Consider the following 55,377-nt stretch of genomic DNA (forward strand, 5'->3'; position numbering starts at 1 on the left):
CTCACGCTGGCTAGAACGCTTGCGCACCCTGCCCGACGCAGTGCGCGAGCAGATGAGCCTGGTACCTTAAAAACGTGGGGATACCTAAGTTCTCGACCGGCAATTTGCCCTGGGCGTAGATACTCAACCAATACCGGCCATCTTCTTCGGTATTGGCATGGGCCGTGGAGATACTGCCCAGCAGCAAAAACAGAACAGGACCGGCGATGCGAAACGTTGCGGTCCGTAGCGTGCCAAATGCGTTCATTTAGTGAAATGTGTCGGCGTTGGCAAATCATAGCAACATCTATCGTGCTTCCATCGACCGTCTGGTCGGCCCGTAGCGCCTCTATTCGGCTGCAGCTTCGCTAATCACGACACAGCTTCGCTTTCGTGCATCCGCTGGCAAGGTGTGCAGGTCTCCGCCCGGTGGCGTATCTGTTGTCTTCTGCTTGACCAGCTCGATGCCGACATAGGCAGCTCTGCGCTGCGCTGCAGTGACTTGCGGTCGATAACCAGGCCGACAGGGCATCCCCAATGCGTCAGGGCGATGCAGCGTCGCTGGAGAGCATTTGCCGAAACAAGGTGTCCAGAGCATCCGCACGCCCGCTGCCGGCCGGCAGCCGTGGCTGCGCCGCGCCCATGCGGTCGAGTTCTGCTTCGAGAAAGTCGCTGATCACCGCAATCCGTGGTCCATCTTCCACTTCTGTGGAGATGCGCTTGAGCGCCAGCAAGCGATCCACCGCGTTGCGCAGTTCGCCATGCGGCAACAAGTCGTCCAGCAATAGTTCGAACGCCATCGGCGGCATGTCCTGCCTGCGCTCGATCCATTGGCAAGCCAGCACTGGGCGCAAAACGTACAAATATTTCTTGGTGCGAATCCGCTCACCGCGCAGGTAGCCGCGATAGTTGCTCTTGGCCATGTTGAAGTAATGCCACCAGGTGCCAAGCGGCGAATAGAAGTGCGCGGCGATCGCCCGCAACTGCTCGACAGCAACCGGATCTTGCCGATACACCACCGGCGAATGCAGCCATTCCAGCAGCGTCGGATTGGACTTGGAGACCAACCGCAATGCCTTGCGCAGGTCCCAGCCGCTGACATCCAGATCGTCGGAGAGCGGCAGCTCGATCACATCGCGCTGCGGCTCGCCGGGGCCGGTGCTTTCGTTGACGCTCAGATACCAGTCGCGCCGATGGACGTAGACAAAGCGTGCGTCGTAATCGCTGTCGGGCGAGGAAAATCCCCAGCCGCGGCTGCCCGATTCGCACGCCAGCAGAATGCGGACCTCATGTTGCTGCTCGATCTCGCGCAACGCCGCCAGCACTGCCTCGCGTTTGTCCGCTGCGATGGGATGGATGTCCATGGGGTCGCTGTCCTTGTGCATGACGTGCCCCAATCATAACCAGCTCACGCAGATGCAGCCTGGCACACGGCCAGGGCTATGCCACCTTGCTGCGCCGCGCGCGTTCCAGATGCACCAGCAGCAGCGAGATCGCTGCCGGGGTCATGCCGGGAATGCGTTGTGCCTGACCGATGTGTTGCGGGCGCACGCGTTCGAGTTTCTGCTGTACTTCGATCGACAGACCGCGCACGCCGGCGTAGTCGAAGTCTTCCGGGATCGGCGTGGTTTCCTGGCGTTGCTGGCGTGCGATATCGTCGCGCTGGCGATCCAGATAACCGGCGTACTTGACGCTGATTTCCACCTGTTCGGCCACCTGCGTATCGTCCACGCCCGGCCCCAATGTCGGCACCCGCATCAGCGTGGCGTAGTTGAGTTCCGGGCGCTTGATCAGGTCCAGCACATTGGTTTCGCGGCTGAGCGACACGCCCAGCGTCTGCGCCACTTCGCGGCCCAGCGCATTGCCCGGCGTCGCCCACAGCGCCGACAGGCGGGCGGTCTCGCGTTGCACGGCCTCCTGCTTGGCCGAAAACCGCGCCCAGCGCGCCTCATCGACCAGGCCCATCGCGCGGCCAACGCCGGTCAGGCGCGCATCGGCATTGTCCTCGCGCAGCTGCAGCCGGTATTCCGCGCGGCTGGTGAACATGCGATACGGCTCGGTGGTGCCGTGGGTGATCAGATCGTCCACCAGCACGCCCAGGTAGGCCTGGTCGCGACGCGGCGACCAGGCCGGCAGCCCCTGCACATGGCGGGCGGCATTGAGGCCGGCCAGCAGGCCTTGCGCGGCGGCTTCTTCGTAACCTGTGGTGCCGTTGATCTGTCCGGCAAAAAACAGCCCGCCGACCGCCTTGGTTTCCAGCGAGGCCTTGAGCCCGCGCGGGTCGAAGAAGTCGTATTCGATCGCGTAGCCGGGGCGGGTGATATGCGCCTGCGCAAAGCCGTGGATCGAACGCACCAGCGCCAGCTGCACATCGAACGGCAGCGAGGTGGAAATGCCGTTGGGATAGATCTCGGTCACCTCCAGGCCTTCGGGTTCGACGAAGATCTGGTGGCTGGTCTTGTCGGCAAAGCGCACCACCTTGTCTTCGATCGACGGGCAGTAGCGCGGGCCGATGCCTTCGATCTGCCCCGAATACAGCGGCGAGCGGTGCAGTGCGCCGCGGATGATGTCGTGGGTCTGCTCGGTGGTGTGAGTGATCCAGCAGCTGACCTGGCGTGGGTGGTCGCTGACCTGGCCCATGAACGACATCACCGGCAGCGGGTCGTCGCCGGGTTGTTCGGCCATGACGCTGTAGTCGAGCGTGCGCCCGTCGATGCGCGGCGGGGTACCGGTCTTGAGGCGGTCGATCGCGAACGGCCGCTCGCGCAGACGCGCGGCCAGCGTGGTGGCCGGCGGGTCGCCCATGCGCCCGGCCGCGTACTGGGTTTCGCCGACATGGATCTTGCCGGCCAGGAAGGTGCCGGCGGTCAGCACCACCGCCGGCGCCTCAAAGCGCAACCCGGTCTGGGTGATGACTCCGCGCACGCTGTCGCCTTCGGCGGCGCCGTTGTGGATGATCAGATCGTCCACCGCCGCCTGGAACACGGTCAGGTTGGGCTGCGCCTCGACGATGCAACGGATGGCGTTGCGGTAGAGGTTGCGGTCGGCCTGGCAGCGGGTGGCGCGGACTGCCGGCCCCTTGGAGGCATTGAGGGTGCGCCACTGGATGCCGGCCAGATCCGCCGCGCGTGCCATCGCCCCGCCCAGCGCGTCGATCTCCTTGACCAGGTGCCCTTTGCCGATCCCGCCGATGGCCGGGTTGCAGCTCATCGCGCCCACCGTCTCGATGTTGTGAGTCAGCAGCAAGGTGCGGGCACCTGCGCGCGCAGACGCCAGCGCGGCCTCGGTGCCGGCATGGCCGCCGCCGATCACGATGACGTCGAAGCGATAGAAAGAGTCGGACATGGGCGTGGACTGATCAGCAGAGAGAAGGAAAACGGCCGCAGAAGTATCGACTGAAGCGCCGCGATGGTCACTAAATCGTTAAATATGTGATGAGAGTCACATTTTAAGATAGTGACCCTCAAGTTGGCACGTTCCGTGCGGATATCCCTACTGCACCTATCGTGGCATTGCGACATGGGCGCAAAGGCTGGAATTGGAACAGGGGCCAGCCGCGCGCGCGATGGGGTAGCGTAAGGGTCGGTAGTCGGGGGACTGCCGACCCTTATTTTTTTCTGCGATTCCTGCAACGCCTGCATGCTTTCTCGATCATTGCGCGGCTGCAGGCGCTATATGTCCTGATGCTCCTGCGATCCTCGATCTACCAATGCATAAAGCCCCGGCATGCCGGGGCTTTATGCATTGGAGGCGCCGATATCCGACAGGGCCGGAACAGGGGGGATCCAGATTTCCCTGTCGGACATCGACATAAGTCTGTCAGTGAGGCGGGCCGGGTCATAACATGACGTGGCGGGTCACACAGAGCACCTAGCTTGCGACCAAGTGCCGGCTGAACGCAAGCCCCCAATGTTGCCATTTGTGGGGGCCGTCGCAGTCAGCTTGTCATGGAATTTGCTCACGGGTGTTGCGTGGCGCGGTCTGACGCTGGATTTCGCGAATCACGCGCGGCGGTGCGCCGATCCGTGCCGGTGGCCGCGCCGGTGGCGCGCCCGTGGCCGGTGGCGAATTCGGTCGCTGCGGACGTGGGCCATTCGGGCGCGGGCCGTTGTTGAACGATCCGTTCGGACGCGGCGGGCGGTACTGCGGGCGGCGATCGTACGGCCGGTAGTAGTAGCCACCGCCGCGATAGACCGGATACACCGGGTAGTCGTACAGCCCGATCGCACCGGCGCCATACGGGGCACCGTAAGGGCTGCCGTAGTAGTAAGGCGAGTATCCCGGTGGATAGCGATACTGCACGGCAGGGGCGCCGCGGTAATAGCCGCCCGATCGACCTCCGGTGTAGTCGTAGGTTGCGCAGCCGCTCAGGGCCAGGAGCCCGGCGGCGAAGATCAGACGGAATTTCATGGATGGTGCCCTCCTGCAACCATGATCTCACTTTCGAACCGTTGCATTGAATCGGTCCTTAACTGTGCGGCAATGTGGCGTTTTTTCATCGATCCAGCATGCGCAGGCACTGTGGGTGCGAGCCGTGAAGAGTGGGGCGATACGTTAATCTTGCAGGCATGATCGACACGGTCCCTCTTGCCCATTCAGATGTCCTGCAGGCCGCCGCGCGCATTGCGCCGCACTGCGCGACGACACCGTTGCTGACCTCACACCAGTTGGATGCGCTGTGCGGCGCGCAGCTGTTCTTCAAGGCCGAGCACCTGCAGCGCAGTGGCGCGTTCAAGTTTCGTGGCGCCTGCAATGCGGTGTGGTCGTTGCCTGATGAGGTGGCGCCGCGCGGCGTGGTCACCCACTCGTCCGGTAACCATGGTGCGGCGTTGGCGCTGGCCGCCCGCACGCGCGGGATCGGTTGCCATGTGGTGGTGCCCGAAGGCGCCGTGGCGGCCAAGCTTGCCAATATCTCCCGGCATGGCGCCACGCTGTGGCGCTGTGCGCCGACCATCGCGGCACGCGAGCAGCTGTGTGCCCAGGTCCAGGCCACCAGTGGCGCGAACCTGGTGCATCCGTACACCGATCCGGCCGTGATCGCCGGCCAGGGCACGGCCACCTTGGAGTTGCTGCATCAAACTGGCGGGCTGGATGTCCTGCTGGCACCGGTCGGCGGCGGCGGGTTGGCGGCCGGTGCGGCGTTGGCGCTGCGGTCTGCGACGGGCTGTGCGCTGGTGCTGGCCGAGCCGAGCGGGGCGGCCGACACCGCGCGCTCGCTGGCGGCCGGGCAGCGCTTGGTCGACTTCGTGCCCGATACCGTCTGCGATGGTCTGCGCGGCACCCTGGGTGCGCCGAACTTTACGCTGCTGCAAGCCGGCGGCGCGCAGGTGATTACGGTGGACGACGCGGCCGTGGTGCAGGCGATGCGGCTGATCTGGCAGGTGCTCAAGCAGGTAGTGGAGCCGTCTTCGGCGATCACGCTGGCGGCGGTGCTGGCCGAGCCGGCGCGGTTTGCCGGGCGCAGGGTCGGGCTGATCCTGTCCGGCGGCAATGTCGATCTGGATGCACTGCCGTGGGCCGCCGCGTGAGCAGGCGTGGGCGCGGGCTCGGTCTGTGGGGCTGGGGCTGGCGGTTATGCATGCTGGCGCTGATCTGGCTGGTGGCGGTGGCCGGCTGGATCGTCTGGGTGGGCGACCGCGATCAGGCCGCGCCGGCGGACGTGATCATCGTGCTGGGCGCGGCCGCTTACGACGCGCGCCCGTCGCCGGTGTTCGAAGAACGGATCCGGCATGCGCTGGATCTGTACGACCAAGGCTATGCGCCGCGGTTGTTGTTCACTGGCGGCTTCGGCAATGGCGCGCGCTTTGCCGAGTCGCAGGTGGCACGGCGCTACGCGCTGCGCCATGGCGTGCCGCCGGAAGCGATCGTGATCGAGACCAGCTCGCGCACCACCCGCCAGAACCTGCTGCAGGCGCGGGCGCTGATGGAGCGGCACGGCATGCACCGGGCGATCATCGTCAGCGACCCGTTGCACATGGCGCGCGCGCTGCGGCTGTGCCAGGAACTGGGCGTGGATGCGCTGGCCTCATCCACGCCGAGTACGCGCTTTCGCAGCTTCCACACCAGCTGGCGCTTCCTGCTGCAGGAGGTTTACTTCTTCCACCGCGATCTGGTGGTGCAGGGGAGCTGAAACGGCTGCCGTGGTAGCTGGGTGCATCGAGCCGGCAGGGCCAGGTGGCATGTGCATAGGCATGTGGAGGTGCTCGGGCGCCTCGCACCGACGGGTCGATCTCTGGCCGCAGTGATGTGAGTGTGTGCACTGCACAACGGCGTGGCCCGTCGAGGATGGGAAACGCGTGCGAGGGAGTGGACGCTGACTGCGTCCCAGCACGCGTGCCAAACCCGCTCTATGATGCGGCTTTCCAAGCGGCAGGTTCGAGCATGAGCGAGAGCAATCGGCAACGCGCCATCGGCCTGGTCCAGGCCTATTACGACGCCTTCAATCGCGGCGATTGGGACGCCATGCTGGCGTTCCTGGCCGACGATGTGGCGCACGACCTCAATCAAGGTGCGCGCGAGATCGGCCGTGCGGACTTCGCGGCCTTTCTGCAGCGCATGAATGACAGCTACCGCGAGCAGTTACGCGACATCGTGATCACCGCCAACGACGACGGCACGCGCGTGGGTGCCGAGTACGTGGTGCACGGGGTCTACCACACCACCGACGAAGGCCTGCCGGAAGCCAACGGGCAGACCTATGTGCTGCCGGGCGGTGCGTTCTTCGATGTGCATGCCGGCACGATTACCCGCGTCACCAACTACTACAACCTGCAGGAATGGATCGCGCAGGTCTCGCGCTGAGTGCGTCGATCGGCATGCGCTAGACCTGTGTAGGAGCGCACCCGGGCGCGACCAGGCATTTCCGGTAACGCTCCCGATAACGCTTCATCGCGCCCGGGTGCGCTCCTACGTGGGTGGTGAGGCCTTCGGCAACGCGGCATGTTCGGTCGGCGGCGATGGCAGGAGCGCCTGAGCAGGTGTTCGCGCGTGTCTGCGCGCGATGACGGGGTCTCGGGAATGCCCCGTCGCGCCCGGGTGCGCTCCTACGGAGGTGGTCGGGGTGTTACAGCCGCACGATGCCGACCACCACCAGCACGAAGATGCTCCACTTGAGCACCTGGTACAGCGGGTTGTTGCGCTCTTTCAGCGCCTTGGCCTTCAGGCGCGCCGCGTAGAAGTAACGGAACACGCGGTTGATGCCACCGGTCTTGTCGCCTTCCTGATTGGGCGAGGCGCCGGCCGACAGCAGGCTGCGGCCGACGAAGCGATTCAGCGCCGCCGCCCAGCGCCAGCGCATCGGGCGTTCGATATCGCAGAACAGGATGATGCGGTCCTGGTCGGTGTCGTTGCGCGCGTGGTGGATATAGGTCTCGTCGAACATGGTCCACTCGCCGTCGCGCCAGCTATGGCGCTGGCCGTCGACATCGATGAAGCAGCGGTCGTCGTTGGGCGTGGCCAGGCCCAGGTGCAGGCGCATGGACCCGGCGAACGGGTCGCGGTGCGGACGCAGTTCGCTCCCCGGCGGCAGTTCGGCAAACATTGCTGCCTTCACCGTGGGGATGGATTTGAGCAACGCGGTGGTCTGCGGGCACAACTCGGCCGCAGACGGGTGCGCGGTGCCGTACCACTTCAGATAGAAGCGCTTCCAGCCACGCCGGAAAAACGAGTTGAAGCCGATATCGGTATAGCCGTCGGCGGCGCGGATCTTCTGCATCTGCTGCAACGCCACCGCTTCGTCGCGGATCACCGGCCAGTTGGCGCGCAGCGGCGCCAGCTCGGGGAATTCCTTGCCCGGATCGATAAACGGTGTGGTCGGCACGCGCGAACACAGGTACATCAGCGTGTTGATCGGCGCCATGAAGGTGGAATGGTCGAGCAGCTGCCGGCTGAGCCGGTGGCGCACGCGACCGCGGTAATGGATATACAGCGCCGATGCGATGAACAGCGCGATGAGAAGCCACTTCAACATGGGGGAAACCGTTTGGGGGCAGGGCCGCTGGGGGCACAAACCCGAAGCGGTGCGCCGGGACAGGATCGCGGCGCGTTATAAGTGAATTCTACCGGCAGTCGCTGCCACACCTGACGGCGCGGCATCGGTGCCGGCGCAATGCTGTGTATCACCGGCACGAGCGCGCCGGGGCGGCCGATGTGCGCCGCTGCCGGGTCAGTCGATACGGCGGCGGATCGGGATGGAGGACACCGGCACGCTGGCCACGTCCTGACCGCGCTCGCGAATGGGCGCGCCCGGCGCCGGCGCCCAGGCGTGCGCATAGATCACTTCCCAGGAGCTGGGCAGGGTGCCGTCCGGCCGCCGTAGCGGTTCGTAGGCGGCGCTGGCGGCGGCAAAGCGGCCACGGCCGGTCAGCGTGGCGCGGCGGTTGCTGAGCGCATTGGTGGCGCCCATCGCACGCAACTCGCGCATCAACGCGGGCAGATCGTTGTAGGTGAGCGTGAACAGATCGCGGTCCAGCACCGGGTCGCGGAAGCCGGACATCAGCAGCGCATCGCCGAATTGCGCGATCGGCGGGAAGCGGCTGACGTGCGGGGCGGTGTCGGCCTGGGCGAAGGCGTCGCGCAATTCGATCAGGGTTTCCGGCCCGAAGGTGGAGCACAGCAGCAGCCCGCCCGGCCGCAGCGCGCGGCGGAACCCGGCGAATACCGCCGGCAGGTCTTCCACCCACTGCAGGCACAGATTGCTGAAGATCACATCCACGCTGCCGTCGGCCACCGGCAGCGCGCGCGCATCGGCGCAGACCTGTGCGAACGGCTTCCACCAACCGGCGGCCTTACGCGCCTGGCGCAGCATCGGCATGGCCTGGTCGAGCGCGATCACCTGCGCCTTGGGCCAGCGCTTCTTGATCGCGCCGCTGGCGTGGCCGGGGCCGGCGCCGACATCCAGCACCACCTTGGGCACTTGCTCGCCCAGGTAATCGAGCGATTCGAGCAGGCGCGTTTCCACTTCGCGCTGCAACGCGGCGGCGGCGGCATAACTGTTGGCGGCCCGCGCAAAGGCGCGGCGGACGTGGCGGGGATCGAAAGTGCTGTTCATTACGACGCTATTGTCGCCCGTGGGCGCGGCGGAGGGAATCGATGCGTGGTGTGGCGTGGCAATCGGCCTGGAGAACTCTGCGAGCGGTCGCTCTGCCAGCGACTGCGTGGCGACCGCAATGAACTAGCAATGTGTTTCGACAAGCCGAGTCGTGGCCGAAAACAACCGCGACGTCGTCCGCGGTTGCCACAACCTCCGCATGGCCGACGCGCTCTAGAACGTGCCCGGATAACTGCCGCCGTCGATCAACAGGTTTTGCCCGGTGATATAGCCGGCCTGCGCGCTGCACAGAAACGCGCAGGCCGCGCCGAATTCGTCCGGCTCGCCGAAGCGCCCGGCCGGAATGGCGGCCTGCTTGCGCGCGGCGACCGCTTCGGCGGTGCTGCCTTGCTGTTGCGCGACGGCGGCGAAGTTGCCGCGCAGGCGGTCGGTGGCGAACTGGCCTGGCAACAGATTGTTGAGCGTGACGTTGTCGACCACCGTGCTGCGCGCCAGCCCGGCAACGAAGCCGGTGAGGCCGGCACGTGCGCCGTTGGACAGGCCCAGGATGTCGATCGGTGCCTTCACCGCGCTGGAGGTGATGTTGACGATGCGGCCGAAGCGACGCGCACGCATGGCATCGACGGTGGCGCGGATCAGTTCGATCGGCGCCAGCATGTTGGCGTCCAGCGCGCGCAGCCAGTCTGCGCGTTCCCACTGCCGGAAATCGCCCGGCGGCGGGCCGCCTGCGTTATTGATCAGGATGTCGACCTGCGGGCAGGCCGCGAGCGCGGCGGCGCGTCCTTCCGGTGTCGCGATATCGGCCACGACACTGCGCACGTCTCCGGCGCCGGGCAGTGCGCGCAATGCATCGGCGGCCGCGTCCAGTGCAGCGCGGCCGCGTGCGGCGATCACCACGTTGACGCCTTCGCGCGCCAACGCGCGGGCGCAGCCCAGGCCCAACCCTTTGCTGGCAGCGCAGACCAATGCCCAGCGCCCGGCGATTCCCAGATCCATGCGATGTGTCCCCGATCAGCGAAGTCGCATGATCGGCGATCTGCTCACGGCACGGACGCAACGAAGCGTTGCAACGCCTCGGCCACCTGATCGGCATGGCCGAGAAACGGTGCGTGGCCGCCGCCGGCGATGGTGAGTGCCTGCGCGTGTGGCGCAAGCGCGGCGGCGGCGTGCATGCCGGCGGCCGGCACCAGCCGATCGCGTTGCCCGGCAATCCACAGGCTGGGGCGCGCCAGCTGCGGCAATGCGCGGCGCAGGTCGGTACGTTCGAGCAGGCGCAAGCCGTGTTGCAGGGCGTCGGCCGCCGGCTCGCCGCGTACGGTGAGCGTTTCGCGCAGGCTGCGCAGCTCGGCGCGCGCATGCGCCGAGCCCAGGGTATCCAACGCCAGAAAACGCTCCAGGGTGCCGCGGTAATCGCGCGCCAGGTCTTGGCCGAATTGCACGAACACGTCGCGCTCGACCGCATCGGCCCAGTCGGCACCCCGCACAAAGCGCGGCGTTGCCGCGATCATCGCCAGCCCACGCACCTGCGGTTGGGTGGCGGCGGCATGCAAGGCAAACAGGCCGCCCAGCGACCAACCCACCCACACTGCCGGCGGCGTGGCCGCGGCAATCGCGGCGACCACGTACGGCAACGCCAACGGCGTGGTGTCGTCGCGACTGAAACCGTGCCCGGGCAGATCGACCAGATGCAGTTGGTAGTGCGACGACAGCCGCTCCACCAGCGGCGCAAACACGCCGCCGTGCAACGCCCAACCGTGCAGAAGAACCAGCGCAGGCCCGTGGCCGATGACATCGATATGCATGCATGGATTGTCGCCGATTGGCGCGCGCTCAGCGTGCAGCGCGTATGCGCTTTGCATTGATCGCAGGCGCCAGCACTGCCCATTGCTGGCGTGCATACCGGCGCCAGCACCAGCGATCCGGCCAACGCCAGCGACGCGCGCGCTGTGTGGCGATCGCCGCCGCTAGCCAGTCGTGATCGAAGCCCTCCCACACGCCGGCCACGCTGCGCAGATTGCCGATCAGCACCGGGTGCACCTCGTGCAGCAGCATCGTGCGCAGTTGCGGCAACGTAAACGGCGAGGCGGCCAGGATCCGGGAAATGCGCGCGTGGTCGCCATCGCACGCGCTATCCAGATACAGCAGCGACAGCGCCTCCCAGGCGTGGCGGTTGGCGTGTCGGGCGCGGTCATTGCCATGTCAGCGGACCTGTTCCCAGTGACTGCCGGCGTGGATGCTGCGGTATCGGCGAGGAGCTGCCGACGCTCGGGTGACTGCGTTCGAGCGGAAGCCCTGCCGCAGTGGGTTGATCGGGCGTGCGGTTGTTTTGTTCGCGCATGACGCGTGCTGCGGCGCTAGGCCGTGCGCCCCACGCCGCCAACGCAGGTGTGCATGCGGTCGAAACGTGCGCGTTGACAGGGCGCAGGCATCGCACCGTCCGCGCCTGTCCGGCGTTGCGCACGAGCGCGCTGCCGGCCGCGCGTTAAGCGGATGCGCGCAGCGGCTGCCGGCTGACCACATCGCGCGCCTGCACGATCGCCTCGATCAATGCCTGCACCTGCTGCGGCGTGTGCAGCGCCGACAAGGTCACGCGCAGGCGCGCCTTGCCTTCGGGCACGGTGGGCGGGCGGATCGCGCCGACCATGAAACCGGCCTGTTCGAGTGCGGCCGACATCGCCATCACCGTGGCTTCTTCGCCGCACAGCAGCGGCTGGATCGGCGTGTCGGAGGCCATCAGTTCGAACCCATGCCGGCGCGCGCCGTCGCGGAAGCTGCCGATCAATTCGACCAGGCGTGCACGTCGCCAATCGTCGCGGCGCGCCAGCCGCACCGCGGCCAGGGTGGCGGCCACCTGCGCCGGCGGCAGCGCGGTGGTGTAGATGTACGGGCGCGCGGTTTCGGCCAGATGGCGGATCAGCGCTTCTTCGCCGACCACGACCGCGCCGTAGCCGCCGAGCGCCTTGCCCAGCGTCACCAACTGCAGCGGCACTTCGGCAACGCCCAGGCCGGCATCGGCGACGCAGCCGCGCCCCTGCGGGCCGACCACGCCCACGCCGTGCGCATCGTCGACATAGAACAAGGCCTCCTGCATGCGCGCCACCAGGCTCAAGGCACGCAGCGGCGCCACATCGCCATCCATGCTGAAAACGCCGTCGCTGGCCAGCATCGCCGCGCCCTCGGGGGCGCCCTTGAGCTGGCGCATCGCGCCTTCCACATCCAGATGTGGATACCGCCGCAGCCGGCAGCCGGCCAGGCGCGTGGCGTCGAGCAGGCTGGCGTGATTGAGCCGGTCCTGCACGCAGACATCGTCTTCTTCGCTGAGCAAGGCTTGCTGCACGGCCAGATTGGCGATGAAGCCGCTTCCGAACAGCAGCGCCGACGGGTAGCCCAGCCACTCGGCGATCTCGCGCTCGAGCGTTTCGTGAGCGGTGTGGTGGCCGCAGATCAGATGCGAGGCGGTCGCGCCGGCGCCATCGCGCGCGGCGGCGTCCTGCAGGGCGGCAACCACTTCGAACTGTTGCGACAGGCCCAGATAGTCGTTGGAACAGAAACCGGTCAGCCAGCGGCCGTCGATCTCCAGCCGTACGCCATCGCGGCGGCCGACCTGGCGGCGCACCCGCACCCGTTCCTGGGCGACGCGCAACTTGCGCAGCGACGAAATCCGTTCGTGCAGATCGGGGCGAGCCATGAGGGAGTTCGACAACAGATAAGGGCCGCTAGCGTAGCGTGCCGCGGCCACATCGCCCAGCCGGCACCGACGGCCGGTGGGGCGGGTTGGCTGCCCGGTGAGCTTGGGCTGCCAGTCATAACGGTTTACTGCCGCGCCTGGCCCTACTGCGGTCAGCAGGGCCGGGCGCAGTGCAGGCTCATCCTTGGATGGCGTGCGCCGTCGTCACGCTGCGTGCTCGCAGGCCGCGCCGCGGGTGATGTCCGCATGCACCGTGCCGGGGTGGTCGTGGTCGGCGGCGTCGACGGTGATCTGCATCGGGCGCAGGCCCAGGCGTTGGAACAGGGCCTGGTCGCGCTCGGTGTCCGGGTTACCGGTGGTCAGCAGTTTTTCGCCGTAGAAGATCGAGTTGGCGCCGGCCAGGAAGCACAGCGCCTGCAGCTCGTCGCTCATCGCCTCGCGGCCGGCGGACAGGCGCACCATCGACTTGGGCATGACGATGCGGGCCACCGCGATCATGCGCACAAACTCGAACGGATCCAGTTGCTGGGTGCCGTGCAGCGGCGTGCCGGGGACCTGCACCAGCTGATTGATCGGCACCGAGTCCGGATGCGCCGGCAAGGTGGCCAGCGCCAGCAGCAGGCCAATGCGGTGCTCGCGGGTCTCGCCCATGCCGACGATGCCGCCGCAGCAGGTCTTCAGGCCCACATCGCGCACGTGCTCCAGGGTGTTCAGGCGGTCCTGGTACTGGCGGGTGTGGATGATGGAATCGTAGTAATCCGGCGCGGTGTCCAGATTGTGGTTGTAGTAGTCCAGCCCGGCGTCCTTGAGCGCGCGCGCCTGGCCGGCGTCGAGCATGCCGAGCGTGGCGCAGGTTTCCAGGCCCATGGCTTTGACCTCGCGGATCATCGCGGCCACCTTGGGGATGTCGCGCTCCTTCGGCGAGCGCCACGCCGCGCCCATGCAGAACCGCGAGGCGCCGGCGTCCTTGGCCTGGCGTGCCTTGGCGACCACTTCTTCGGTTTCCATCAGCTTTTGCGCGGTCACGCCGGTGTCGTAGCGCTGCGCTTGCGGGCAGTACGCGCAATCTTCCGGACAACCGCCGGTCTTGACCGACAGCAGCGTGGAAACCTGTACCTGCGCCGGATCGAACTGTGCGCGGTGCACGCTGGCCGCGTGATGCAGCAACTCGGGGAACGGCAGATCGAACAACGCCTGCAGCTCTTTGCGATCCCAGTCATGGCGTACGACAACAGACATCGGAGTTTCCTGACAGTCAGCGGCTTGGAAGCCAGGCAGTCTGGTGAGCATGGAAGAGGCTGTCAACTTTGAAGAGGTAGGGTCGGTTTACAGATGGCCGCAACGGGTGTTGCGCCTGCTGTTGCCGAGCCTGTGCCTGGTGTGCGCGGAGGCGGGCATGTCCGATTGCGATCTGTGTCCATCGTGCCGGGCCGCATTGCCGGAGCACGGCCATGCCTGTCTGTGCTGCGCCACCCAGCTGTTCGCCTCCGATGGCGTGGCACTTTGCGGGCAGTGTCTGCAGCAGATTCCGCCCCTGCAGCGCGTGCATGCGTGCTTCACCTATCGCTGGCCGGTGGACGGATTGCTGCGGCGCTTCAAGTTCCATCAGGACCTGGCGGCAGGGCGCCTGCTCAGCGAATTGATGGCCAGGCGCTGCGCACGGTTGCCGCGGCCGCAGGCCCTGGTGCCGGTGAGCCTGCATCGGCAGCGCCTGCGCCAGCGCGGGTACGACCAGGCGCTTGAGCTGGCCAGACCGCTGGGCCGCGCGCTGCGGTTGCCGTGCTTGCCGTTGCTGCGCCGCGTGCGTGCGACGGCGCAGCAATCCGAGCTGGATGCCGTCGAGCGCCAACGCAATCTGCGCGATGCGTTCATCGCACGCGGCGCCTTGCCCGCACATGTGGCGCTGGTGGACGACGTAATGACCACCGGTGCCACGCTGCACGCGGCAGCGCAGGCCTTGCGACGCGCGGGCGTGCAACGGGTCGATGCCTGGGTGTGCGCGCGGGTGCCGTGATGGTGTGGGTGGGAGCGGTCTGTGGTTGAGATGGCCGGGGCTGAGGCAAGGCTGCCGTAAGTGGTGGCAAGCTAGGTCAACGACGGGGTCGGGCCGGCGGGGGCTTTGCCGCTCTGTGCGGCTGATCGGCGCGTTACGCGTTTCTCGCTTCGGCTCGGATTTGGTGGTCAGGTGGGTGCTGTTCGTTTAGCGCGACGCTGCCCCGGGTTCTCGGGTAGCAGGCAGGCGGTCTTGTCACTCGGTGAGCGCGATCACAGGCGTAGACGCGAGTGTCGGTGGGCTGCTGTCGTGCTTAAGACGCTTAAAACACGGGCGAAGTGAGCCTCGGCTAAAAGCAGATGCTGATGCGAGTGCGGGCTTGTTGCATCGGCCCGTCCCCTCACCCCAACCCTTCTCCCGCAGGAGAGGGGCTTGTCGCCTGCGGATTGGCCCTCAGCACTCTGGGCGTTATCTGGAGAGGTCGGTGCGGGTTCTATCAGCGCGGTTGTGGAAAGAGATCATCTGCTCGGAAAGCCTGGCGCACAGCCTTTAGCGTCTCCCACACCCCGAATTACGAATTACGAATCCCAAACTACGAATCCCAAACTACGAATCCCAAACTACGAATCCCAAACTACGAATCCCCAATCCCCGCTCCTAACGCACTGCCACCGCGATCCCGACAAAGATCGCCAAACCCACCCAATTGTTATGCAGGAAGGCGCGAAAGCAGGGTCCGCGTTCGCGGTGGCGGGCGATGCGGAATTCGTAGAGCACCAGCGCTGCCGCCACGCTCAGGCCCGCCCAGTAGGCTGCATCCAGGCCGGCGCGCAGTCCGACGGCTGCCAGGGTCGCAAACATCGCCGCGTAGAGCGCGCCTTGCGCCAGCAGGTCGTACTTGCCGAACAGGATGGCGGTGGACTTGCTGCCCATGCGGATGTCGTCGTCGCGATCGACCATGGCGTACCAGGTGTCGTACGCGGTCGCCCACAGGATATTGGCCCCATACAACAACCAGCCCAGCAACGGCACGCTGCCTTGCACGGCCGCAAAGCCCATCGGGATGCCCCAGCCGAACGCCATGCCCAGATAGACCTGCGGCAGGTGAGTGTGACGCTTCAAATACGGGTAGCTCGCGGCCAGGAACACGCCGGGCACGCTCAGTGCCACGGTGAGCCAGTTGAGGCTGAGCACCGATGCGAACGCCACCAGCATCAGCACCACGAATACCCACAGCGCTTCGCGCCCGGACACCGCGCCGGTGGCGAGCGGGCGCGACTTGGTGCGCTCTACATGCGGGTCCAGCCAGCGGTCGGCGTAGTCGTTGATCACGCAACCGGCCGAGCGGGTCAGCCAGACCCCTGCGGTGAACACGAACAGCGTCCATAGCGGTGGCATGCCGTCGGCGGCGAGCCACAGTGCCCACCAGGTGGGCCAGAGCAGCAGCAAGCTGCCGATCGGGCGGTCGCCACGCACTAACTTCCAGTATTGCCCCAGCCGCTCGGACCACGTCAGCGCGGGCGCTGCGGGTGCCTGTTCGAAACCATGCTTGCTCATGCTGCAAAGGGTAGCAGCGCGCCCTGGATGCGGCCATCCGGGTGCGGCCATGCACGTGCTGGCTGCAAGAACTCCGGTCGACACGCGGATATGCGTCTGCGGTCGGAACTTGGCGAAGCAACGCGTGCGTGGGGCTCGGTGGCCGGGCCGGGTGTCGGCTGCTCCGGCGAGCGCGCGCGCTCCGCATGAGGGAGTGTGCGGAGCACATTGGACATCTCCCGCCAGACGGCCGGCGGACGCCAGCGGCCCAAGGCATCACGCGGCTGGCGCAGGTTCTGGCATAATGCGCGGCCAGGCGCTCGTAGCTCAGCCGGATAGAGTAGTGGCTTCCGAAGCCATTGGTCGGGGGTTCGAATCCCTCCGGGCGCACCAGATGACTCCCTTCAGGGACATCCAAGAAAGTCCAAAACCCCCGAGAAATCGGGGGTTTTTTATTGCCCGCAGGTCCTCCTGGATCCATCGTGATCGGTTGCCATCCAGGCTGATCGGCGGGCATGGATGGGGGCAGCAGCAGCCCCAATACGAGTACGGATGCCCCATGTCGCCAAGAGCCGCTAACAAAACGACGATGCTCACCGTCAGCCGGCCGGTGCTCGGTGCGGAATGTACCGGCCGCACACCCAGTTCCAAGCGCGCCGTGCACACCCACCTGACGACTGCTCGCTACGTTTTATCAGCCGCTAGTTAGGTATCTCAGTCGCTCTTTAGGTATCGCCTGCGGAGGAGTGGCGAGATCGCACACCTCACTCCAGTCCCAAGTCCCCATTCCCAAATCTCCACCTCACACCTCGCGCACCGTCCGGAACGCATCCATATCGGTAAACGTGCAAAAGTGAAAACGCGGGATCGTGATGGGGCCCGCTGCCGCAAGCCGCTTGAGCCAGCCGCCCACTGCGGCGCGATAGGCAGCCTGTTCTGCGCGATCGAGCGTTTCGCACAGGTAGGCCAGCGAGATATGAAACTGGAAGTTGATGTAGTCCGGGCGCTGCAGGCGGGTCAGCGTCATCAGTGCCTGACGCGCGGCTTCCAGGCGCTGCGCGGTCTGTGCATCGGCAGGTTGCAGCGGGATGAGCAGATTGTCGTTGCTGCCGGTCTTTGCCGCAGACGGATTCACCACAAAGCTGCACGCACCCAACGGCGCTGCAGTGCGTTGCGCCAGCCGCGAAAGAAAATCGGCATTGATCTCGCTCAACGCCACATCGCGCGTCAGATCGCTTGGCCATGGCCCGCTGGCGCGGTCGATCTCGTTGACCCCGCCCAGCAGGGTCACGTGATAACTGCTGGGTGGCAGCAGCGCGAACTTGCTCGCGAAGCGGTGCTCGGGCAGTTCGCGGTAGATGTCCAGCACGCGGTCGAAGCTGTCGTAGCTCTCGCCCTGTTGTTCGAGGTGGCCCACGAAGGTATTGCCGGCAAATGCCATCGGCCGACGTGAGCGCAGGAACTTGCGCCCCACATCCGGCGGCGGTGTGCTGGCCAGCGCGGGCAGGCCGCTGGTCAGCAGCGTGGCGCCGGCTGCGGCGGCCATCAGATGGCGGCGGCTGATGGGGGTGTCCAGAAACGACGACATGGGGAGCTCCTCAGAGTTTGACGTTGACGCCGAGCATCACGGTGGGGGCCATCTTCCAGGCCGATTGCACGTATTCCTGATCGCGGCCGATGCGGTACTGGTAGCCCTGGCCGGCCAGATTGAGCACGTCCAGGCTCACCGCCAGCGTGGGCGACACGTCCCAGGCCAGTTTCAGGTCCAGACGGTCCAGCGGCTGCTGGTAGCGGTTGCGATAGAACTCCTGCTGGCTGCTGTAGTTGGGGTAGCGGTCGTCCCACAGCTCGCCGGTGCGGCTCCAGGCCAGCGTGCTGCGCAGCGGCCCGCGGGCGTAATTCAGGGTCAGGTTCCACAACTGCCTGGGCTGCTGCGGCAGCACGTCCAGCGTGGTGCGGGTGCCATCGCCGAGCACCACCGGGTAGTCCACGTGCAGGAACGTCACATTGGCGCCGACCGACAGCCCGGCAAGCGCGGGTAGCCACGGGCCGAGTTCCTTGATCGCGCCGAGTTCGGCACCGCGCATGCGCACCGGGCGGTCGGTGTTGCGCGGCTGGGTGACCAGCACCTGCTGGCTGTCGATGTCCTGCAGCTGGCCGTAGCGGAAGATCTCGTTGTCGATGGTCTTGCGGAACAGGGCGATCGACAGCAGGCTGCCGCCGTCGTCGAAGGTCCAGTCGTGGCCAAGGTCCAGATTCTGCGAGCGGCGCGGTTGCAGGTCCGGGTTGCCCTGGTTGAGCGTCGGCGGGGTGCTGCCCAACGTGAGCACGCCGCCGTTTAGCGCCATCTGGTCCAGCCGCGGCCGCCCGATCGAGCGCGAGGCGCCAACGCGCAAGGTGCCGTTGGCGCTGGTCTGCCACTGGCCGGCCAGCGACGGCAGCCAGTTGCGGTAGGTCCGTTGCGCGCCGACCGCGGTCCACACGTTACCGCTCAGTTGCTGGCCGGTGCTGCCGAAGCGGGTCTGTTCCAGGCGCACGCCACCGGCCAGGCGCCAGCGTTCGCCGCGCCACTGCGCCTGGGCGAAGCCGGCGCGCACCTGCTCGTCGACGGTGTAACTGCCGCTGTTCTGTGCGGTGGTGTCCACCACCCCACGCGCCTGGCCGGCAACCGCATCCCAGCGTGCGTCGGCCAGCGCCGGGGCGATGGTGAGCATCGGCATGTTGCAGCCCAGCGCGCAGGTGGGGCTGCCCAGCACATCGGCCAGCGAATACGGCAACCCGCTCCAGGTGGTGCGCTGGAACGCGGTCTGCATATGCGTGCGGACCTGTCGCAGGCCCCAGGCCAGGCCCAGTCCCTGGCTGTCTTCGTCCATGTTGCGACGGAACTCCAGTTGCAGGTCGCTCACTCGCTCGGCGTAGCTCGTGCGCTCCTGCTGGTGGTTGAGGTTGGTGTAGCGGGTCGGGTCGTCGGCCAGCGCGGGGTTCAGGGGCGCGAATGCGGACAGTTCGCCGCTCCAGTCGAAGGCATAGGCCAGGCGGTTTTGCTGGAAGCGATCCCAGGTCTGCGGGTTGTCCACCGTGGCGCGCGAGGTGCTTGCGCGCAGCGCGCCGCGCCACTGCGCCGGCAGCTCGGCCAGCAGTTCGCCGTTGACGCCGGTCAGGCCGCGCTTCCAACGCAACTGCCCCAGCTCGACGAGCTGGTTGAGGTTGTCCAGCGTGCCGCTTTGCGGGCCGGTGCGGGTCAGGCGCGCGCTGCTTTGTACCTGCGCGGCCTGGGTGGCGCGGTCGGAGGCCTCGCGCTGGCGGAACGCATACCCGGACACATGGCCGCTGAGTGGGCCGTCGGGCTGCCAATCCACGCGCATGCTCACGCTGCGGCGCTCGCGGGTGTTGTCGTAGTTGTACCAGCGCCGTTCGCTGGGCACCGCGTCGCCGACTCCGCCATAGGGCACCGGAGCGCGCGTGCCGTCGGCGTTGTACCAGTTCAAGGCGCCCCCGTTTTCCTGCTGTGGAACGGAGATCACCCGGCGCCAGAGGCTGACCGCCCCCAGAAACGCAAACGCATCGTCGCGGCCGAAGCGCTTGCCCCATTTGAGCTCGCCTTCGCCCACCGGGGTGCGGCCGCCATAGCGTTGCCCCATCAGGTTGGCGCCGCCCTTGGCCGAGGCGGTCAGCAGGCCGTCCGGGCGGCCGAAGCCGGTGGCGGTGACCAGGTTGGTGACCCCGCCGATCGCGCCGCCGTCGTTTTCCGGCAGCAGCGACTTCACCACATCGATGCGGTCGACGAAGTTGGCCGGCAGCACATCCATCATGGCCTGGCGGCTGCCGATGTCGTTGCTGGCGAACGCAAAGCCGTCGATCAGCATGCTGTTGTAGTTGCCGTTGAGGCCGCGCACGGTCACGTAGCGCGGTTCGCCCTGGTATTCCACGGTGCTCACGCCGGTGACGCGGCGCAACGCGTCGCCGACGTTGAAATCCGGCAATTGCCCGATGCTGTCGGCGGCCACCGAATCCACGATGGTCGGCGCGGTCTGCTTGGTGGCGATGGCACGGGTGTTTTGCGACTGGAACGAGGTACGGACCTGCACCGTATCCAGGGTGTGCGCGTCATCCAGGACTGGCGCGTCGGCCTCGACCGGCGTCTGGGCTGCGCTGGCCGGCCCGGGAAGCCAGCCGATCAAGGCCAGCCCCAACGCCAGCGACAACGCATGCCGGGGCTGCGGGCAAGGCGGTGGGGAGCAATGGGGGTGGGAATGAGGTTGCAACGGGCGCATGGCACGATCCGACGTCGGGCGGCCCCGAGGTGGCGCCGCAGGCGGATTAAATTAAGCTTCTTAATTAAAACGATTATGACAACGACAGAGCTTTCGCCGCGCATGCCTTCCTTCTTCGCAAACGCGGCCATCCGTGCGCATTACCGTCGCCGTGGCGATGGCCATGCCGCCGGCGCCAGCGAGCGCCTGCTGCTGGACTTGATTCGCCGTGACGGCCAGGTAGCGCGCGCCGATCTGCCGCGTGCCAGCGGGCTCAGCGTGCCCGGCACCAAGGGCATCATCGACCCGCTGGTGGCCCATGGCCTGCTGCAGCTGGGGCCGTCGCTGCGGCGTGGCCGCGGCCAGCCCAGCGCGCAGGTGAGTCTGGTGCCCGGCTATGCGTACAGCATCGGGGTGTCGTTGATGGTCGATGGCATCGCGGTGGTGTTGATCGACTTCGCCGGGCAGCTGCGTGGCCAACACCAGTACACCGCCTTCCCGCTGACCCTGGAGGTGGTGCGCGCGCACTTGCCTGTGCTGGTGGAGGCGGTGCTGCAGGCGGCCGGCGTGGACCGGCAGCGTGTGTTCGGCGTCGGTTTGAGCATGACCGGGCCGCGGATCGGCGATGGAACCCGGGTCAATCCGCCGCTGTCGCTGGCAGCGGAATGGATGCAGGTCGAGCTGGACCGGTTGGTCGCCGACTGCCTCCAGCTGCCGGTCTGGATGGACAACGATGCCCACTGCGCCGCGCTGGCCGAAGCGGTGTACGGGGTAGGGCGGCAATCGCCGGATCTGGTCTATCTGTACATCGCCGATGGCTTTGCCGCGGGCGTGATCGCGGCGGGCAGCGTGCGCCGCGGGGCGCATGCGAATGCGGGCGAACTCGGCCGCATCTCCGCCATTACCGGCATGCCGCGGCCCACCCTGGAAAGCCTGCGTCAGGCGCTGGTCGCCGACGGCCATGTGCTGCCGGACCTGCACGCCATGCTTCAGCACTACGACGCTGGGTGGCCGCAGATCGATGCCTGGCTGGATCTGGTGCAACCGACCGTGACCCTGGCGGTGGCCGCCATCATCGCGTTGATCGACCCGCCGACGGTCGTCTTCGGCGCGCGCCTGCCGGCCGATCTGGCGCAGCGGCTGATCGCCCGCATCGCCTTCGAATCGGCGCCGCGGCGTGGCGTTGCATCGCCGTATCCATCCTTGCTGGTGGGGCAGGTGCAGGCACAGGCCACGGTGCTGGGCGCGGCCATGTTGCCGTTCAAGGAAACCCTGTTCTAGCGCAGACGATGCCGCTTGCCTGCAGGGACGACAGCGTTGGGCGTGCGGCATCGTTTCGCATTGCGATGGCAGATTTCGCCCCGGTCGGGCATTGTCATATGGCATTCGGTCTACTGGCCGCCACCAGTGCTCCGGAGCGCATCATGCGTATTAGTCCTTCGCAACTGTCCGTCCCGCCCGCCGCCGCGTTGGCAACGCCCACGCACGCCACTCCAAGCACGCCAGCGAACGTGCCGCACCTGCCCGGCGGCAACCAGCCGCCGGGGACGCGCCCGCGTCGCCGCGGCGCCAACGTGCCGCCGCTGGTGCCCTTGCCCGACAGCGCGATGACCGGCGCGCAGGCGCTGGTGGCGATCGATGGGGAGTTCTCCGAGCAGCGCCTGGTCGAAGTGCAGGCCAGGCAGATCACCGTGCAGGCCGCGCAAAGCACGCTTTCCAAGTATCTCGCGCAGGCGGGCACGGCCCGGAACGGGGACAGCATCGCGGAACGCTTTGCCGCCGGAACGCTGCAGCCGGTCTACCTGGATAGCGCCGCGTTCACTGCCATGGCGCGCGGCCTGTCCGGGCGCGCACGCGCAGCGGCAGGCCCGGTGCTGGTGGATGCGGAGCACGGGCGCATCATCTTCGATCTGAAGCGCGCCTTTGCCGCGGGCGACCACTTCAGCGATCCAGCGCTCAGCGCATTGCGCAAGGCGCTGGATCTGCCTGGTCTTGGACTGGCCACGCCGGACTGGCTACAGCCGGGATCATCCGCACCGCCGCGTCGCAAGTTGCAGCAGGCCGCGCAGTACCACGGCCACGAGGTGCCGGCGCAGGATGGCGGCGCGGCCTTCTTCAAAGCCAACGACCATCATCTGGTGGCCGGTAAGCAGGCGTTGCTGCGCAAGCACCGCAAGGAGCTGATCCACGAGAACTATTTCCAGGCGCCCAGCACGCGCGCGCTGGGCAAGGACGTGATGGTGCACCGGGGCTTGTTCGACAACCATGCCGGCATTCCGGAGAACTCGCTTGCCGCCATCGATCGCGCCTACGAACAGGGTTATCGCAATCTGGAGCTGGATGTCGAAGTCAGCGCCGACGGCGTGCCGGTGCTGATGCACGACTTCAGCATCGGCCGCATGACCGACGACCCGCAGAACCGGCTGGTATCGCAGGTGCCGTTCGCGCAATTGCGTCAGATGCCGCTGGTGATCCGCAACCCGGTCGATGGCAACTTCGTCAAGACCGACCAAGCCATTGCTGCCGTGGAGCAGGCGCTGGAGCACGTGTTGCAAAAGCCCGAGGCCATGTCGGTCGCACTCGATTGCAAGGAAGACACCGCCGAGCCGGTAGCGATGCTGCTGATGCGTCGGCCGGAGCTGCGCAAGGCCGCGGCGATCAAGCTGTATGCCAAGTACTACACCGGCGGTTTCGATCAATTTGTGGCCAATCTGTACACGCACTACCAGATCAATCCGCTGCACTCGCAGGATGCGCCACGCCGTGCCGCGCTCGATCGCCTGCTGTCCAAGATCAATGTGGTGCCGGTCTTCAGCCAGGGCATGCTGGCCGACCAGCAGCTGCGCGATTTCTTCCCCGGCAAGGACACCGGGCCGGAAGGATTGGCCGACACGGCAGTGCAATGGCTGGAAAGCTGGAACAGGATGCGCCCGGTCATCGTGGAGGCGGTGGCCACCAATGCGGACACCGATGCGGGCAAGGCCATGGAATTGACACGCACACGCCTGCGCCAGCCCGACTCGGCTTACGCGCAAGCGGCATTTTCGTCCGGCTACCGTTACGAGGATTTCTCCCTGCCGCGCGCCAACCACGAAAAGGATTACTACGTCTGGCGCAATTTCGGCGAGATGCAGAAGCTCAGCAACGAAGCCTTCGGGATCCAGCGCACCACGGCCGGTGCCTTTCGCGATGCCGGCGAGAGCCTGCTGACCGACCAGCCGGAAGAAGAACTCCTGGCCCTGCTGGAAAACCGCACGCTGGCGCGTGGCCATACCGGCATGGAACTGGATCTGCCGCCGGAGACCCCCATCGACAGCGCGCGCGATGCGCAGATCGTGCAGCAGCGCAGCAGCGAATTCCGCGCCGCATCCAAGCCGGCCGACCCGGCCCTGGTGGCGGCAGTGCGCGAAGGTCGCGTCCTGGACCGTAGCGTAGAGCTCCAGCACGATCCCGCCGCACGGCGCGCGGTCGATGCCCGCGCCGAATCGCTGGGGCGACTGAACGCGCAGTATCGCGGCGCACCGGTGAGCCACTATCTCAACGCGCAGGCCGAACAGATCGAACCCGAGCAGTGAGATTGGTCAAGCGCTGCTGTGCCAAGTACGCATGCCGGCATGCCGCCGCACCACCCGGCTGGGCGCTCTGCCACCAGCCGGCGACCACGCAGCGTCTTTCGACCAAGACGATCGTCCTCATCGCGTTCGATCGCTTGCCCGATGGCGGCAAGGGGCTGCTGCGTGACACCTGTGCGCGTTGGGTGCTGAAGGAGATGGACCAACCTTAGGCGGTGCGCCCGCTGCCGCTGCGGGCGATTTCAGGATCCCGCGCAGCTGGTCAACCACCGGTTCTTCCAGATCTCCACCGTCGAGCAGGAAGGGTTGGCGTTGTTCGAAACCGGCGCCATCCCGGTTTGCTGTCGCACGACGACAATGTCGTCGTCATTGCCTGGATGCTGGATCCGAAGTGGGTACGCCAATCGGATCAAAACGTCGATATATCGACGGTGATCGTCGCTGCAAGCGCGACGGTGTGGACGGGGAGGCGAAGACACGGTCGACGGCAGGCACATTTCATCGCTACACAGAATGCGATATTCCGTTTCGGAATAATCATTTCGCAATTGATGCATCGCAGATCTCGGGCTTGATGTCATTTTCGAGTCACTGACGACGATGATGTATGCCGAAAGGCGAACGTGGATGCCTCTGGGTGCATCCAACCACCTCGCTTGCACGCTGATAAGTTCGCTCCGTCATTGCCCGGATCGTTGATGGGGGCACGTGCGCCAGACCGTGGCTGTCTGCTGCACGTCGGCCGTGGTGTCGCCTCGATCGCGCATCACCCGGCCAACAGCGACTCCGACGCTGCAAGCGAGGTTGGTACCGTCATGCGTCCGTCAAATGATGTGCCGGCTGCCACTGCCGCACGTCAGCAGCCCGCAAGCCCGGGCGGCAGCACGCCGCTCTTCCCACCACAGCGAGGACATGCCGTGACGAAGACCACTTCAACCAGCGCTTCCCAGCCAGTGCAAGTAAACCGCTCAGACGTGGTGATCGAAATGCCGCCGCCGCAGCAGCCCAACCAGACGCAGTCATTCTCAGCGAACCCTGCACTGTCTGGCTTGGTTCGCAGACCTCCCGGAAGACGCAATACTTCGGAAGGCGGCAATGGGTCTGGCAGCGCCGTCGACAAAGAAAAGCACTCCGGCCAAAGCCCCCTGCTCCATCACGCGGCCGGGTCGATCTTGCATAGCGAAGAGGAGGAAATCGAGATCTTCCACAGCGCCAGAGAGTTCCCGGAACCACCGGAAACACGCCCTGTCTCTCACGAACAAGCCGACCCGCCCGTCGTGGCGTTGCACCCGCCCGCGACGACCATTGCACCTGCGGCAGCAACCGGTGCAACCACAACTGCCGAGCGTCTGGCCGCGCTGGCCGCATCGGTCGGAACCGGAGCGGTGCGTGGCGTGCGCACCGCACTTGGACCGACCGCAGCGGCAGTGGCGTCCGCTGCACGTGGCGTGCACCTGATCAATTTCGACAAACAGTACCTGGGCGCTGCGATGGGGCATCTGGTGCATCAGGCGACGTCCGTTGGAACGACCACCTTCGCGCGCGAATTGCTGGGCGAAGGATTGTTCGCCGCCTTCCGTCAACTCCCACCCGAAGCGGTCGTTGCGCTGCAGGCGGTGTCGGGCACGCTGCAGATGGCGCTGCATACGCTGCGAGCCAACCGCGAGAACCGCAATCCAGACGCGGCTGCGCGAGGTTTCCACAATCTCAGTCTGGAACAGTGGAATGCCTTATCCAGCGACGAACAGGCCAACAAGAGAGCTGAGCAAAAGCATTACTCGGAGCTGGTCACCCGTCTGGCATTGGGCGGCATCCTGAGCAACATCGCAGTGGGTGCGGCCGGCAAGTCGGCCGGCCAGCCGGAGATGGCTGCCAGACTGCTGGCCAGCGACGTGAAGATTGCCGCGTATGCCGCAGCGCGCGATACGATCCAGGCAACATTCCGCATGGTGGGAATGCGCGGCCCCACCAACGGTGGCATCAGCGATCCGCATATCACCAGTGCCGGAAGGTTCTACGGCATGGCCAACGTGCTGACCAATCTGACGGCCAACGAACTGTCTTCGCCAGACCTTGCAACCGCACGGCAACGCTGGGCAGGCCTGAATTCGCCTTTCAACAAGGGCCGGGCGACCAATGTGATCGTGCGTCAATCCGCAGTATCGGCAGCATTGAATCTCGCCATGGAAACGCTGGATTGGCTCAATGTGACCCAGCATGAAGCCGATGAGGCCGGCACACAGCAATTCCTGGACCCAGCACTCAAGGGCAAGCGCGAGGACTACGCGCGTGTCATGGACCAGTCGATCACACGCACCGCTGCAATCAACTCCAATATCGCACTCGGCACCGCCATCAATATGATCGGCGCTTGGGTCGGGTTATCGCCTACACGCAGCGCGTTGCTCTCCAATACGGTATCCGGGGTTGCCGCCGGCATGCAGTACAAGACCATCGGTGCGACCTGGCAGGCAGAGGCGGCCGTTCGCGAGGCTGAGGCGCTTCGTTCGCAGGCTGAGTAAGAGAGCGGCCTGTAAACATCGCGGGGGGCGTCACGCAGGTGCGATTGGCGCACTTAGAACCGACGTTTATCGACGTTACATTTCGTCTCAGGACAACAGACGCGCCCGCCTGGCGGTGAGCACAGTCGTTTTGTTAGCTGCTCTTGTATGCAGCGATCAAACCGCCGTGCTCGACAACCGGCAGGCGCGGCTTTTGCCCGGTAAGTACAAGCAACTTGGACAGGTAGTGCGGGTCAGCCGGCATCTCTTTGCACTGCAGCGGAGCGATTCCTTGATGCAGGCGGTCGGCATTACGCACGACTGCTGGCGAGACGGTCCACCACTTCAAGCGCCGTCTATGCGGTGACGCATGCGCACGCACCGATCGCTTCAGCTGCTGCGCATGGTGCAGCCGGCGTTAGCGCAGCGACTACGCGTCTTGCCGAAACGTTTGACAGACCAAGTGCCGCACCCTGCGCGCTGCTGCGGCCGCAGCCGCGTTACTCCGCAACCACGCCGCGCCTGATCAGGATGGAATGGATGGCATGCGCATACTTGTCGCGCTCCATCGGCGTTTCGGAATGATAAGCCCCCACAGCGGCCCAGGTATTTCCGTACTTATTGGTCATCTCGCGCAGCCGCCAGGCCGCCACATACACGCTGACGCACGGCTGCATCAATGCGTCCCTGGAGATGCCGTAACTGGAAAGGCGACGCAGGTGGATCGAATTGATCTGCATTTTTCCGTAGTCGATGGTGCCGTTATTGTTGCGGTGGATCGCGTCGGCACGGCCGCGGGATTCCTGCCACGCAATGGCGCGTAGCACCCACGGATTGACATGCTGATAGCCGGCGGCTTCTTCAAAACAATCTGCGCGTGCGAGCGGTGCGGCGCACAGCAACGCCGCCGCAATCCACAGGCGCCGCCGAGACGAGCCATCACGCCTGGGCTGGAGCCCGTACCACTGCGCATCCGCCGGCATGTTCCTGGAGAGCGCAGCCCAATGCTGTGGGCGCCATATGCTTGTGCCGTGCGCAGACGCACACGTGATCGGCGTATCGGTCTCTGTCATGTCTGTCACCTGATCGTCGTTGATTTCAGCAACGCAGCGGAGTGGATACGCATCCCCGGTTGATCCGACGCTCCGCTCGATCAGGTCACCATAACGGCGCTGTGCGCACGCAGGCACATGCTGGACGAAGCATCTACCACATAAGCGAAACCATACATGTATCGTTGCAATGCACGGTTTTTTGGCGCGTTCGTGGTTTTTTCTGTTCTCATGTTCGCAAGCAAAGGCGCGCTTTCGCGTCCTGGTAAATGTACTGCGGTCGGCTCTTCTACCTTACTGACGGGGGCGGTGCAGCGTCCCCCTTGTGATATTGCCGTTGCAGCTTTCCGGCAATCCGCGATGTACCCAGTCAACCACATAAGACGGGAATCACCATGGCCTCTATCGGAAATAACCCCACCAACTTCAGTAACTTTCAGACAATGGGCATCGGGCCCCAGCAAACTCAGCAGTCCGGTCAGAGCTCGTCGCCGGCTGCCTCCGAGCAGCAGCTGGATCAGCTGCTCGCCATGTTCATCATGATTATGCTCCAGCAGAGCCAGGGCAGCGATGCCAATCAGGGCTGCGGAGACGAACAACCGCAGAACGACCAGCAGGGCGGCATGAGTTCGTTGACGCAGATGCTGATGCAGATCGTGACGAAGCTGATGCAGAGCCAGGGTGGCGGCGGCATGGGCGGTGGCGGTTCTTTTGGCGACAGCAAGGTTGCCGACAACACGGGTGGCGGCTTCAATCCCAACATGTCGAGCTTCACCGGCCAAGCCTGATGGGCAATGCGTGCAGGTTGCCAGGTACCACGGCAGCCTGCACGCTGCGACAGCGACCGGAGATGGTACGGTCATGCAGGCGATCTTGCTGCCGAGACGCTGGGTCGACTCGCGCTCCAAGTGCAACACTCTTCCACTTCGAACCCGCGTTTCTGTCAAGGCGCTTGCTGACGTAACGTCACTTCAATCAAGACAGACGAGCTTGCACTTCCAAGTGTCGCGCCAGCATTTGATGTTTGCAGCTGTTTCATTTGAATTCTTGACGCCGCCCAGTGCGGTGCCATTGCGTAACTCCCCACGCACATGACAGCAGCTGCGCTGTTCGGCGATGGATACACTGCGTCCCGCACGCGGCAGCAGGTGGGTGAGCCTGGGGAAAAGACGATGGCGCGCGCCCGATCCGCGACCGAGCTTGGCGTGTTTGCGATCGCGGTAAGGCGGTCTTGCGCGATGACCTCGTCGCATCTGCTGCGCAATGGGTAAACGTCGCCAGCGAGCCGAATCCTGCACTCCATCACGCATCCGAACCCACGTTTTGTCCAGCTCGCTAATGACACTGCAAGTTCGCCCGCAGTGCGGTCGTTGCTAGGTAACTCGGTTGCATCATGTCCGCGTGGCAATGCCTGTCACCACTGAGTGGTTTGGTGGGTGGTGGCGCGGTGGCCGAACAGACCGCACGCAACTTTGTTGGTCATCGCGGCGGCATCGGCGAGTCAAGCACTTTCCTAGTCGTTTTGACAAGGTCAATCCATTCGCCAGGCGCACCCTTGTCTCTCTCACTACTTCAAGGAGCGTTGCGATCATGCAAATACGTCCAGACAGTCCCTTTTACGATCCTCACTACGGTATAGATCCGGACCACCACGACCGTCGTCCCCCGAGCGAGGACGCCAACGCCGAGGCCGTTCATAACGCGCGGCAACAGATGAATGGATTTCTTGGCGATCTCCAAGCAGTGTCTCAAAATACGCGGCACGCGCTTGCTGCAGCCAGGTTGGCGCAGCAGCGGCGGGGCACCCAGTCGAGCAATTACCCGCGCAACTCCGAGTATCAATCGAGAGGTGGTGGTGGATTGCCCGGCACGTCACCACATCGCTCGCACGGGCATTTTCATTCCAGCTCGAATGTGTACGCCCCCGCAGCCCCGCAGAACCATCTGGACCGAATGATGGCTAACTTCTACCCGGGCCGCGAACAGGAGCGGCGCCTGCGCATGCGCAACGAGGCTTTCCACGGTCCGCAGACCGGAACCTCGCAGACACGCCCGTATGGCGAACGTCCCTACTCAAACGCAGGCGCCGATGCGGTGGGGGCTTTTATGCAACAGACAAACGACTTTCTCAATCAAATCGGTGCGGCAAGCCACTATCAGCAGAACATGCAAAACGCGCCCGTCTTTCCAGCGCAGACCGGCACACCGCAGACGCGCCCGTATCCGCGCAACGTCCAATATCCAGGCACCGGTAGCAGGTGGCAAGGCTCCGCGCCACGTCATCAAACATGGGACACTGGTGTGCCTTACGCGAACGCAGGCGCCGATGCCGTGGAAAGTTTGAGGCGGCAGACAGCCGAGTTCACCGCTAACTTGGGCGCTGCGCACGACCATCAGCAGCAGATGCTCGACAGGCTCATGCAGCTGCGACGGGACCGCCACGCGAATACACGCAACTAGCCGGTCAACTGCGACTCCAAGTAGGAAACTACCGGCGGAGCGCTGGCCGGCCGCGCGCAGTATGTCTGCCGGCGACGGCCTTCTTGGCCCCGACCGGCTGATGCAGAACCGGGGCGGCGCCGGCATGGGCAGTAGCGCTTCGTTCGGCACCGGCTTGGGCGGGGTTTCAATGTCAAGCTGTCGCCCATCACCGCCCAAGCCTGATGCGCAATGCGTACAGGCTGCCGGTCTACGCGGCAGCCTGTACGGTGTCAGCGCATCGGCTGCACGCCGATGCGCTGCTCAGGGCGAGACGATATGCGGGGTCAGCAAGAACAACCGCTGCAGCCGCGAGCCACTTTGCTGGCGATGCTTGAACAGGTTGCCGACCAGTGGAATCTTGGACAACCCGGGCACCTTGTTCAGATCGGTCTGATCGCTGTCGGACGCATAACCGGCGATCAGCAGGCTCTGGCCTTCGTTGACGAACGCCTGGGTGGTGATCTCGCTGGAGGTGATGACGGGAATGCCATCGACGGTATTGGCGCCCAACTGCCCGTCTTCGATCCGCACATCCAGGCGCATCTGCCCGTTGGGCGAACCGGGCACCACACTCGGCAACACGCGGAGCGACACCCCCGCGGACAGGTTGTAGAGGTCTGCGGAGGCATAGCCGCTGACGCGCACGAATGCCTGCTGCTTGTGATCCATCACCGCTTCCACATTGTCCAGCGTCGCCACCTGCGGGGTGGAGACGATCTTGGCCTTGTTGGTCTGCTCCAGCGCCGACACGCGCGTCATCAGGTAACGTCCCGCATCACCCAGCACCGCCGTCAGGGTGCCGCCCAACGGAGTGCTGGCGCCTGCCGCCGCCGCACCGCCCAATGCGCCATCGTAGCCAAGCTGACCGCCACGCCCGTCGCCGGTCTGCACATCGACGCGCCGGCTGTGGAAGCGCCAGTCCACGCCAAGATCCTGCATGGCGCCGTCGCGGATCTCGATGATGGTGGCATCGATCTGCAGCAGCTTGGGGCGATTGTCGAGCTGCTGGATCAAGGTGCCATAGGCAGCCATCCGCTCCGGGCGGTCGCGAATGAGAATGGCGTTGGTGCGTGGGTCGGCTTCGATCACCGGTGCGTCGGACGCCAGCTCGCCGCCGCTGCCGGCATCCATCGACAGCGGCGCATCGCGGCGGGCCTGGCTCATTTCCGGCCAGACATTGGCCGGTGCGTTGGCGCCACTGCCCGGCAAGGGCGGGCTGAGCGGCGCCCGGTCGGACGGCGAGCCACCGCCGAACCATGACGCAGGCAAGCCGAGGATGCCGGTATTGCTGGTGCCGCTGCCGCCAGCCTGGCCTTGCGCGGCATTGCCGAAGGTATTGGACGAGCCACCGCCGATCGGCTGCAGCCGCCCGAAATTGGCGCCTGGCCCGGGCAGCGCGGCAGCGGGCGCGCCACGTGCGCCGTACATGCCGCGCAACAGGCTGGCCATGCCGGGGACCTGCACGTCCTGCCCACCGATGCGGGTGCTGTGATCGGCCGCCTGCGCATAATGCAGCTGAAACACCTGCACTTCAGTGGCATCGCGCTGGCGTGCGCCTTGCTCGACCTGCTTGGCGATCGCGGCCACGGTATCCACGTATCCCGGCGGGCCGGACACCACCGCCACGTGCGCGGCCTCGTCGTAACGGACGGGGAAGCGCGGATCGTCCAGCCGCATGCGGGCAAGCGCATCGCGCAGCGCACGCGTCGACGCGGCGCCCAGATTCAAGGTCGCATTCTTGGTTTCGTTGGCGCCCCAGATTCTGAGCACGGCACCGTCGTAATACCAGACGAAGCCGAACGTCGCAGACAAATCGTCGAGAAATTTTTGCGGGCTGGCCTCGAACTTGCCGCTGAGCGTGCCAGTCACTTCCGGCGAAATCCAGGTGGTGATGGATTGGCTGGCGGACAGGTCGCGCAGTACCTCCTTGAGATCCTTGTGGTCGGCGACGTATTTGAAGCTGCGCGAATGCCACGGCACCTGGGTGGCAGCGGCTTGCGGCGGCAACAGCGGCAGCAGGCCGAGCAGCAACGCGGCGACCAGCGGTGCACGTCGATGGCGGTGAACTGGAGGACAGGCGTATGCCATGGCGTTCCCTCTGCGAGGCAAGTGAAAGAAGTCGATAGGGCGGAGCCTGGCACGCAGGCGTCGGCCGGGGAGTGCGTGCCGCGTGCAGCCGGGCTGCGGACACGGCGTCGGGCAGCACATCGCAGGCGCGTGCGGTCAGTGTAGGGAGCGCACGGCAGTCGATGTCTCAACAATGATCAATGCGATGTACCTCCTTTGCCGCCGATGTTCGCGGCATCGTGCAACTGCTGCTGGAAATGGAGGAAGCCGAGTGCGTCACCGGATTGCGTAATGAACACGCTGGTTAACAGCGCGAGCAGCAGCAGCGCCAGTACGCCGCGGATCGGTTGACTCAGATTCGAAGGTTCCAGCTTGTCCGCAGCGCGCGCCACAAAGCCGATGGCCAGATCCACCAGCACCAGTACCAGCATCAGCGGCGCGGACAGTTTGACGATTGCGGTCATCATGTCGTCGGTCTGCTGGATGACGAAGGACTCGGCGACCGCGCCCATGTCCGGGGTGAGCTGGCTCAGCGGCCACCAACGAAACGATTCGAACAGCGCACCGAGCAGCATCAGCATGCCGCCCAGCGCGTAGAAGGACACGATCGCCAACTGCATCAATACCGTGGACACCGGCGTGCTCTGCTCGCCGCTCAGCGGGTTGGTCATCTGGACGTTGTTGTAGCCGGACACATCGTCGATCAGCAGGCCCACGCTCTCGGCAACCCAGAACACCGTGGAGGCGGCAAACCCGATCAGCAGGCCGATGAAGGCTTCCTTGAACACCAGCCCCACCAGGCCGGTCGCTTCGATCCTGGCCAGCGCATCGGCAGGTTGTCCGTAGGCGATGAACGAGCTCAGCACATAGATCACACCATTGCGCGCGATTCCGGGGAGACTGTCCTGCGCCGTGGCCGGCAGCACGAAGAACATCACGAACACGCGCACCCCGCACAGCGCCAGCAAGGCCAGCAGCGAGACGCCCTGGGATGAAAGCGCCAGCAATGCATTTGCGATGTCGCTCATGGCTGCACTCCACGCGCGGCACGATGCAGACGCAGCCCGATCAAGGCTTCGATCGCATCTTCTTCCTCGGCGGTTTCGCGTTGGGCTTGCCAGGCGCGCTGCGCGCTGGCGGCCTTTTCCGCATACACCTGCGCCTGTGCCTGCAGCCTGCTCACCGTCTGTTGCACCGTTGCGACTTCGTCGCGTGCGCTCTGCACTGCCTGCGTCGCTGCGACCAGCGCCTGCTGTGCGGCGCGGCAGCGCTCTTCCAGTACTGCACGGAAGCGCTGATGCTGCAGGATCGCGTCGATGCCGATCGACTCGCCCGCGCCGGCCTTGTCGGTCAGCGTGGCATCGAACGCGGCCAGACGCGTGGTGCAGGCGTTCGCCTCCTGACTGCAACTGGCACGCTCGCGGTCGCACTGCTCCAGCGCACGCCTGCAGTCGTTCAGGCGGTCCTGCATTCGCTCGTGACGGCGCGTCTTCAGCTGCTGCAACGTCGCCCAGGTGCTCGCACGCTCACGCATCGTCGATCACGCCGGCAAGCTGTTCCAGGGTAGTGTCATAGTCGCTGAGCTCATCGGTGGGTTGGCTGAGGAAGTCGCGAATCGCATCGATCCTGGCGATCGCCTCGTCGGCGACCGCGTCGCTGCCCTGGCGGTATTCACCGACCTGCAGCAAGGTTTCCACCTCGTTGTGTTTGGCCAGCAGACGCCGTAGCTGGCCGGCGTACTGGCGTTGCTCGGCAGACACGATCTGGCTCATCACCCGGCTCAGGCTTCCCAGCACATCGATGGCCGGGTACTGGTTTTTGGCGGCGATCTCGCGCGAAAGAATCAGATGGCCATCCAGGATGCCGCGCACTTCTTCGGCGATCGGATCGCTGCCGGTGTCGTCCTCGGCCAGCACGGTGTAGAACGCGGTGATCGAACCCGTCTCGCCCATGCCGGCACGTTCGAGCAGGCGCGGTAGCTCGGCAAACACCGACGGCGGGAAGCCGCGACGTGTAGGGGGCTCGCCGGCGGCCAGGCCGATCTCGCGTTGCGCGCGGGCAAAGCGCGTCAGCGAGTCCATCATCAGCAGAACGCGCATGCCGCGATCGCGAAAATATTCGGCGATGGCGGTACCGACATAGGCGGCCTTGGCACGCTCGATGGAGGAGCGGTCGGAGGTCGCACACACCACCACGCTGCGCGCCAGGCCGTCTTCGCCAAGAATCAGTTCGATGAACTCGCGCACTTCACGTCCGCGCTCGCCGATCAGCACGATCACGTTGACGTCGCACTGCGTACCGCGCGCGAACATCCCCATCAAGGTGCTCTTGCCGACGCCGGCAGCGGCGAAGATGCCCATGCGCTGGCCTTCGCCCAGCGTCATCAGGCCATCGACGATGCGCACACCGGTCGGCATCGGCTGTTCGATCAGGCGTCGGCGCATCGGGTCCGGCGCCTGCGCCTGGATCTGCACCCAGTCCACGCCTGCGACCGGCCCCTGGCCGTCGGCCGGCTCGCCCAGGCCATCGAGCACACGTCCCAGCAGCGCCGGGCCGACCGGCACCGCCAGTGCGCGCCCGGATCCGACCACGCGCGTCTCGCGCGACAACCCGACCAGTTCGCCGAATGGCGCCAGCAAGGCGAGATGGCGGCTGAAGCCCACCACCTCGGCGCGCTGCAACAGCGAGCCATCGCGCTGGCGCAACTCGCACACCTCGCCCAGGCTGACCTGCACCCCGGCGACCTTGAGCATGGTGCCGATCACCTCGACCACCTTGCCGTAGCGACGACCGAAGGCCAGCGCAGCCAATTCGCGCTCGAGCGTTGTTTCCAACATCGGTAGCTCAGTGGTCATCCAACACCGCCTGCGGCGCGGCCAGGACGCGGCGGATCACCCGCTGGATGCTGCGTAGCTGATCGCGCAGATCGGTCTCGAACACGCCGGTATCCCATTCGCACACGCAGGCACCCAAGGCCAGATCCGCGTCGCCGCACAGGTCCACCGGCATGCTCCAGCCTGCGGCCGCCGCGGCCGCATCGAAGGCGCGCCGGGCGTCGTCCACCGCATCCGGATGCACGCTCACCCGCAAGGCCTTGGCCTCGTCCAGGGCGCCGTCCAGCGCCTGTGCGGCGCGCGCGTACAGCGCAGCGGGGTCGTGCCCGTACAGGACCTGTGCGCAGGCGTGCGCGACGATCTCGGCCAGACGTGCGCGTGCGCGCTGTGCGGCGTCCTCTGCTGCGAAGGCATGCCGCAGGCCGCGTTCGTTCCACGCGTCGAGCTGACGGCGCAGCCCGGCGGCATAGCCCAAGCGTGCGCTGCGCTCGGCTTTTTCCTGGGCGTCCTGGAGGATCGCCTCGGCCTGCTGTTGGGCATCGTTGATCAGCGCCTGCGCCTGCGTCCGGGCGTCGCCCAGTGTCTGTGCGCAACGCGCGTGCACCTGCGCAGCCGCCGCGTCCAGCTCAAGCACGCAGGCCAGTGCTTCGCGGGGGATGACGTCGCAGTCCAGGCCCACCGCCTCCGGTGTAGACCTCAGCCATAGACGCATGGCAGCTCCGGCAACAAGGTGGGAAGCGCCTGCAGGAACGCATCGCTCGCGCCATCTGCAGCGATGGGCGCCACGTGCGCCGCGTCCAACGGCAAGGACAGCGCCATCACGTTGGCGATGCAGGGGTCGGGCCACACACCATCTGCCTGCATGCGCCGCCAGCCATCGCCGACCCATGCCGCCTGGTCGGCGTCGCGGGGCAACAGCGGCGCTGTCGTGCCGGTGCCTGCGCGATGGCGCACAGCGTCAAGCACCGCTGGGCCTACCCGCTGCTCGAACCAGATCAGGCGCTCGCGCTCGATGCAGCGGCGCAGCGCCACCGCGCGCGAAAACAACGCGCGGCTCATCAGCACCTTGGCGAGCAGATCGGGCGCGAGCGCGACCAGCCGATTGGCCAGCGGATCCAGCGCACAGAGCTGCATGCGCGAGCATCCCGACCAAGCCTGGATCACGCGCACACGACGCTGCGCAGGTGCGCCTGCCCAGCCGGCCGCAGCGACCGGACCCAGCCAGTGGGCCACCCGGTCCGCATCCAGCGATTGCGCCAGGGCGGACATGGCCGCTGTCCATCGTTGCAGCCACAGTGCCGCGTTGTCGATGCGTGCGTGGTCCATAGGCCGCCCTCACCCAGCGTGTTTTCTGGATAACTCGCGCAGGCGCTGCCAGCCACCCCAGCGGCGGGCATTGGCGTTCGGCCACCAGTACAGCGCTGCCGCACCGAGCGCTACGCACAAGGCCAGCGCGCATCCGGCCAGCCATGGCCACGCCCGGGCATGCGGAGGCGCCAAGTCCGAGAGCTGGGTATCGCTGTCCGCCCCACCTGGCACCAGCGTGACGCTGACGTTTTCGTAGGTCAGCCCTTCTACGCTGTGCATCACCAGCGTCTTGATGTTGGGCACCAGGCTGGTCAGATCGCTACCGATGCGAAACTTGATGAATACCGCAGCGCTGGAGGGTTTGACCGAGGCGGCCAGCGGGTCGTTGTTGGGAAGCACGATCTCCACATCGGCGGCGATCACGCCATCGATATTCGACAAGGTCTGCGACAACTGCTGCGAGACCCCGTAGATGAAACGCACGCGTTCTTCGGTGGGTGTGGAGATCAAACCGTCCTTCTTGAACATCTCGCCGAGATTGGCATGCCGCTCGTGCGGCATGCCATGCGCGCGCAGCACCTGCAACGAATACGACACCTGATCGTGCGGCGCGTTGATCGCCCAGGTCTTGCCGTTATCGGGCGTGACCTTGTCCGCATCCACACCGGCGGTGAGCAGCACGGCGAGCATTTCGTTGGCGTCGTTCTCGGTCAGCCCGGAATAGAGCTGCTGGTCGCAGCCAGACAGCAGCAGTGCAAGCAGCAACACCACCAGATATCTGAGCTTTCGCATGCTATTGGTTCTTGAACAGTGTCTGCACGGCGTTCTTGCCCGATTGCGCCACGCCGACGCTGACATTGAGGTTGAAGCCGACCATCGTCAGCTCGTGCATCAGCTTCATTTGTTGCGACGCCATTTCCTGCAGACCCATGGTCGGCGCCTGCATGCTGAAGGCATCAATATGCTCGGTGATGGTTCGCACGCCATCGTTCTGCACGTCGACCATCCGGCTCATCATGCTCGGCTCTCCCACGCGCTGCATGGCTGGCGGCAGCGGGCTGGAGGACTGCATCAACGCCTGGAAGCGGTTGACGAGTGCCTGGCTCGGTGCCGCCGTCGGCGATACCGCGGGCGTGGATAGGCCGGTACTGGCAGTGATCGGTGCAACAGGAGGAATGAGCGTCATGACATGTTCCTCAGGCGGGGCAACAGCTGGGTCAGGCGCGCAGATACTGCGCGTTGGGAACTTCCATTGGCGCGGCGGATTCGGTCGTCGATTCCGATTGCGTGGGTGCCGGGGTGTAGCGCCCTGACAGCGCCTTGACCAGGCCAACGGCGTCGGCATCGGCGTCCTCTTCGATCAGACCGTCTGCAATGCCATGCCATGACGGGTCGCCCACCGCAAACAGGCAGCACGCATACAGGGCCTTGCACAACGGCTTGGAGCCGGCATCGGCCTCAAGCTCACGCAGCAGGCGCGCACCCTCCATATAACTACCGCGCTTGATCGCAATCCAGGCATCGAAGGTATCCAGCGCCTTCAGCTCCGGCCGCAACACGCGCACTGCGGCCAGCACCGCTGTGGCCTCTTCGAGTTTTTCGTGGGTCAGCCCCACCGTGATCAGTTCGATCAGCCCACTCACGACCGGACCGGGACATTCAATCTTTTCCATACCGCACCTCGTCATTCAATGGCTGTGGACAGCATACGTGGGTAACGCTACGCGTGCGTGCCGATCAAAACTTTTCAGAAGCGAACATCGGAATGCCATCGCGAACAAACACACTCGGCTTCGTGCACCCATGCACACGTTCGCCTTGGAAGCGGATCGGCTGGCGACGCCTCAACCAGAATTGGCCTGCAGCACCAGCGGCCGGAGATCGCCATGTCGGATGAGAAGACCGAGAAGCCGACCGAAAAGAAACTGAAGGATGCGCGCAGGGATGGGGAAATCCCGATCAGCCCGGACGTCACTGCCGCCGCAGTGCTGCTGGCCGCGCTGTTGGTGATCAAACTGGCAGGCAGCTATTTCGTGGAACACATGCAGGCATTGATGTCGATCGGTTTCGATTTCAACGCCAATACGCGCGATGCAACGGCCATGCACCGGGCGCTCGGTCGCATCGGCATCCAGGCCGTGTTGCTGACGCTGCCTTTCCTGGTCGCGTGCCTGGCCGCCGGATTGCTCGGCACCTTTCTGCAGACGGGTATGAATGCCTCGCTCAAACCGGTGGCGCCCAAGTTCGATTCGCTCAATCCTGTGAACGGCGTCAAGAAACTCTTTTCGTTACGAAGTCTCATCAACCTGCTCAAGCTCGGTGTCAAGGCCCTCTTGATCGGTGTGGTGCTGTGGTACGGCCTGCGTGCGCTGATGCCGGCGATCATCGGGCTCGCCTACCAGCCGACGCCTGACATCGCCCAGATCGGCTGGCGGGCGCTGGGCATTTTGTGCGCCTTGGCGGTACTGGTGTTCATGCTGATCGGTGCAGCGGACTGGAGCGTGCAGCACTGGCTGTTCATTCGCGACAAACGCCAGAGCAAGGATGAGCAGAAGCGCGAACACAAGGAAAGCGAAGGCGATCCGGAATTGAAGGGAAAGCGCAAGGAAATCGCCAAGGAACTGGTTTTCGGCGACCCGCGCGAGCGCGTCGCCAAGGCCAAGGTACTGGTGGTCAACCCGACCCATTACGCCGTCGCGCTGGCCTACGAAGCGGACGGTTTCGGTCTGCCGCAAGTGGTTGCCAAGGGCGTGGACGATGGTGCGCTGGAACTGCGTGCCTACGCGCACAACCAGGGCATTCCGATCGTGGCCAATCCGCCGTTGGCGCGTGCGCTGCACGCGGTCGAACTGGGCGACGCGGTGCCCGAATCGCTGTTCGAAACGGTGGCAGTGGTGCTGCGCTGGGTCGACGAGCTGGGCCGCGACAACGATGACGGCAGCGGTCCGCTGCCATGCTAGGAGATCGCATGCGCCTGACACGGTATTTCGCGTACACCGGTGAAGTGGCGATCGCCGCCTTGGTGGTGGCGGTGATCGGCTTGATGATCCTGCCGCTGCCCACCCCGCTCATCGACACGCTGCTGGGCATCAACATCACCCTGAGCGTGGTGTTGCTGATGGTCACGATGTATGTGCCCGACTCGATCTCGCTGTCGTCGTTTCCCTCGTTGCTGCTGTTCACCACGCTGCTGCGGCTGTCGTTGAACATCGCCTCGACAAAATCGATCCTGCTGCATGCCGAGGCCGGCCACATCATCGAGAGCTTCGGCGAGCTGGTGGTCGGCGGCAACCTGGTGGTGGGCCTGGTGGTGTTCCTGATCATCACCACGGTGCAGTTCATCGTGATCGCCAAGGGCTCCGAGCGCGTTGCCGAAGTCGGCGCGCGTTTCACGCTGGATGCGATGCCCGGCAAGCAGATGAGCATCGATGCCGACCTGCGCGGCGGCAATCTGAGCGCAGACGAAGCACGCAGCAAACGCGCGCGGCTGGCCATCGAGAGTCAACTGCACGGCGGCATGGATGGCGCCATGAAGTTCGTCAAGGGCGACGCCATCGCCGGCCTGGTGATCACCATGGTGAACATCCTGGCCGGCATCGTGGTGGGCGTGACCTACCACGGCATGAGCGCAGGCGAGGCGGCAAACCGCTTTGCGATCCTGTCGGTCGGCGATGCGATGGTGTCGCAGATCGCCTCGCTGCTGATCTCGGTGGCGGCCGGCGTCATGATCACCCGCGTCGCCAACGAGAACGAGACCAAGATCAGTTCGCTGGGGCTCGACATCGGCCGTCAGCTCACCAGCAACGCGCGCGCCTTGATGGCGGCCAGCGTGTTGCTGGCCTGCTTTGCGTTTGTCCCGGGATTCCCGGCGGTGCTGTTCCTGCTGCTGGCGGCTGCGGTGGGCGCCGGCGGCTATACGATCTGGCGCAAGCAACGCGACGTCAGCGGCACCGACCGGCCCAAGCTGCCATCGACCAGCCGCAAGGGCGCCAAGGGCGATGCACCGCACATCCGCAAGAGCGCGCCGGATTTCGCCTCGCCGTTGTCGATGCGCCTGTCGCCGCAACTGGCTGCGCGGCTGGACCCGGCGCTGCTGGATCAGGCGATCGAGAGCGAGCGCCGGCAGCTGGTGGAACTGCTGGGCCTGCCGTTTCCGGGCATTGCGATCTGGCAGAGCGAATCCCTGCAGGACCTGCAGTACGAAGTCTTGATCCACGACGTGCCGGAAACCCGCAGCGCGTTGAGCGACACCGCGGACCTGCAGAAAGCGCTGGCCCAGCAGGCCATCGCGCCGCTGCACGCACGTGCGCACCTATTCGTCGGCATCCAGGAGACCCAGTGGATGCTGGAACAGGTGAGCGCGGACTATCCCGGGCTGGTTGCAGAGGTCAACAAGGCCATGCCCGCCCAGCGCATCGCCGACGTATTGCGACGGCTGCTGGAAGAGCGCATCCCGGTGCGCAACATCAAGAGCATCCTGGAGAGCCTGGTGGTGTGGGGACCGAAGGAGAAGGATCTGCTGATGTTGACCGAATACGTGCGCTGCGATCTTGGCCGCTATCTGGCGCACACCGCGACCGCAGGCACCGGGCAGCTGCCTGCGGTGATGCTCGACCACGCGGTGGAACAGTTGATCCGGCAGTCGATTCGCGCCACTCCGGCAGGCAATTTTCTGGCCCTGCCACCGGAGCAGGCCAATCAGCTGGTCGAGCAGGTGGAACGCATCGTCGAAGATCAGGCGCGGCATCCATTGGCAGTGGTCGCATCGATGGATGTGCGGCGTTATGTCCGTCGCATGATCGAGGCCCGGCTGAACTGGCTGGAGGTCTATTCGTTCCAGGAACTGGGCGCAGACGTGCAGCTGCAGCCGATCGGCAGAGTGGTGGCCTGATGATGCGCAAGCCACCGGTCCGCCACGTGCGTATCCTGCCGATCGCCGGTGTACCGCTGCAGCCGCATGCAGCGCCCACACCGGTGCGTACGGCGCAGCGTGTCAGCTTTGTACAACTGCGCCGACGCCTGAGCAGCGTGCTGCCCGGATTGCCGGACATGGTCTCACCGGAGGATGGCGACGACGATCTGCCGATGCCCGAAGCGGAGGACGCCGCAAGCGACAGGCCAGACCCCGCGCCGCTGCCAAGCGCACAACTCCGCCCGGATGACGGCAATCGTCGACAGATCGCTCGAGGTGATGACAGCGATGCATTGGGCCGGCAGATCGCCACCGAGTGGATCCGCACCCAACGCGCGCAGATGGCCATCCATCACATCGCGCTGCGGGTGGCCGAGTTTTGCAATGCCACGCCGGTGCGCGGGGCAGGGATCTGGGAGGCGTGGCTGGAGATCAATCACGACATTCTGCCGCAGACCACCTTGTTCTTGCGGCTTTCGCCAGACCAGCTATCGCTTCGCTTTGACAGCGGCTCGCCCGAGACGCGCGAGGTACTTTGCAATGGAAGAAAACGCTTGGATACCGCATTGAAGACTGCGCTTAGCGACACGCTCCAGATCAGCATCGAGGTCGTTTAGCGCCGCCCACGCCGCACAAATGCCACGCCTGTGCGCGGCTCAGGGAGCTGGGAAGCATCTCTGGAGTCAATTGCGCCATCCTGCCGTAGACAACGTTGTCCTTGCGGCTTTCGCCAGACCAGCTATCGCTTCGCTTTGACAGCGGCTCGCCCGAGACGCGCGAGGTACTTTGCAATGGAAGAAAACGCTTGGATACCGCATTGAAAACTGCGCTTAGCGACACGCTCCAGATCAGCATCGAGGTCGTTTAGCGCCGCACAGGCGGTAGAACAGCCATATCGAGGTAACCCGCTTTGTCAACCGAGCCGAGCCCTACGCCAACGGCACGCGACTTGTCGCAAGCGTTGACCCACGTGCTTGCCGTGCGCGCGCAGCTCGGCAGAATGCTGTGCGACCCGCGTACTGCCCGGCATTGCGGCTTCACCACGCAACGTCGCGGTATCCGGGCTGCGGAAGCCGCGCGGCTACAGCTGCAGTTCGAGTGCGGCAGCCTGGAGTTGCGGATCGCCGCACGCGACGGCCTGGCGCAGCTGTTGAACGAAGCCGACGACGCCCTGCGTGCTGCGATCGCCGGTGTGCTGTTGGGCGATACGCTGCATGCCTTCGCAGCGCTCGGACTGGGGACTGCCGAGGTCGTCGCCTTCGAACGCTGTGCGCAGGTAGCCGATTGCTTGGAGATCGGCATCACGCTGGGCGGTATCGACGCGATCGCGCAGACCGCCAGCCCGCTCCTGCTTGCCGCGCTGCAAACCGCGACCGCTGCGCTGGCGACACCATCGCCACTGCCGGCCTGGCTGAGCGCATTGCGGCTGAGCACGCGCCTGCGCATCGGCCAACGCACGGTAACGGCGACGCTGCTGCAATCGCTGCGCCCCGGCGATGTGCTGCTGCATGCGCTTGCCCCGGCTCCCGTCCGCAGCGGCGAGCTGCGGTGGGGCATGCCGGGAGGTGCGGTGTTGCGCGCGCCGGTACGCCTGAACCTGCAACAGATGATTCTGGAGACCGCCCCCACCATGCAGCACGATACGTCCGAGTCCGATACCTCCGCGTCCACCACCGATGTGGCGGCACTGGAACTGCCCGTCCAACTGGAAGTGGATCAACTTGCGCTGTCCCTGTCGGTCCTGTCGGGCTTGCAGCCTGGCCAGATCCTCGAACTGTCGGTGCCGGTGGACCAGGCCGACATCCGTCTGGTCGTCTACGGCCAGACCATCGGCATCGGCAGGCTGCTGGCGGTGGGCGAACATCTCGGCGTGCAGATCCTCAGCATGTCGGAGACTCCACATGCAGATGCCTGATGTCGGCTCGCTGCTGCTGGTGGTCATCATGCTGGGGCTGCTGCCCTTCGCAGCGATGGTGGTCACCTCCTACACCAAGATCGTGGTCGTGCTCGGCTTGTTGCGCAATGCCATCGGTGTGCAGCAGGTGCCGCCGAACATGGTCCTCAACGGCGTCGCGTTGCTGGTGTCGTGCTTCGTGATGGCGCCGGTGGGCATGGAGGCATTCAAGGCTGCGCAGAACTACAGTCCCGGTGCCGACAACAGCCGCGTGGTGGTGTTGCTCGACGCCTGCCGAGAACCGTTTCGGCAGTTCCTGCTCAAGCACACGCGCGAGCGCGAGAAGGCGTTTTTCATTCGCTCGGCGCAGCAGATCTGGCCCAAGGACAAGGCCGATACGCTCAAGCCAGACGATCTTCTCGTGCTGGCGCCGGCATTCACGCTCAGTGAGCTGACCGAGGCATTCCGTATCGGATTTCTGCTGTATCTGGTGTTCATCGTGATCGATCTGGTGGTGGCCAATGCGTTGATGGCAATGGGTCTGTCGCAGGTGACGCCGACCAATGTGGCCATTCCGTTCAAACTGTTGTTGTTCGTGGCGCTGGATGGTTGGTCCATGCTGATCCACGGGCTGGTCTTGAGTTATCGGTGACGCCATGGACCATGACGATCTGGTGCGATTCACTTCCGAAGCCTTGCTGCTCTGCCTCAAGGTGTCGTTGCCGGTGGTCGGCGTCGCCGCGCTGGCTGGGCTGCTGATCGCATTCATCCAGGCAGTGATGTCGCTGCAGGATGCGTCGATTTCGTTCGCGCTCAAGCTGGTGGTGGTGGTGGCCGCCATTGCGGTCACCGCGCCCTGGGGCGCGTCGGCAATCATGCAATTCGGCCAGGCGCTGATGCAGGCGGCGTTCCCATGATCCGGCGCATTTCGTCAGGCGCTGTGCCGCCGTCGTTGCCTAGCGCGCACGGCGCATCGCACCACCACGCCGATGGGTCGCACGCTGGCACTGCCGTGCAGCCGCTGGCGGATGCGGCACCGCATGCACCGCGTCTGCGCGCGGCTCCGCCACGCCGGCGGCGGCGGGGCATGCGGGCGCTGGAAGGGCAGGACGACGAACTCGACGCCACCGAGCTGGAAGAAGCCGAAGCGGCACGCATCTCGGCGCTGCGCGGCCGCGTCAGCATCGCCGTCCCGCAGTCGCAAGGCCAGGGGCAAAGCCAGGACAATCAGCACGGCGATGGCGGTCACGCCTATGCCGGCGATCCGCAGGTGATGCCACGGGCAAGCGCCTCGCCGGTACGCGTGGACGACACTGTGCGTGCGGATGTCCAGGCAGTCATCGATCGGTATGCGGCAACGCGCGCCGCCGACCAGACGGTTAGACAACACGCCCTCACCGCTGCGTTCGTGGAGTTGGGCGAAATCGGCGCTGCCCATCCGGCCGCCGCACCGCTGACCACCATGGTCTGGATGTTGATGCGCGAGCACCTGCAAGCGGGCCGGACCGATACCTTGGCCGAAGGCATGGAAACATTGCGCAAACGCCTGGTGGACATGGTGCGCGCGCAACCCGAATGCGCACCGGCGCTGCGTAGCTATTACTTGCTGCTGCCGCTCATGCTGATCAGCGCTGGAAAACCGCGCAAACCCGCTGATTGCGCACGCGGCATCACATGTTTGAACGCGCTGCTGATGGAACACCACGATGGAACTGCCCAGGGGATTCGCGCATGACCATGCAACTTCGCATACTGACGGGAATACACGCCGGCGCACGATTAGATTTGCAGCCAGGCAGCTATACGTTAGGCGCCGATTCCCAAGCCGAGATCCGGATAGAAGACTGGCCTGGTTGCTCGCTTATCATCGAGGTGGATGCAGATGGTCAGGCTCATTATCGCAGTGACGCGTTGCCAACGGCTCCGTTTGTTGGGTTGCATCCAGTACGTTTTGGTCCTCTGGTGCTCTGCATCGGCGACGCTGCGGCCGAGTGGCCGGACGACGTCGCGCTGCTGGAGAGGTTGCTGTCCCCCGTCGCCGCGCCTGACGCGCCTCCGCCACGCAAGTCCAGGCGCACTGCGATGCGCGCAGTGGTGGGCGCCATGCTAGCGCTGGCCGCCGCAGCGTTGCTGCCGTCCCTGCTGCCGGCGTTTCTCTCCCATGCCGCTCCCACGCCCAGCCAGGACAACCAGCTCTACCAGGTCGCCTCCGTGCTGAAACGGCTGGGCCTGCGTGAAGCCCGTGTAGAGCAGGTCGGCACGCACGTGCGCGTCGAGGGGCTGGTGCCGAGCAGCGCAGATGCGGCACGCCTGCGCGCACAGCTGCACCGCTACCAACATGCGGCCACGGTCGATGTGGTGGTGGTGGATGAGGTGCTGGCCACCTTGCGCGACACCTTGGCCGACCGCGATCTGAGCGTGCGCTACGACGGGCAAGGGGTGTTTTCCATCGCCGGCAGCAGCGACAACGCGGAGCGCGCAATCGGCAGGATCGCCGACCTGCGTAGCGATCTGGGCCCGGAGATCCACAAGCTGCATGTGGACATCACCCAGCAGGACCCGTCCGTGAAAACGCCCGCGAACTACGATGCCGCGTTGCTCGTCGACGGGCTGCATTACGTGGAGACCCCGGACGGCACCAAGCACCTGACTTACCTGCCGCAGCAAGCGGCGCCATGAGAACCGCACCATGTTCGATGCCATGACCGATACGGTCACCCAGGATATGAACAAGCTCCTGCAGACAAAGGCGCTGGATGTCTCCGGTGAGCGACTACGCGACATCGAGGCAGCGCTGCACACGACAGCGCAACAACTGCGTGTGCACTGGTCCGCAGCGAGCGATCAGGCCACGCGCAACGATTTCACCGTCTTGCACGACGGCATCAATGCCGCGCGCGAGATCGTCGCGCACATCGCCAGCATGCACTGATCATCGAGTTCCTTGGCCACGTTGGTCAAGCAAAACGCGCCGACAAGCGCTCCATGTTACTTCTCTTCAGCTAAGGAGTATTTGTATGTCACTTTTACAATCGATAGGGCCGCGATTGGGCCAGGGCGGGGATCTGCTTGGATCAGACCTTTCAAGCAGATTTGACAATCACACTGCCACTCAGACCTCGGACAATCAGATGGATAGTCTGATGGGTGGCATTGGCAAATCAGCCGCAGCACAGGAGCGCATGAACAACTACCTGACTGCGAAGAAGAACGAACTCGACTTCAACGTGGCGCTCAACAAATTCATCGGCAAGGCAGGCGACAACGCGAAGCAGCTGGTTGGCCAGTAATAGGCCCTGACATGCGCAGGGCCGGTGCATGGCCCTGCGCATGTCGTACGACAGATGAGCAGCACCCGATTCGAAGGGATCGTTCACCAGATGTGCGAAGCACTGGACCTGCCGGATGTGCAGGCGGTGCTGAGCAGTCGTATGCTCTGGGTAGAAGGGTTTGAAGTCTATCTGCACACGCCTGCCGCGCCGGCCGACGATGACGCACAGCAAGTACCGGAAGAAGAAGCATTGTACCTGCGCATCTCCTACGGCCTTGCTCCTGCGGGACGGACCTTGACGGTCTTCAGGCTGTTGCTGGAAGCCAATTTATCGGTGTACGCACAGGACCAGGCGCAACTGGGATTGAACGACGCCGGCGTGATCGTTCTGGTGGTGCGGGTTCCCCTGGACGACGATGTCGACGGTGCATGGATCTGCGATCTGCTTGCCCACTATGCCGAGCATGGCCGGTATTGGAACAACAACATCTTCATTGCACACGACGAAATGTTCGAAGGAATCGCGACGGGAAATTATCTTTGGCTACGTGCGTGAGGTGATCGGCCTTGCATGCATGCCGACTCAGAGAAATGCACTACTGCGCAGTACGGTGTTGAAGCCTTGCGCATCCGTTGCGCGATAGTACATCGCAACGAATGCGCCGTGATTGCCCATCGCAGTTTTTCGTCCGCCATTCATCTCTCGCAAGGACACTTGCCAATGAGTCTCGCCATCCCCTCACATACCACTGCAAGCTTACAACCGTCCTCATTCTCCCTGTCGCAACAGCAGGTCTTGACCGCGGTCATCATGAGCATGCTGGCGTACTGCATGCAACGCATGTTCATGGACATGATGCAGCCACAGGATCAGCCGTCCAATGACGCTCAGCCACAGGGCAACCCCACTCCAACACCATCGATGCCGCCATCGAATCCGCCCTCTTCGACCAATGCCGGCGGACAACAACACGGCAGCGGTACTGGCAATGGCAGCGGCGGCAATAACACAGGCAACGGCGGCACCTCCGGCACGGGAGTGGGCAACGGTGCATCGCCCACCACAAAGCCGAGTCAACCGGGGACCTCGCCTACCGACGGCCAGCCGGTGACGCCCGGGCCAACCGGCCCGCAGGCGCCACTTCCTCCCGGCAAGGTCGTCACTGCGCCAGCCGGCGTGCAGAACGACACCATCGTAGTGCACAAGGGCGAGGTATTCGACGGCAAGGGCCAGACGTACATCGGTGGGCCCTGCATGGGCAAGGGTAATCAAGACGAGCACCAGAAGCCGCAGTTCATCGTCGAAGACGGTGGCAGCCTGTGCAATGTCCGCATGAAAGGCGGTGGCGACGGCGTGCATTTCTTGGGCAGCGGCAAGATGGTCAATTGCGTCAACGAAGATGTCAGCGAAGATGCGGTCACCATCGATGGGCAGGGCAACCGTGCGCATGATGCGGGCATCGCCGGTTGCAGCCCGGAGGTCAACGGACGTCCGAAGGTCGAAATCATCAATTGCACGCTCAACAATGCCGCCGACAAGGTCGTGCAGGACAACGGCGCTGCCGACGTGGTGATGTCGGGCGACACCGTCAACGGCGCCGGCAAGGTGTTCCGTACCAATGGTGGGCATACCGATATCGACTCGCATCTTCAGGTCGAGAATTGCGAGTTCAATCAGGTCAAGGAGGCGGTGTTCCGTACCGACGCGCCCGGCGCGACGGTGACGCTGGCAAACCTGAAGACCGATGCGCCCGACGAGGTGATTGCCCCCAACGCGTCCCAGGCCATCGGAGCGACACGTATTGGCCATAAGGCCTACAGCGGCTGACGCCGGCGTTACCCGCGCTGCGCGTCGTTTGCCCGGCGGATGCTGTGTTTGATTGCAGCATCCGCCGACTGGCTTGTGCCGTGCGCCGTAACCCAACAAATGTTCGCTAGCCCGCTTTTCGCTAGCCTGTTCGCAGTCCTGCCAAAAAGTGCACCCAGGTCGGGAGTCGACAGGGACTGGGGACAAAACCCAAGCAAGCCAACGTGCTGTGAGCAAAGAATTTTCACGGCCTGCTTCCGGCCGGCGAGTTCGCTTCAATTCCTTCCGGCCAGCAGATCGCGGTATCACTATATTGCTTCGGATGAATGTCGAAATCTTCCAGATCCGCATCATCACTAGCGGTAAGCGGGTGGAAAGTAAGCGGGTGGGGTGGATAACCTCTCCTTTTTTTTACGCTGGCCACACTGCGTATTTTGGACGACAGGTGAATAGACATGAGAATTCCCCTCTCCGAATTATCCGGCCCGACGCAACCTGCCGCGTCTGAATCAGGTGACATACATGACAGAGGCCAGTCATCTGAACCTTCCACTGCGCCCAGCTTTGCAAGCATGGCCATGCCGCAATCGCCGGAGCTATCAGGGCTGAGGGCATCCTTGGGGGCGCGTCCCGGCAGGCCTCGGAACAGGGGCGGCGATCCATCCGTTGGAGACCACGAGATCCTGCAAAGAGGCGGAGATTCATTTTTCGATCGGTATGAGATGGTGCAACCAGACGGAGACCCATCTCTGAAGCATCAGCCGTTGCGGATGGGCGAATATCCAACTGTGGAGCAATATCAGACCTCGTCAATGGGCGAATTTCCATTCGTGGAGCAAGATGAGACGCTGCGAATTGGAGAATACCCCTCTGTGGAGCAACATGCGCTGCAGCAGATCAACGACCATGGGCGATTTCCCGGTGCCGCTGCAACGCATGTGGCACACCAGCAGCTCGATTCGTTGCTCGGCGATCTCGGCACCTCCGATGCGGATCAGAAGCGCATGAACAACAGGATCACCATGCTCAAGAACGACCTCGATTTCAACGTATCGCTCAACAAGTTCATCGGCAAGGCCGGCGACAACGCAAAATGCCTGGTCGGTCAGTAACGGCCTTTGACATGACGCAGGGTAAGTCCATCGCCCTGCGCGTGTTGCACGGCAGATAAGCAACACCCGATCCGAAATGATCGCCCGGCAGATGTGCGAATCATTGAACCTACCGGGTGCGCAGGCGGTGCTCAGCTGAGCCGTGCTGGGTGAAGCCTATCTGCTCGTGCCCCAAGCCCAGACCGGCCGCGACGCACCGCAGGCGCTGGAAGAAGACACAATCCACCTGCGCATCTGCTACGACGTTGCTGCTACCGGACCGAGCTTGATGGTTCTTCGGCTGTTGCGCGAGCCCAATCTGTCGGTGTACGCGCAGGACCAGGCGCAACTCGGATTGGACGATGCGGTGGTCATCATGCTGATCGTGCGCGTTCCTTTGCACGATGACATCGACCTGTAACGCGCGACCACGCAAACACATCACCGGCTGCAGCGGGCGCCTGGCGCGCACGGGGAGCGCCAGCAAACGACAGACGCAGCGGCGTCTGCGTCTGTCGTTGCGGCGCGCCATGCGCCAGTCGATCAACTACCAGCCCCATCGCTCACGGCCGGCCGCTTTCCCATTGGCGAAGTTCCTCGCTCTCGTGCAATGCGCGCCTGAGCGTCTTTAACTCGGTCTCCAGTGTGCGGGTCAGGTCGTTGCGCGGCACGCCGCCGAGCATCGCCGCCTGCCCGGCGTGCAGGTGATCGAGTACGGTGTCGATGGTCGCCGTCGAGATGGACTGCGTCTGGATCTCCGTGCGCAATATCTCCAAGGCGTCACGCAACACGCTCTGGGCCAGCGGTCCTGATGCAAGCGCAAGCTGCTCCCCTTCCTCCATGGCGCGCGTAATTGCTGCCGGTGTCGGCCCTGAAAACATCGTGATCGCTTCATCAATGGGTTCGGCCAGCGCCTGAAGCGTGCGTGCGATGGTGCGTTGATACCTGGTTGCTGCGACGGCACGTTCCTGATCCAGTCGTGTCGCCTGGGTGGTGTTGGCACCGTTCTTGGCCTTCAGCGCATTCCAGACCGTATCGTTGAACAGGGTCTGCGCCGCCTGTTGCAAGACCGTTGCGTCGGAGTTGGCGGCTTCGCCGGCAACCGCCCCGCTTTCGTTTCCACCACGCAAGGGTGCAGCGATCAGGCGGCTGGCGCCAAGCGAGGCGATATTGCCCATCACGTTACTGAGCATATGGCGGCTCAACAGATCGCGTACCGCAGTGGTCATCGCGTTCGTGGTGCTCAAGGCCTGTTTGGCCAACGCCAGGCCTTCCACTGCGGTCTCCAGCAAATAGTTGGGGAAACGCACGGCGCTGGACCATTGCGCAGGCCGACGCTCGTTGTCCGGCAATGCCAGCGCAAACAGGTTCAACCGCTGCTGTCCGCCAAGCAAGTCGGGCACGCTCATCTGCCCGGTACGCGCAACGGCCTTGCCGGTTTCGAGCATCGCCTTCTGCACGACCCCGGCCCCGCCAACGGCAAGCATGCTCAACCCCAGTTGGCCGGCCGGGGTGCGTGTGCCCGGGTCGTCGGAGGTCCGTCGCGCTGCATTGAATCCGGCGTTGATCGTGGGCTTGAGCAACAAGGTGTCCAGGGACTTGTCGTCCAGGGTCGATTGCCATTGGGTGACGCCGGCACGCAGGTCGTAGGTGTGCGCCTTGAGCTCGGGGAGCGTTGCGGTGTTGCCCTCGCCGGGGCGCGTGAACCGCTTGCCTTCGGCGGTGATTTCCAGCAAGACCGGCGGCGGATCGGGCACCAGGATCTTGGGATCGATTGCCTGGAAACGCGGCAAGTTGGCGACGCGTGCGCGCCGATCCATTGCCTGGATCAGTAGCGTATCGCTGGTGTAGGACGCCAGACCCGCCACCGCACCGGAAAGGGTCGCATTGCTCAGCGTCTCCGATCCAGGCGCACGCGTGCCGTCATAGACCGCGCCTGCCGCGAGACCGACCGGGCTGCGCATCGCGCCCACGATGAAGGCCTTGAGGCATTCGTAAGCGATCGGCAGCGATGCCTCTGCGCCTGCCGCCTTCATATCGCCGACGACCTGGTAGCCGCTATCCGGGCCGAACGCAGCGACGCGTTCCTGCACGCGTGCATCAGCCCATTCAAGATATGCGGCCTCCAGGGTTTCCTGCTCCTGGGAGGGATCTGCAAACGGCAGCGCACCCAGGCGCATACGTATCTGTGCCTTTACACGGTCGACCGCCAGTGTGCTGCGCTCGGCGTAGGTCGCATCGGCAGCGGACGTGACCGATGACGCGTCGTCGAGCGAGGCCAGCGTCATGCGAGCGCTATAGAACGTGGCATCAGAGATGTCCGAGCGCTGTGACGCGTCAAGGGACGTCTCGGTGCGGATTGTGTCGGCCGGCGTGCGACGGGAAAGCGCAGCGCGACGGCCGCGTAGCCCAGCGCCTGGCGAGGACAGGCCTTCCAGCGGCCCCGATGGCAACCGTGCCTGTTGCGATACGGTGGGTTCTTCTACGTGCTGTTGATGTGCGTGAGCGGCAGACGCCTGGCGGACATCTGAAGCGGTGCTATCGCGCGTGAGCTTCATGAGGCCACCTCGGCCGCACTGCCGGTCTGTGACACCAGTGCGTCCAGCACCACGCGGGCGACCACTTGCCCGCGGTCCAGCGCGGCGGCCACAGCGTCGGGCGTGCGCTCGAGCAGCAACGGACAGACACATAGCAGACCAAGATCGGAGAGCGTGAGCCGCCAGCCGTAGTGCGTCAGCAGTTGTTCCTGCAGCGCCAACAGGGTTACCACCTCATCGCGATCGAGTTCGCGTGCGGCCAGTGGCAGGATCACTTCCGGAAAGGCCGTCAGCTCGCCCTGCTGCATCTGCGTATGAACGCGGCACAGCATGCCTGCGGGCCCAAGGATGGTTTCGCCTTCACCGAGTCGCTGCGCAAGCTCGCCGGGCAATCCGAGATGGGCGCCAAGACCGATGAAGAACGCGGTGTTCGCGCTGTGGTGACTGTCTGATTCCAACGTCATCTGAAAAACTCCGGTAGAAAATGGACTGCGTTGCCAATGCGTCACTTCATTAGCAAACAGTGTCTTTCTCCGGATACACACCCGAGCAAGGTGCTGCGAACCAATCGCGCCGCACACGAAGTTGGCCCGCTGGAAAGAGCGCAACCGAGACCTGTGTCCTACCTCCTGCACCTAGACGCCAACGTAAATGGTTGGCCCGAGAAGCAGTCGTAACAGAATGTGGGTGCCAGTGGTCTGCATGGGCCAGCAGGTCAACGACAGTCAGTTAATCCAGGCTTCCGATCTTGGGCCGAAGTATGAGGCGCGTGCTGGCCGGGCTGGTGCGCAGTAGTAGTAGCCAGTGTCCGGGTGACCTGTATCGAAAACGGCAGGCAATTTTGTGGCAAGGCGACCGTCGCTTGGGCGCAGGCGTCGCTCCTTCCGCTAGTGCATTAACCAATCGCCTACCCTGGCAGAGTGCCAAAATGCCGTCTGCTCCATTTATTATTTTCTATCGTTCTGGCGCTTTGATGATGCGCATCTTTTCGCGGGGTGGCCAGGCGCTCCTCGCACATCTACGCCACACGGTGAGCAGGCGCAGATGCATGCACCGCAGACGCCGCCGCAACGATCGATTGCCACGCACACCCACGCTGGACCAATCCACGCGGCACGTGCTCAGGCATCGTCCCGCCCGGTCACCGCGCCCGACGCCACCTTCCGCATCACCGTTGAACGCCGCGACGCCATCGATAAGCAAATCTGAGGCGACGGCGCCAGCTTCGAACATGCGGGATGGCTTCGAGACTGCCATGAATCTACCGCAGGAAGAGACTGCAAGACCGCTGCAGAATATTATCAAGCGTCTTGTCGGTGGAGAGCCAGTGGTTAAGGTGGTATATGAAGCCGTCCAAGGCGATATACGGCATGACGCAAAGGCATTCATCGACACGCCAAGGCTTTTGGTTGAGAAATATCCGACGTCGGGAGACAGCCAAAATTAGCGGAAGGGTCGATAATTAAGAGCGGCTAACAAAACGTAGCGAGCAGTCGTCAGGTGGGTGTGGACGGCGCGGAGGAACCGGAGTGTACGGGTGGTACATGCCGATTCCGAGCACCGGCCGCGCCCGCCTGGCGGCTGCACAGTAGTTTTGTTAGCGGCTCTAAGTGTCTTCCATCATTGCATGGAGGGATTGCTACGCGAGCGTGCCAGGAGCGGCTAAAAAACCTGGCGAGCAGTCGTCAGGTGGGTATGGACGGGGCGCTCAGAACCCGAGCAAGGGCCGCGCCCGCCTGACGCAGAACGCAGTCCTGTTGTGCGCCGCTTCACCCGGGAATGGGAGAGGATGCCAACCGCAGCAGCTTCGTGGCGCTGGGGGGCGACACCTGTCTCTGGAGTGCGGTCGACTGCCGGCATAAAGACAGCCGCACGACGCCGAAGTCTCAAAAGTCGACCATAAACTCACCGAACGGGCGCCGCTAATATCGCGATTACGCGCGCAAAACGACGCCACTGTTCCAGACCAGTCATTCACAACGACCTGGCGACGTGACTAGCGTTGCCCTACAGCAGCAGACAAGCCGACTGCGCTCACCGCCAGGCGGGCGCAGCCGATGCTCGGCGGGGCATGTACCGCAGGTTCCGAATGCGCCGTACATACCTCCGATGACAACTACTTGCCACGTTCTGTGAGTCGTGCCAAAGGTGGAAAAGTTCTCTGGCAACACCTACTTGGCGAATCGAACGATCCTCGCGATTGTAAGTTACTGGCGCACCGTCATCGTCCGAGAGCGACCACTATCGACGGCGCCCACCCCTCAAGCCCTTGAGATTTTCCTTGGTATCCGCCTCGAAGTTGTCGGCGATTCCCCTTGGAATATTCTGTTTTCCTAACGGTACTCCGCCTGCATTTTCGAGATTCTGGCGGATGTCGCCATTTTTCCTCTGTTTATCCAGTTGGATCTCTTCATAATGCAAGCCTGCCAAAACAGGAATTTTCAGCATTTCAACCGATTTACTAATACTGCTACCTACTAAATAACCTTTGACTCCATCAATGGGCTTTTGCCGCTCGGCTGCCCCCTTGCCTCCTCCCTTGGTTGCCCCCTTGGTCGCGCCTTCGGTTGCCCCCTCGGTCGAGCCCTTGGTTGTCCCCTTGGTCGCACCTTCGGTTGAACCCTTAGTTGCGCCCTCGGTTGCCCCCTTAGTCGCGCTCTCGCTTGCCCCCTTGGCTGCGCCCTCGGTAACCCCTTTGGCTACCCCCTTGGCCCCGAGCCTGGCCGTGGGCCCACCGACAGCGCCCACTACCGCCCCAGCCATGTTGATGCCGGCGAGTTTCCACGCGAGCGACATGTTGCCACCTTGCATTGCGGTGTCGATCACCTGCGCTGCCTGCGCTTCGCCCTCCAATGCCAGCGCGGTTGCGTCGGCCATCTCACCGATGATGGGGATGCCGTTCAGTGCACTTAGCCCGACAGAGGCCCAGTCCATGATCTTGCTGTCCCACTTGAGGAACTCGTGTAATCCCTTACCAACGGTGCCGATATCCTTTTTCTTCTTCTTGATATCGGGTTGATCGGCCTTGCCCATCAACATGTCATCAACAGCCTTTTTCTGTTCCGGCGATGTGGCTTCGTGCGTAGGCGATGTCTCCACGGTCTTGTTGTCCGCACTCATATGATCGTAGAACTGGTGAAAGTCCTTCTGGCTGATCTTGCCTGAGTCGACGGTATGGCCGCCGCCAAAGAAGCTGTGGGGCTTCTTGTAGCCGGTGATCGAGTTGTTCAACAGGGCAAATAGTAGCGGGTCCTCCGATAGCTGCTTGGCGGCGTCGCGAACTGCGGGGTCGGCCTTATCGTCTTTGATGATCGTATCGAGCTTGTCGCGGGTCACCTCTTTGCCATCGCCGAAGAACGCGTCCTGGTGGCTGTTGATGGTGTCCAGCGTGTTGAGTTCGGGTGCGGTCAGGTGCATCTGCGATGCGGATTTCTGCAGGAAATCCGGTGTACTCATCGAACCAGAGTCTCCCGCCAAGGTCTTCCACTGATCGGGGTGCTCGCGGAAGTACTGTGCGGCGGCAATGACCTGCGGTGGGGACTTCTTGGTGTT

Annotated in this window: 52 protein-coding genes, 1 tRNA gene, 2 other RNA genes and 2 pseudogenes (1 of these 57 only partly in view); 28 read left to right on the forward strand and 29 right to left on the reverse strand. The window is 64.5% G+C overall.

Going from position 1 to position 55,377, the window contains the following annotated elements; all coding sequences use genetic code 11:
• Window positions 1-85: 85 nt before the first annotated feature.
• The 4 genes and pseudogenes from XdyCFBP7245_RS02545 to XdyCFBP7245_RS02560 form a co-directional block, all read right to left on the reverse strand.
• A pseudogene (locus XdyCFBP7245_RS02545) lies at window positions 86-247 on the reverse strand (DUF2490 domain-containing protein); the annotation flags it as partial.
• 274 nt (window positions 248-521) lie between these two features.
• Window positions 522-1,343: a nucleotidyltransferase domain-containing protein gene (locus XdyCFBP7245_RS02550; protein ID WP_104614436.1), complete on the reverse strand. Its 822-nt coding sequence runs from the start codon at window positions 1,341-1,343 to the stop codon at window positions 522-524.
• A gap of 76 nt (window positions 1,344-1,419) precedes the next feature.
• Entirely contained in the window at window positions 1,420-3,324 is a 1,905-nt protein-coding gene (gene mnmG, locus XdyCFBP7245_RS02555; RefSeq protein WP_104614262.1) for a tRNA uridine-5-carboxymethylaminomethyl(34) synthesis enzyme MnmG, read from the reverse strand.
• A gap of 600 nt (window positions 3,325-3,924) precedes the next feature.
• Complete coding sequence (locus XdyCFBP7245_RS02560) at window positions 3,925-4,389, reverse strand: hypothetical protein (protein WP_104614263.1); 465 nt, start codon at window positions 4,387-4,389, stop codon at window positions 3,925-3,927.
• A gap of 158 nt (window positions 4,390-4,547) precedes the next feature.
• On the opposite strand from XdyCFBP7245_RS02560, the gene XdyCFBP7245_RS02565 reads away from it, so the two are divergent.
• The 3 genes from XdyCFBP7245_RS02565 (at window position 4,548) to XdyCFBP7245_RS02575 (ending at window position 6,780) form a co-directional block, all read left to right on the forward strand.
• Complete coding sequence (locus XdyCFBP7245_RS02565; protein WP_104614264.1) at window positions 4,548-5,507, forward strand: pyridoxal-phosphate dependent enzyme; 960 nt, start codon at window positions 4,548-4,550, stop codon at window positions 5,505-5,507.
• Window positions 5,492-6,109 (forward strand): YdcF family protein, encoded by a 618-nt coding sequence (locus XdyCFBP7245_RS02570; RefSeq protein WP_104614265.1) that lies wholly within the window; start codon window positions 5,492-5,494, stop codon window positions 6,107-6,109. The genes XdyCFBP7245_RS02565 and XdyCFBP7245_RS02570 overlap by 16 nt, the downstream gene beginning before the upstream one ends.
• Before the next feature lie 251 nt (window positions 6,110-6,360).
• Complete coding sequence (locus XdyCFBP7245_RS02575) at window positions 6,361-6,780, forward strand: nuclear transport factor 2 family protein (protein WP_104614266.1); 420 nt, start codon at window positions 6,361-6,363, stop codon at window positions 6,778-6,780.
• 262 nt (window positions 6,781-7,042) lie between these two features.
• Here the strand turns inward: XdyCFBP7245_RS02575 and lpxO are convergent, their stop codons facing one another.
• The 7 genes and pseudogenes from lpxO to bioB all read right to left on the reverse strand — a co-directional run bounded on the left by lpxO (window position 7,043) and on the right by bioB (window position 13,955).
• A complete protein-coding gene (gene lpxO, locus XdyCFBP7245_RS02580) occupies window positions 7,043-7,948 on the reverse strand; it encodes a lipid A hydroxylase LpxO (RefSeq protein WP_104614267.1) in 906 nt (301 codons plus the stop codon).
• A gap of 195 nt (window positions 7,949-8,143) precedes the next feature.
• Window positions 8,144-9,028 carry a malonyl-ACP O-methyltransferase BioC gene (gene bioC, locus XdyCFBP7245_RS02585; protein ID WP_104614268.1) on the reverse strand — a complete coding sequence of 295 codons (885 nt, stop codon included), beginning with the start codon at window positions 9,026-9,028 and terminating at the stop codon, window positions 8,144-8,146.
• A gap of 213 nt (window positions 9,029-9,241) precedes the next feature.
• Window positions 9,242-10,024, reverse strand: a complete 783-nt coding sequence (locus tag XdyCFBP7245_RS02590) for an SDR family oxidoreductase (RefSeq protein ID WP_104614269.1) — start codon at window positions 10,022-10,024, stop codon at window positions 9,242-9,244.
• Window positions 10,025-10,068: 44 nt separating this feature from the next.
• Entirely contained in the window at window positions 10,069-10,830 is a 762-nt protein-coding gene (gene bioH / locus XdyCFBP7245_RS02595) for a pimeloyl-ACP methyl ester esterase BioH (RefSeq protein WP_104614270.1), read from the reverse strand.
• A gap of 28 nt (window positions 10,831-10,858) precedes the next feature.
• Window positions 10,859-11,203, reverse strand: a pseudogene (locus tag XdyCFBP7245_RS02600) (DUF7079 family protein); the annotation flags it as partial.
• A gap of 307 nt (window positions 11,204-11,510) precedes the next feature.
• Window positions 11,511-12,716, reverse strand: a complete 1,206-nt coding sequence (gene bioF, locus XdyCFBP7245_RS02605) for an 8-amino-7-oxononanoate synthase (RefSeq protein WP_104614272.1) — start codon at window positions 12,714-12,716, stop codon at window positions 11,511-11,513.
• A 204-nt stretch (window positions 12,717-12,920) separates the two neighbouring features.
• Window positions 12,921-13,955 (reverse strand): biotin synthase BioB, encoded by a 1,035-nt coding sequence (gene bioB / locus XdyCFBP7245_RS02610; RefSeq protein WP_104614273.1) that lies wholly within the window; start codon window positions 13,953-13,955, stop codon window positions 12,921-12,923.
• A 49-nt stretch (window positions 13,956-14,004) separates the two neighbouring features.
• Here bioB and XdyCFBP7245_RS02615 point away from each other — a divergent pair, with 49 nt between their 5' ends.
• Window positions 14,005-14,730 (forward strand): ComF family protein, encoded by a 726-nt coding sequence (locus XdyCFBP7245_RS02615; protein ID WP_211287631.1) that lies wholly within the window; start codon window positions 14,005-14,007, stop codon window positions 14,728-14,730.
• 636 nt (window positions 14,731-15,366) lie between these two features.
• Here the strand turns inward: XdyCFBP7245_RS02615 and ubiA are convergent.
• Window positions 15,367-16,266, reverse strand: a complete 900-nt coding sequence (gene ubiA, locus XdyCFBP7245_RS02620; RefSeq protein WP_104614275.1) for a 4-hydroxybenzoate octaprenyltransferase — start codon at window positions 16,264-16,266, stop codon at window positions 15,367-15,369.
• A 295-nt stretch (window positions 16,267-16,561) separates the two neighbouring features.
• Between ubiA and XdyCFBP7245_RS02625 the strand changes: the two genes are divergently transcribed.
• A tRNA-Arg gene (locus XdyCFBP7245_RS02625) sits at window positions 16,562-16,638 on the forward strand.
• Between the two features lie 231 nt (window positions 16,639-16,869).
• Window positions 16,870-16,945, forward strand: a non-coding RNA gene (locus tag XdyCFBP7245_RS02630) — sX9 sRNA.
• Between the two features lie 102 nt (window positions 16,946-17,047).
• Here XdyCFBP7245_RS02630 and XdyCFBP7245_RS02635 read toward each other — a convergent pair.
• A complete protein-coding gene (locus XdyCFBP7245_RS02635) occupies window positions 17,048-17,833 on the reverse strand; it encodes a DUF1868 domain-containing protein (protein WP_104614276.1) in 786 nt (261 codons plus the stop codon).
• Window positions 17,834-17,843: 10 nt separating this feature from the next.
• Window positions 17,844-20,519 (reverse strand): TonB-dependent receptor, encoded by a 2,676-nt coding sequence (locus tag XdyCFBP7245_RS02640; protein WP_211287632.1) that lies wholly within the window; start codon window positions 20,517-20,519, stop codon window positions 17,844-17,846.
• 102 nt (window positions 20,520-20,621) lie between these two features.
• On the opposite strand from XdyCFBP7245_RS02640, the gene XdyCFBP7245_RS02645 reads away from it, so the two are divergent.
• From XdyCFBP7245_RS02645 to XdyCFBP7245_RS02665, 4 genes are all read left to right on the forward strand, one after another.
• Window positions 20,622-21,779 (forward strand): ROK family protein, encoded by a 1,158-nt coding sequence (locus tag XdyCFBP7245_RS02645; protein ID WP_104614278.1) that lies wholly within the window; start codon window positions 20,622-20,624, stop codon window positions 21,777-21,779.
• A gap of 143 nt (window positions 21,780-21,922) precedes the next feature.
• Entirely contained in the window at window positions 21,923-24,073 is a 2,151-nt protein-coding gene (gene avrBs2, locus XdyCFBP7245_RS02650) for a type III secretion system effector avirulence protein AvrBs2 (RefSeq protein WP_104614437.1), read from the forward strand.
• Window positions 24,074-24,075: 2 nt separating this feature from the next.
• Complete coding sequence (locus XdyCFBP7245_RS02655; protein ID WP_104614279.1) at window positions 24,076-24,282, forward strand: hypothetical protein; 207 nt, start codon at window positions 24,076-24,078, stop codon at window positions 24,280-24,282.
• A 705-nt stretch (window positions 24,283-24,987) separates the two neighbouring features.
• Window positions 24,988-26,592, forward strand: coding sequence for a hypothetical protein (locus XdyCFBP7245_RS02665; protein ID WP_372469467.1), 1,605 nt, complete (start codon window positions 24,988-24,990; stop codon window positions 26,590-26,592).
• A gap of 479 nt (window positions 26,593-27,071) precedes the next feature.
• Here XdyCFBP7245_RS02665 and XdyCFBP7245_RS02675 read toward each other — a convergent pair whose 3' ends face one another.
• The gene (locus XdyCFBP7245_RS02675) at window positions 27,072-27,554 is read right to left on the reverse strand and encodes a lytic transglycosylase domain-containing protein (RefSeq protein ID WP_228322999.1); all 483 of its coding nucleotides are present in this window, start codon (window positions 27,552-27,554) and stop codon (window positions 27,072-27,074) included.
• A gap of 464 nt (window positions 27,555-28,018) precedes the next feature.
• Here XdyCFBP7245_RS02675 and xopA point away from each other — a divergent pair, with 464 nt between their 5' ends.
• Both xopA and XdyCFBP7245_RS23665 read left to right on the forward strand, forming a co-directional pair.
• Window positions 28,019-28,411, forward strand: a complete 393-nt coding sequence (gene xopA, locus XdyCFBP7245_RS02680; RefSeq protein WP_104614282.1) for a XopA/Hpa1 family type III secretion system protein — start codon at window positions 28,019-28,021, stop codon at window positions 28,409-28,411.
• Between the two features lie 802 nt (window positions 28,412-29,213).
• Window positions 29,214-30,083 (forward strand): hypothetical protein, encoded by an 870-nt coding sequence (locus XdyCFBP7245_RS23665; RefSeq protein WP_146091637.1) that lies wholly within the window; start codon window positions 29,214-29,216, stop codon window positions 30,081-30,083.
• Between the two features lie 282 nt (window positions 30,084-30,365).
• Here the strand turns inward: XdyCFBP7245_RS23665 and sctC are convergent, their stop codons facing one another.
• The 9 genes from sctC to XdyCFBP7245_RS02735 form a co-directional block, all read right to left on the reverse strand.
• Window positions 30,366-32,192, reverse strand: coding sequence for a type III secretion system outer membrane ring subunit SctC (sctC, locus tag XdyCFBP7245_RS02695; RefSeq protein ID WP_104614285.1), 1,827 nt, complete (start codon window positions 32,190-32,192; stop codon window positions 30,366-30,368).
• Between the two features lie 176 nt (window positions 32,193-32,368).
• Window positions 32,369-33,199 (reverse strand): type III secretion system export apparatus subunit SctT, encoded by an 831-nt coding sequence (gene sctT / locus XdyCFBP7245_RS02700; RefSeq protein WP_104614286.1) that lies wholly within the window; start codon window positions 33,197-33,199, stop codon window positions 32,369-32,371.
• On the reverse strand, window positions 33,196-33,705 hold the full coding sequence (locus XdyCFBP7245_RS02705) for a type III secretion protein HrpB7 (RefSeq protein WP_104614287.1): 510 nt from the start codon (window positions 33,703-33,705) through the stop codon (window positions 33,196-33,198). The genes sctT and XdyCFBP7245_RS02705 overlap by 4 nt, the downstream gene beginning before the upstream one ends.
• Window positions 33,698-35,026: a type III secretion system ATPase SctN gene (gene sctN, locus XdyCFBP7245_RS02710; RefSeq protein WP_104614288.1), complete on the reverse strand. Its 1,329-nt coding sequence runs from the start codon at window positions 35,024-35,026 to the stop codon at window positions 33,698-33,700. Before sctN ends, XdyCFBP7245_RS02705 begins: the two co-directional genes overlap by 8 nt.
• The gene (gene sctL / locus XdyCFBP7245_RS02715; protein ID WP_104614289.1) at window positions 35,016-35,717 is read right to left on the reverse strand and encodes a type III secretion system stator protein SctL; all 702 of its coding nucleotides are present in this window, start codon (window positions 35,715-35,717) and stop codon (window positions 35,016-35,018) included. The genes sctN and sctL overlap by 11 nt, the downstream gene beginning before the upstream one ends.
• Window positions 35,702-36,331, reverse strand: coding sequence for a type III secretion protein HrpB4 (locus XdyCFBP7245_RS02720; protein ID WP_104614290.1), 630 nt, complete (start codon window positions 36,329-36,331; stop codon window positions 35,702-35,704). Before XdyCFBP7245_RS02720 ends, sctL begins: the two co-directional genes overlap by 16 nt.
• A 9-nt stretch (window positions 36,332-36,340) precedes the next feature.
• Complete coding sequence (gene sctJ / locus XdyCFBP7245_RS02725; RefSeq protein WP_104614291.1) at window positions 36,341-37,105, reverse strand: type III secretion system inner membrane ring lipoprotein SctJ; 765 nt, start codon at window positions 37,103-37,105, stop codon at window positions 36,341-36,343.
• A 1-nt stretch (window position 37,106) separates the two neighbouring features.
• On the reverse strand, window positions 37,107-37,499 hold the full coding sequence (locus XdyCFBP7245_RS02730; RefSeq protein ID WP_104614292.1) for a type III secretion protein HrpB2: 393 nt from the start codon (window positions 37,497-37,499) through the stop codon (window positions 37,107-37,109).
• Between the two features lie 31 nt (window positions 37,500-37,530).
• Window positions 37,531-37,986, reverse strand: a complete 456-nt coding sequence (locus XdyCFBP7245_RS02735) for an HrpB1 family type III secretion system apparatus protein (protein ID WP_104614293.1) — start codon at window positions 37,984-37,986, stop codon at window positions 37,531-37,533.
• Window positions 37,987-38,199: 213 nt separating this feature from the next.
• Between XdyCFBP7245_RS02735 and sctU the strand changes: the two genes are divergently transcribed.
• From sctU to XdyCFBP7245_RS02800, 13 genes are all read left to right on the forward strand, one after another.
• Entirely contained in the window at window positions 38,200-39,273 is a 1,074-nt protein-coding gene (gene sctU / locus XdyCFBP7245_RS02740) for a type III secretion system export apparatus subunit SctU (protein WP_104614294.1), read from the forward strand.
• 8 nt (window positions 39,274-39,281) lie between these two features.
• A complete protein-coding gene (locus tag XdyCFBP7245_RS02745) occupies window positions 39,282-41,204 on the forward strand; it encodes an FHIPEP family type III secretion protein (protein WP_104614295.1) in 1,923 nt (640 codons plus the stop codon).
• Window positions 41,205-41,206: 2 nt separating this feature from the next.
• On the forward strand, window positions 41,207-41,842 hold the full coding sequence (gene sctP / locus XdyCFBP7245_RS02750) for a type III secretion system protein SctP (RefSeq protein WP_170068472.1): 636 nt from the start codon (window positions 41,207-41,209) through the stop codon (window positions 41,840-41,842).
• A gap of 101 nt (window positions 41,843-41,943) precedes the next feature.
• On the forward strand, window positions 41,944-42,093 hold the full coding sequence (locus XdyCFBP7245_RS02755) for a type III secretion HpaP family protein (protein WP_425479736.1): 150 nt from the start codon (window positions 41,944-41,946) through the stop codon (window positions 42,091-42,093).
• Window positions 42,094-42,186: 93 nt separating this feature from the next.
• Window positions 42,187-43,140: a type III secretion system cytoplasmic ring protein SctQ gene (gene sctQ / locus XdyCFBP7245_RS02760; RefSeq protein ID WP_170068493.1), complete on the forward strand. Its 954-nt coding sequence runs from the start codon at window positions 42,187-42,189 to the stop codon at window positions 43,138-43,140.
• Window positions 43,127-43,771, forward strand: a complete 645-nt coding sequence (sctR, locus tag XdyCFBP7245_RS02765) for a type III secretion system export apparatus subunit SctR (protein WP_006451038.1) — start codon at window positions 43,127-43,129, stop codon at window positions 43,769-43,771. Before sctQ ends, sctR begins: the two co-directional genes overlap by 14 nt.
• 4 nt (window positions 43,772-43,775) lie before the next feature.
• A complete protein-coding gene (sctS, locus tag XdyCFBP7245_RS02770) occupies window positions 43,776-44,036 on the forward strand; it encodes a type III secretion system export apparatus subunit SctS (protein WP_002802878.1) in 261 nt (86 codons plus the stop codon).
• A complete protein-coding gene (locus tag XdyCFBP7245_RS02775; RefSeq protein ID WP_104614296.1) occupies window positions 44,033-44,854 on the forward strand; it encodes a 4-hydroxyphenylacetate catabolism regulator HpaA in 822 nt (273 codons plus the stop codon). The genes sctS and XdyCFBP7245_RS02775 overlap by 4 nt, the downstream gene beginning before the upstream one ends.
• Window positions 44,851-45,798, forward strand: coding sequence for an HrpD5 family protein (hrpD5, locus tag XdyCFBP7245_RS02780; RefSeq protein WP_104614297.1), 948 nt, complete (start codon window positions 44,851-44,853; stop codon window positions 45,796-45,798). Before XdyCFBP7245_RS02775 ends, hrpD5 begins: the two co-directional genes overlap by 4 nt.
• A 10-nt stretch (window positions 45,799-45,808) precedes the next feature.
• Window positions 45,809-46,051: an Hrp regulator HrpD6 gene (hrpD6, locus tag XdyCFBP7245_RS02785; RefSeq protein WP_104614298.1), complete on the forward strand. Its 243-nt coding sequence runs from the start codon at window positions 45,809-45,811 to the stop codon at window positions 46,049-46,051.
• Between the two features lie 85 nt (window positions 46,052-46,136).
• Window positions 46,137-46,409, forward strand: a complete 273-nt coding sequence (gene hrpE / locus XdyCFBP7245_RS02790; protein ID WP_104614299.1) for an HrpE family protein — start codon at window positions 46,137-46,139, stop codon at window positions 46,407-46,409.
• 54 nt (window positions 46,410-46,463) lie between these two features.
• Window positions 46,464-46,946, forward strand: coding sequence for a CesT family type III secretion system chaperone (locus tag XdyCFBP7245_RS02795; RefSeq protein WP_104614300.1), 483 nt, complete (start codon window positions 46,464-46,466; stop codon window positions 46,944-46,946).
• A 165-nt stretch (window positions 46,947-47,111) separates the two neighbouring features.
• On the forward strand, window positions 47,112-48,218 hold the full coding sequence (locus XdyCFBP7245_RS02800) for a pectate lyase (protein WP_170068473.1): 1,107 nt from the start codon (window positions 47,112-47,114) through the stop codon (window positions 48,216-48,218).
• Between the two features lie 223 nt (window positions 48,219-48,441).
• Here XdyCFBP7245_RS02800 and XdyCFBP7245_RS23670 read toward each other — a convergent pair whose 3' ends face one another.
• Entirely contained in the window at window positions 48,442-48,654 is a 213-nt protein-coding gene (locus tag XdyCFBP7245_RS23670) for a hypothetical protein (protein WP_146091638.1), read from the reverse strand.
• A gap of 439 nt (window positions 48,655-49,093) precedes the next feature.
• On the opposite strand from XdyCFBP7245_RS23670, the gene hrpE (XdyCFBP7245_RS02805) reads away from it, so the two are divergent.
• Together hrpE (XdyCFBP7245_RS02805) and XdyCFBP7245_RS02810 are read left to right on the forward strand one after the other, a co-directional pair.
• The gene (hrpE, locus tag XdyCFBP7245_RS02805; RefSeq protein WP_228323003.1) at window positions 49,094-49,309 is read left to right on the forward strand and encodes an HrpE family protein; all 216 of its coding nucleotides are present in this window, start codon (window positions 49,094-49,096) and stop codon (window positions 49,307-49,309) included.
• 142 nt (window positions 49,310-49,451) lie between these two features.
• The gene (locus XdyCFBP7245_RS02810) at window positions 49,452-49,709 is read left to right on the forward strand and encodes a hypothetical protein (RefSeq protein ID WP_104614301.1); all 258 of its coding nucleotides are present in this window, start codon (window positions 49,452-49,454) and stop codon (window positions 49,707-49,709) included.
• A 142-nt stretch (window positions 49,710-49,851) separates the two neighbouring features.
• On the opposite strand, the gene xopF1 is transcribed toward XdyCFBP7245_RS02810, so the two are convergent.
• Together xopF1 and hap3 are read right to left on the reverse strand one after the other, a co-directional pair.
• Window positions 49,852-51,846 carry a type III secretion system effector XopF1 gene (gene xopF1 / locus XdyCFBP7245_RS02815; protein ID WP_104614302.1) on the reverse strand — a complete coding sequence of 665 codons (1,995 nt, stop codon included), beginning with the start codon at window positions 51,844-51,846 and terminating at the stop codon, window positions 49,852-49,854.
• Complete coding sequence (gene hap3, locus XdyCFBP7245_RS02820; RefSeq protein WP_104614303.1) at window positions 51,843-52,289, reverse strand: Hpa3 family type III secretion system protein; 447 nt, start codon at window positions 52,287-52,289, stop codon at window positions 51,843-51,845. Before hap3 ends, xopF1 begins: the two co-directional genes overlap by 4 nt.
• 791 nt (window positions 52,290-53,080) lie before the next feature.
• On the opposite strand from hap3, the gene XdyCFBP7245_RS23675 reads away from it, so the two are divergent.
• Window positions 53,081-53,272, forward strand: coding sequence for a hypothetical protein (locus XdyCFBP7245_RS23675; RefSeq protein ID WP_146091639.1), 192 nt, complete (start codon window positions 53,081-53,083; stop codon window positions 53,270-53,272).
• A 23-nt stretch (window positions 53,273-53,295) separates the two neighbouring features.
• Here XdyCFBP7245_RS23675 and XdyCFBP7245_RS02825 read toward each other — a convergent pair.
• Both XdyCFBP7245_RS02825 and XdyCFBP7245_RS02830 read right to left on the reverse strand, forming a co-directional pair.
• Window positions 53,296-53,371: non-coding RNA, sX9 sRNA (locus XdyCFBP7245_RS02825), on the reverse strand.
• A gap of 695 nt (window positions 53,372-54,066) precedes the next feature.
• Window positions 54,067-55,377: the end of an HrpF/NolX family T3SS translocon protein gene (locus tag XdyCFBP7245_RS02830; RefSeq protein WP_104614304.1), read on the reverse strand. 1,572 nt of this gene lie beyond the right edge of the window; the window shows 1,311 of its 2,883 coding nt (coding positions 1,573-2,883); the start codon falls outside the window, past its right edge; it ends in the stop codon at window positions 54,067-54,069.

It is taken from the genome of Xanthomonas dyei, from assembly GCF_002939865.1.
Classification (GTDB): Bacteria; Pseudomonadota; Gammaproteobacteria; order Xanthomonadales; family Xanthomonadaceae; genus Xanthomonas; species Xanthomonas dyei.

What these genes read in the sequence shown, in the direction of transcription:
- mnmG (WP_104614262.1), bottom strand. Translation starts at nt 3,324, where the DNA reads ATGTCCGACTCTTTCTATCGCTTCGACGTCATCGTGATCGGCGGCGGC.
- XdyCFBP7245_RS02745 (WP_104614295.1), top strand. Translation starts at nt 39,282, where the DNA reads ATGCGCCTGACACGGTATTTCGCGTACACCGGTGAAGTGGCGATCGCC.
- XdyCFBP7245_RS02720 (WP_104614290.1), bottom strand. Translation starts at nt 36,331, where the DNA reads ATGGACCACGCACGCATCGACAACGCGGCACTGTGGCTGCAACGATGG.
- XdyCFBP7245_RS02640 (WP_211287632.1), bottom strand. Translation starts at nt 20,519, where the DNA reads ATGCGCCCGTTGCAACCTCATTCCCACCCCCATTGCTCCCCACCGCCT.
- sctR (WP_006451038.1), top strand. Translation starts at nt 43,127, where the DNA reads ATGCAGATGCCTGATGTCGGCTCGCTGCTGCTGGTGGTCATCATGCTG.
- lpxO (WP_104614267.1), bottom strand. Translation starts at nt 7,948, where the DNA reads ATGTTGAAGTGGCTTCTCATCGCGCTGTTCATCGCATCGGCGCTGTAT.
- XdyCFBP7245_RS02550 (WP_104614436.1), bottom strand. Translation starts at nt 1,343, where the DNA reads ATGGACATCCATCCCATCGCAGCGGACAAACGCGAGGCAGTGCTGGCG.
- XdyCFBP7245_RS02635 (WP_104614276.1), bottom strand. Translation starts at nt 17,833, where the DNA reads ATGTCGTCGTTTCTGGACACCCCCATCAGCCGCCGCCATCTGATGGCC.
- sctC (WP_104614285.1), bottom strand. Translation starts at nt 32,192, where the DNA reads ATGGCATACGCCTGTCCTCCAGTTCACCGCCATCGACGTGCACCGCTG.
- XdyCFBP7245_RS02730 (WP_104614292.1), bottom strand. Translation starts at nt 37,499, where the DNA reads ATGACGCTCATTCCTCCTGTTGCACCGATCACTGCCAGTACCGGCCTA.
- hap3 (WP_104614303.1), bottom strand. Translation starts at nt 52,289, where the DNA reads ATGACGTTGGAATCAGACAGTCACCACAGCGCGAACACCGCGTTCTTC.
- avrBs2 (WP_104614437.1), top strand. Translation starts at nt 21,923, where the DNA reads ATGCGTATTAGTCCTTCGCAACTGTCCGTCCCGCCCGCCGCCGCGTTG.
- hrpD6 (WP_104614298.1), top strand. Translation starts at nt 45,809, where the DNA reads ATGTTCGATGCCATGACCGATACGGTCACCCAGGATATGAACAAGCTC.
- XdyCFBP7245_RS02775 (WP_104614296.1), top strand. Translation starts at nt 44,033, where the DNA reads ATGATCCGGCGCATTTCGTCAGGCGCTGTGCCGCCGTCGTTGCCTAGC.
- bioH (WP_104614270.1), bottom strand. Translation starts at nt 10,830, where the DNA reads ATGCATATCGATGTCATCGGCCACGGGCCTGCGCTGGTTCTTCTGCAC.
- hrpE (WP_104614299.1), top strand. Translation starts at nt 46,137, where the DNA reads ATGTCACTTTTACAATCGATAGGGCCGCGATTGGGCCAGGGCGGGGAT.
- sctJ (WP_104614291.1), bottom strand. Translation starts at nt 37,105, where the DNA reads ATGCGAAAGCTCAGATATCTGGTGGTGTTGCTGCTTGCACTGCTGCTG.
- bioF (WP_104614272.1), bottom strand. Translation starts at nt 12,716, where the DNA reads ATGGCTCGCCCCGATCTGCACGAACGGATTTCGTCGCTGCGCAAGTTG.
- XdyCFBP7245_RS02735 (WP_104614293.1), bottom strand. Translation starts at nt 37,986, where the DNA reads ATGGAAAAGATTGAATGTCCCGGTCCGGTCGTGAGTGGGCTGATCGAA.
- XdyCFBP7245_RS02675 (WP_228322999.1), bottom strand. Translation starts at nt 27,554, where the DNA reads ATGCCGGCGGATGCGCAGTGGTACGGGCTCCAGCCCAGGCGTGATGGC.
- XdyCFBP7245_RS02795 (WP_104614300.1), top strand. Translation starts at nt 46,464, where the DNA reads ATGAGCAGCACCCGATTCGAAGGGATCGTTCACCAGATGTGCGAAGCA.
- sctS (WP_002802878.1), top strand. Translation starts at nt 43,776, where the DNA reads ATGGACCATGACGATCTGGTGCGATTCACTTCCGAAGCCTTGCTGCTC.
- bioB (WP_104614273.1), bottom strand. Translation starts at nt 13,955, where the DNA reads ATGTCTGTTGTCGTACGCCATGACTGGGATCGCAAAGAGCTGCAGGCG.
- XdyCFBP7245_RS23675 (WP_146091639.1), top strand. Translation starts at nt 53,081, where the DNA reads ATGAATCTACCGCAGGAAGAGACTGCAAGACCGCTGCAGAATATTATC.
- sctL (WP_104614289.1), bottom strand. Translation starts at nt 35,717, where the DNA reads ATGCGTCTATGGCTGAGGTCTACACCGGAGGCGGTGGGCCTGGACTGC.
- sctN (WP_104614288.1), bottom strand. Translation starts at nt 35,026, where the DNA reads ATGACCACTGAGCTACCGATGTTGGAAACAACGCTCGAGCGCGAATTG.
- ubiA (WP_104614275.1), bottom strand. Translation starts at nt 16,266, where the DNA reads ATGAGCAAGCATGGTTTCGAACAGGCACCCGCAGCGCCCGCGCTGACG.
- xopA (WP_104614282.1), top strand. Translation starts at nt 28,019, where the DNA reads ATGGCCTCTATCGGAAATAACCCCACCAACTTCAGTAACTTTCAGACA.
- xopF1 (WP_104614302.1), bottom strand. Translation starts at nt 51,846, where the DNA reads ATGAAGCTCACGCGCGATAGCACCGCTTCAGATGTCCGCCAGGCGTCT.
- XdyCFBP7245_RS02615 (WP_211287631.1), top strand. Translation starts at nt 14,005, where the DNA reads ATGGAAGAGGCTGTCAACTTTGAAGAGGTAGGGTCGGTTTACAGATGG.
- XdyCFBP7245_RS02800 (WP_170068473.1), top strand. Translation starts at nt 47,112, where the DNA reads ATGAGTCTCGCCATCCCCTCACATACCACTGCAAGCTTACAACCGTCC.
- XdyCFBP7245_RS23670 (WP_146091638.1), bottom strand. Translation starts at nt 48,654, where the DNA reads ATGTCTATTCACCTGTCGTCCAAAATACGCAGTGTGGCCAGCGTAAAA.
- XdyCFBP7245_RS02645 (WP_104614278.1), top strand. Translation starts at nt 20,622, where the DNA reads ATGCCTTCCTTCTTCGCAAACGCGGCCATCCGTGCGCATTACCGTCGC.
- XdyCFBP7245_RS23665 (WP_146091637.1), top strand. Translation starts at nt 29,214, where the DNA reads ATGCAAATACGTCCAGACAGTCCCTTTTACGATCCTCACTACGGTATA.
- sctU (WP_104614294.1), top strand. Translation starts at nt 38,200, where the DNA reads ATGTCGGATGAGAAGACCGAGAAGCCGACCGAAAAGAAACTGAAGGAT.
- XdyCFBP7245_RS02560 (WP_104614263.1), bottom strand. Translation starts at nt 4,389, where the DNA reads ATGAAATTCCGTCTGATCTTCGCCGCCGGGCTCCTGGCCCTGAGCGGC.
- XdyCFBP7245_RS02590 (WP_104614269.1), bottom strand. Translation starts at nt 10,024, where the DNA reads ATGGATCTGGGAATCGCCGGGCGCTGGGCATTGGTCTGCGCTGCCAGC.
- hrpD5 (WP_104614297.1), top strand. Translation starts at nt 44,851, where the DNA reads ATGACCATGCAACTTCGCATACTGACGGGAATACACGCCGGCGCACGA.
- bioC (WP_104614268.1), bottom strand. Translation starts at nt 9,028, where the DNA reads ATGAACAGCACTTTCGATCCCCGCCACGTCCGCCGCGCCTTTGCGCGG.
- XdyCFBP7245_RS02705 (WP_104614287.1), bottom strand. Translation starts at nt 33,705, where the DNA reads ATGCGTGAGCGTGCGAGCACCTGGGCGACGTTGCAGCAGCTGAAGACG.
- sctT (WP_104614286.1), bottom strand. Translation starts at nt 33,199, where the DNA reads ATGAGCGACATCGCAAATGCATTGCTGGCGCTTTCATCCCAGGGCGTC.
- XdyCFBP7245_RS02565 (WP_104614264.1), top strand. Translation starts at nt 4,548, where the DNA reads ATGATCGACACGGTCCCTCTTGCCCATTCAGATGTCCTGCAGGCCGCC.
- XdyCFBP7245_RS02575 (WP_104614266.1), top strand. Translation starts at nt 6,361, where the DNA reads ATGAGCGAGAGCAATCGGCAACGCGCCATCGGCCTGGTCCAGGCCTAT.
- sctP (WP_170068472.1), top strand. Translation starts at nt 41,207, where the DNA reads ATGCGCAAGCCACCGGTCCGCCACGTGCGTATCCTGCCGATCGCCGGT.